This window comes from Streptomyces sp. NPDC127038, assembly GCF_042725875.1.
Taxonomy (GTDB): domain Bacteria; phylum Actinomycetota; class Actinomycetes; order Streptomycetales; family Streptomycetaceae; genus Streptomyces.
In genome coordinates this window covers 1-54,633 of sequence record NZ_JBHXDQ010000067.1, presented here as the reverse complement: position 1 = coordinate 54,633, position 54,633 = coordinate 1, and the positions used below count along the sequence as shown (strand labels likewise).

Genomic DNA, 54,633 nt, shown 5'->3' with positions numbered 1-54,633 from the left:
CCGGTACATCGATGGCCGTCGCCACCGACGCCCACACCTCACCCAACGGCGACGGCCTGATGCACCGGCACGGCCCCGACCCACCCACCGGCCGGACCCGGGCAACACCCGGAAGAGCTACGCGTGCGTGAGCTCCACCTGGATCTCGACCTCGACCGGCGCGTCCAGCGGCAGAACCGCCACACCGACCGCGCTCCGGGCGTGCACGCCCTTGTCGCCCAGCACGGCCCCGAGCAGCTCGCTCGCGCCGTTGAGCACACCCGGCTGCCCGGTGAAGTCCGACGCCGAGGCCACGAACCCCACGACCTTGACGACACGCGCGATCCGATCGAGGTCGCCCACCACCGACTTCACCGCCGCCAGGGCGTTCAGCGCGCACGTACGGGCCAGTTCCTTGGCCTCCTCGGCCGTGACCTCGGCCCCGACCTTCCCGGTGACCGGAAGCTTCCCGTCCACCATCGGGAGCTGCCCCGCGGTGTACACGTACACGCCCGACTGCACGGCGGGCTGGTACGCGGCCAGCGGCGGAACGACGCCCGGAAGGGTCAGTCCCAGCTCGGCGAGCTTCGCCTCGACAGCCCCGCTCATGCGGACTTCTCCCGCTTCAGGTAGGCCACGAGCTGCTCGGGGTTGTTCGGCCCGGGCACGACCTGCACCAGCTCCCAGCCGTCCTCGCCCCAGGTGTCCAGAATCTGCTTCGTGGCGTGGACGAGCAGCGGCACGGTGGAGTATTCCCATTTGGTCATGTGGCCGACTGTAGCCTCTGGCGACCACCGGCTCCCGCCCGAGCCACCCGCCGTCCCGCCGCCGCAGGCACGGCTTGTCCACAGCCTCCTGCGTACTCCGGCGGCGGACTGGTTAGGCTCGAATACGTGAGCAGGCTCCAGGTCGTCAGCGGCAAGGGCGGTACCGGCAAGACCACGGTAGCCGCGGCCCTCGCGCTCGCCCTCGCGACCGAGGGCAAGCGCGCCCTTCTGGTCGAGGTCGAGGGCAGACAGGGCATCGCGCAGCTCTTCGAGACAGAAGCGCTGCCCTACGAGGAGCGGAAGATCGCCGTCGCTCCAGGGGGCGGGGAGGTGTACGCCCTCGCCATCGACCCCGAACTGGCGCTGCTGGACTACCTCCAGATGTTCTACAAACTGGGCGGCGCCGGCCGCGCCCTGAAGAAACTCGGGGCGATCGACTTCGCGACCACCATCGCGCCAGGGCTGCGGGACGTACTCCTGACCGGCAAGGCCTGCGAGGCGGTGCGGCGCAAGGAGAAGAGCGGCCGCTTCACGTACGACTACGTGGTGATGGACGCACCGCCCACCGGCCGCATCACCCGCTTCCTGAACGTCAACGACGAGGTCGCCGGCCTCGCGAAGATCGGCCCGATACACAATCAGGCCCAGGCCGTCATGCGTGTCCTCAAGTCCCCGGAGACGGCGGTCCACCTGGTGACGCTGCTGGAGGAGATGCCCGTACAGGAGACCGCGGACGGGATCGCGGAACTGCGCGCGGCGAAGCTTCCGGTGGGCCGGATCATCGTCAACATGGTGCGCCCGGCGCTCCTCGACGGCGTCGATCTGGAGCTGGCGAAGGACGCCCCCCGTTCGGCGATCGCCAAGTCGCTCTCCTCGGCCGGTCTCGGCGGCGCGCGCCGCGGCGGGCTCGCGGAGCGGCTGGTGGACCCGCTCCTCCAGCAGGCCGAGGAGTACGGCGAGCGGTACACGCTGGAGACCGAGCAGCGGAGCGTGCTGGCCGAACAGGGCCTGCCGTTGCGCGAACTCCCGCTGCTCGCCGAGGGCCTGGACCTGGCGGGCCTGTACGAACTGGCCGCACTGCTGCGTAAGCAAGGGATGTCATGAGCCTGGACCCCGCCCGCGTCCTCGATCTCGACCCGCTGCTCGACGACCCGGAGACCCGCATCGTGGTGTGCTGCGGCTCGGGCGGCGTCGGCAAGACGACCACGGCGGCGGCCCTCGGGCTGCGTGCGGCGGAGCGCGGCCGCAAGGTCGTCGTGCTCACGATCGACCCCGCGCGCAGGCTGGCGCAGTCCATGGGCATCGACTCCCTCGACAACACTCCGCGCCGGGTGAAGGGGGTCGAGGGGAGCGGCGAGCTGCACGCCATGATGCTCGACATGAAGCGCACGTTCGACGAGGTCGTCGAGGCGCACGCGGACGGCGACCGGGCGGCCGCGATCCTCAACAACCCCTTCTACCAGTCGCTTTCGGCGGGCTTCGCCGGCACGCAGGAATACATGGCGATGGAGAAGCTGGGCCAGCTCAGGGCGCGCGAGGAGTGGGACCTGATCGTGGTCGACACCCCGCCGTCCCGCTCGGCGCTGGACTTCCTGGACGCCCCGAAGCGGCTCGGTTCCTTCCTCGACGGGAAGCTGATCCGGCTGCTGACGGCGCCGGCCAAGCTCGGCGGCCGGGCCGGCATGAAGTTCCTGAACGTCGGGATGTCGATGATGACGGGCACGCTGGGCAAGCTGCTCGGGGGCCAGCTCCTGAAGGACGTGCAGACGTTCGTCGCGGCCATGGACACCACGTTCGGCGGCTTCCGTACGCGCGCCGACGCCACGTACAAGCTGCTCCAGGCGCCCGGCACCGCGTTCCTGGTGGTGGCGGCGCCCGAACGGGACGCACTGCGCGAGGCCGCGTACTTCGTGGAGCGGCTGGCCGCGGAGGAGATGCCGTTCGCCGGGCTGGTGCTCAACCGGGTGCACGGGAGCGGGGCGACCCAGCTGTCCGCCGAGCGGGCGCTCGCCGCCGCGGAGGATCTCGACTCGGCGGAGACGGAGACCGTCGCCCCCGACACCACGCAAGCCACCGAACCCGGCTCCACGCATGCCACCGAACCGGGCTCCACGGAATCCGCCGAGCCCGGCAGCTCGGATACCCCCGACCCGGCCACCGCGGACCGCCCCGATTCCGCCAACGCGGAAAATCTTGCCGACGTCCGCATTGTGGATCAGACGGCCGGGAAGGCTGGACTTCGTAACTCTCCTGACACGTACGGCAGTTCAGAAGCAGCAGCTTCCGGCGCATCAACTCCTGACGAGGGCTCCCCCGCCATCACGGACAGGACGGCCGGCACGGACCACGGCACCACCACGGACCACACCATCGCCACGGACACGACCGCCGCCACGGCCCCCGAGCGATCCATCGACCAGCTCACCGCGGGTTTGTTGCGGCTCCACGCCGAGCGCATGCAGCTGCTCTCCCGCGAGCAGCGCACGCGTGACCGCTTCGCCGCGCGCCACCCCGAGGTGCCGGTGGCCGAGGTGGCCGCGCTGCCCGGCGACGTGCACGACCTCGCGGGACTGCGGGACATCGGGAACCGGCTCGCGGCGCATCGGCCGGAGCTCCCCGAGAGCTGAACGCGGACACCCTGAAGGGACGCTTGCGGAGCCCCCTGGCGCCTCGTGGGTGCCTCGTGACGCCCTCAGCCATTGAGAGAGCGTCAGGCACCGCCCTGCCGGCCCCCGCGGGCCTCCGTACGGCCCCGTAGGCCCGTACGAGCCCATGGAGCCAGGAGCCCCGGAGCGACGTCCCCGGCCGCGCGATGAGCGTGACGCCCCCGCCGCGGTCCGGAGCCGCATCCCGGCAGCTACGGGTGAACCAGCTATGGGTGAACTCCCGGCGATGGATGAACTCCCCGCGACGAGCGAACCCGCCCGCCCTCAGGGAACTCGCCCGCGATGGGCGGCTCCCCTCACCCCACCGCCGCGTAGCGCTCGTACACCTCTTCCTCGTCGAGGGGCAGCAGCCCCGCCCCGCGCTCGTACTCCGTACGCGCGGTCTCGAGCAGGCGCCGCCACGAGGTGACGGTCGGCCGCCGGCGCAGCAAGGCGCGGCGCTCGCGCTCGGTCATGCCACCCCACACGCCGAATTCGACGCGGTTGTCGAGCGCATCGGCGAGGCACTCCGTGCGAACCGGACATCCGGTGCACACTGCCTTGGCCCTGTTCTGCGCTGCTCCTTGAACGAACAGTTCATCTGGATCGGTAGTGCGGCAGGCCGCCTGCGCACTCCAGTCGGTTACCCAGCCCATACCGGCGCCGTCCTCTCCCGAATCGAGGCTCCCCCACGGCGGCAGCGGCATATTCACCGCCGCCAGTTGAGGACGTTACGGAAGGTGGGCACAGCGCAACACCCCCTTCGGGCCCAATCTTGAATGGCCCGAACGGACTATGCGTAAGCGGCAGATCACCCGGGGGAGTGAGCCGAGGACATGCGCGACCATCCCGGCAAACCAGGACAGTCAGGTCGAGTCACAACGGACGCCATGTGACACACAAGGCTGATTCGGACACGTGCTCCACAGGATCGCGGAACCTCCGGAACGATTCGGGGTCGCCGGACGTATTGATACGTGGCCGCACTGCTGTGACAGTTGAGAGCAGCTTAGGCCAAGGCATATACGCGTGTCCGGCGAATGAGAACGTAGGCTGCCCTCATGCCAAAGAAGCGCTCGGGCGGTGGTCTGTCCCCTACGCAGCAGGCCGCCAAGTTCCTCGGTGTCAGCGTGCTCGCGGGCGCCGTCATGGCCGGAATCGCGCTGCCCGCCGCGGGCGCGCTCGGTCTGGCGGCCAAGGGCTCGGTCCAGGGGTTCGATGACATTCCGGACAATCTGAAGAGTCCGTCGCTGAGTCAGCGGACCACGATCCTGGACAGCAAGGGCGGTCAGATCGCGACCGTCTACTCGCGCGACCGCACGGTGGTCGACCTCAAGAACATCTCGCCCTACATGCAGAAGGCGATCGTCGCGATCGAGGACTCGCGCTACTACCAGCACGGCGCGATCGACCTGAAGGGCATCCTGCGCGCGGTCAACCAGAACGCGCAGAACGGCGGCGTGGCCCAGGGCGCCTCCACCCTGACCCAGCAGCTGGTGAAGAACTACTTCGTGGAGGAGGCCGGCGACGACCCGACCAAGGTCGCGCAGGCCACCCAGCAGACCCTCGGCCGCAAGGTCCGCGAGCTCAAGTACGCCATCCAGCTGGAAGAGAAGCTGGGCAAGAAGAAGATCCTCGAGAACTACCTGAACATCACGTTCTTCGGGGAGCAGGCCTACGGCATCGAGGCCGCGTCCCAGCGCTACTTCTCCAAGCCCGCCAAGAACCTGAACCTCCAGGAGGCGGCGCTCCTCGCGGGCATCGTCCAGTCGCCGAGCCGGTACGACCCGGTCAACGACGAGGAAGAGGCGACCAAGCGCCGCAACACCGTGCTCCAGCGCATGGCCGAGGTGCACGACATCTCCCAGGAGCAGGCCGACGCCGCCAAGGCGACGAAGCTCGGGCTGCACGTCAGCCAGCCGAAGAACGGCTGCATCACGGCGGTCCAGGGCGCCGGCTTCTTCTGCAAGTACGTGGAGAACGTCTTCCTGAGCGACCCGGTCTTCGGCAAGACCAAGGAGGACCGGGCGAAGATCTGGAACCAGGGCGGCCTGACGATCCGTACGACGCTCGACCCGCAGTCGCAGGCGTCGATCCAGACGTCGCTGAAGAAGCACGTCTGGAAGTCCGACAAGGTCGCCGCGGCGGCCACCCTGGTCGAGCCCGGCACCGGCAAGATCCTCGGGATGGGCCAGTCGAAGCCCTTCGGCTACGGGAAGAACGAGACCGAGTACAACTACTCGGTCAACTACGACATGGGCGGCTCGAACTACGGTTTCCCGACCGGTTCGACGTTCAAGCCGTTCGTGGCCGCGGCCGCGCTGGAGCAGGGCAAGCCGGCGACGCAGGAGTACTCCTCGCCGAACTCGATGCTGTACCCCAGCCCCGTGCAGACGTGCAGCAGCAAGCCGTGGACCAACCAGGCGAACGAGCGGGTCCCGAACGAGAGCGCGTCCGAGAAGGGCCCGTACCAGCTGAAGGAGGCCATGGCGAAGTCGGTCAACACCTACTTCGTGCAGATGATCTCCGACATCGGCCTGTGCCCGGTGATGAACCAGATCGACAAGCTCGGCGTGGTCCAGGGCAACGGCGACAAGCTCCCCGAGGTGCCCTCGATCGCCCTGGGCGCCAAGGGCATCTCGCCGCTCACCATGGCCACGGCGTACGCCGCCTTCGCCTCCCGCGGCATGTACTGCACCCCGGTCGCCATCGAGTCGATCAGCCAGCAGATCGGCGGCCGCGAGAAGTCCCTGGACGTGCCCAAGTCGACCTGCTCGCGGGCGATGTCCGAGACCACCGCGGACACCGTCAACAGCCTGCTGAGCGGCGTGATCGACTCCGGTACGGGCCAGCAGGCCGGTCTCACCGACCGCGCCAACGCCGGTAAGACGGGTACCACCGACGAGCGCAAGAACGCCTGGTTCGTCGGCTACACGCCGAACCTCTCCGGCGCCGTCTGGGTCGGCAGCGCCACCCAGCAGGTCCACATGGTCAACATCGAGATCGGTGGCGTCTACCAGGCCAAGGTGTACGGCGGTCAGGTCCCGGGACCGATCTGGCGCGACCTGATGACCGGCGCCCTCGTGGGCAAGGACGCCCCGTCCTTCAACCTGATCAACATCCCGGACCCCGACAAGAACAAGGGCCAGGGCCAGGACGACAACAACAAGGGCCGCGGCCGCCACGGCAGGGGGAACGGCAACACCACCGACGGCAACACCATCAGTGGTCTGACCGACGGCGGAGTGACGTTCCCGTCGCCCACGTTCTCCCTCCCCGACGGCTGGATCCAGGGCAACACGAACAACGGCAACGGGAACGGCGGCCAGCGCTGACCGGTACGCCGGAGACCGGCACGTGAACGCGTGAGCGCGTGAACGGCCGACGCCCCGTGGCCCAGGATCGACTCCTGGACCACGGGGCGTTCGCCGTAAGGGGTGTTGCGGGCGCTACGGGTATGGCGCAGTACGCAGATTCCGCGGGTGCTGCGCGTGTCGCTCCGGACCTGGACCCGGCGTCAGCCCGCGAGCAGCTGCTTCACGACGGCGGCGACACGGCCGCCCTCGGCCTGCCCGGCCACCTTCGGGTTCACGATCTTCATGACGGCACCCATCGCGCGCGGGCCCTCGGCACCGGCCGCCTTCGCCTCCTCGACGGCCTGGGCGACGATCTGCCGCAGCTCGTCGTCGGACAGCTGCTTGGGCAGATAGGTGGCGAGCACCTCGCCCTCGGCACGCTCACGCTCGGCCGACTCGGGGCGCCCGCCCTGCGCGAAGGCCTCCGCGGCCTCACGCCGCTTCTTCGCCTCGCGGGCGATCACCTTCTGCACTTCATCGTCGGAGAGTTCGCGCTTGGTCTTGCCCGCGACCTCCTCGTTGGTGATCGCGGAGAGGGTGAGCCTGAGCGTCGAGGAGCGGAGCTCGTCGCGCCCCTTGATCGCGGCGTTGAGGTCTTCCTGCAACTTCGACTTGAGCGTGGTCATGCCGTCAAGTGTCGCAGGTGCGGTGACGCGGACGCCTGTTGATTTCGCAGCGCGCCCGGCCGGGGACCGGAGTCCCGTACGGGAACGGGTCGTTCACGGTCGCACGGCCGGCCTCGTACGGGCCGTGCGAGCCGGTCTCCCCTGTGGTCCGTGCGGGGCTTCCGGACTGTCCACAGCCGGGTAAGAGCGCTCACCGGAGTCTGACACGATGGACGTATGCGCGCGCGATACGGAGTACCCCTGGGAATCACGGCGGTGGGCGCCGCCGGTCTGCTGTACTCGGCGGGGTTCGAGGCCCGTTCCTTCCGGCTGCGACGGGTGACCGTCCCGGTCCTGCCGCCGGGGATGCGGCCGCTGCGCATTCTCCAGGTCTCGGACATCCACATGGTGAGCGGACAGCGCAAGAAGCAGCGCTGGCTGCGCTCCCTGGCCGGCCTGCGCCCCGACTTCGTGCTCAACACGGGGGACAACCTCTCGGACCCGGAGGGCGTGCCCGAGGTGCTGGACGCGCTCGGCCCCCTGATGGAGTTCCCCGGCGCCTACGTCTTCGGTTCGAACGACTACTACGGCCCCACGCTCCGCAACCCCGCCCGGTACCTGTTCGAGAAGGCGGCGGGCCGTCACGGGCTGAACGGCAACAAGCCGGTCGTGGGTGCCGTCCACAACCCGTGGGAGGACCTGCGCGACGGGTTCGACAACGGGGGCTGGCTGAACCTGACGAACACCCGGGGGACGCTGAAGATCGACGGCTCGGAGATCGAGCTGACCGGGCTCGACGACCCCCACATCAAGCGTGACCGCTACGCGCGCGTGGCCGGCGGCCCGTCCGCGTCCGCCGACTTCTCGATGGGCGTGGTGCACGCCCCGTACCTGCGCGCCCTGGACGCCTTCACCGCCGACGGTTACCCCCTGATCCTGGCGGGCCACACCCACGGCGGCCAGATCTGCCTCCCCTTCTACGGCGCCTTCGTCACCAACTGCGACCTCGACACGGACCGCGTGAAGGGCCTCTCCCGGCACACGGCAGAGGGCCGGACCTCGTACATGCACGTCTCGGCCGGCTGCGGCGCGAGCCGCTACACCCCGGTCCGCTTCGCCTGCCCGCCGGAGGCGTCACTGCTGACGCTGGTGGAGCGGGGCTAGGGAGCCCGCGGAGGTCCTGATCCGGCCCCGGGTCCGCGTACTGGACGTACGGGGGCCCGGGGCCGGAAACGTCACGGAGCGCCACCGGCACGACCGCGACCGACAGCCCCGACCGAACCAGGCCACACCGGTCACCGGCTCCGCCCCGCCTCCGTCACTGCACCGGCGCCAGCGCCGGGACCGGGATGCAACGACACCCCAGACGGCCTGGACGCCCGAATGTCAGAGTGTCCCGGAGACCCTGCCGTAACCCACCCAGTCGATACATATCGCCCAAATGCCCCGACCCGCTTAGCGTGAGGGCATGATCAACCCCTTGCCGAGGGACATACCCGATCTCCCCGCGATACCGGGGATCCTCCCGTCGACCCACCCCTTCGTCCCCCCGACGGCGGTGATGACTCCCGCCCGGCGCCCGGCCGCGGCGGCGTACCGCCTCCTGGTGGCCCTCGCGGCGGCGACGGGCGTGGCCATCGAGCTGAAGCTGGGCTCGCCGCTCCACGTGCTGAGCTACTTCACGATCCAGACCAACCTGCTCGTCGCCGTCGTCTTCGCGGTGTCGGCACGCCGGGCCTGGTCGGCACGCAGGCCGCTGCCCGCGGCCCTGACCGGCGGCACGTTGATCTACATCTCGATCACCGGCCTGGTCTACCACCTGCTCCTGGCGAACGAGTCGACCCCGTTCTCCATGACCGGAGGCACCGGCACGCCCGCCGGCTGGCAGGCGGTCGCCAATCAGCTGCTCCACACGGTCACACCGATCGCCGTCGCCCTCGACTGGCTGCTGCTGACACGCCCGGCTCCGTTGGCGTTGCGCAGCGCGGCGACATGGCTGATCTACCCCCTCGTCTACCTGGCCTTCTCCCTGGCCCGCGGAGCGATGCTGAGCCCTGGAACACCGGCGCGCTACCTCTACCCCTTCGTCGACGCCGACCGGCACGGCTACGGGGGCGTCCTCGGCAACACCGCCGTCCTGGGCCTCGCCTTCTACGCCCTGGGCCTCTTCATCGTCGTCCTCGACCACCTGCGCCCCGACCCGGTACGACGCCGCGTCCGACGCCCACAAAACCGGATTTCGTCTCAGGCCACCGGTGGGCTAAAGTAAACGACGTCGCCGCGAGAGCAGCGACAATCGGGGTGTAGCGCAGCTTGGCAGCGCGCTTCGTTCGGGACGAAGAGGTCGTGGGTTCAAATCCCGCCACCCCGACAGCCGAAACACCAGGTGAGGCGCCTACTGAATTCAGTAGGCGCCTCACCTGTTTCTGTGTGCGTGTCCAACTGCGTGACTACCTCTCCACGACTAACAGCATCCCGGTCGCACAGGGTGAACCCGCGCCGGGGCATCACCGGCACCGGACGGTCCCACGGGATCACACCGAGCCGCACCGTCGTCAGACTCTCGACCGCCAGGAGGAGGAAGCTTCCTCGGTTGCGGGCGCCGACTCCACCTCGGCCAGCGCCTCCCGGAGCGCGGCAACAGCAGCGGAGTCCAGGTCGAGGGCCGGCGACAGGCGATCGAGGACGTCACGGCTCGGCACCATCCGACCGTTCTCCACCTTGGACACCGTCGGCTGCCCCACTCCGGCCCGCTGCGCCAACACAGCACCGGTCAGGCCGACATCCACGCGCAGAGCCCGAAGACGTGCCCCCGGCGCCCGCATTCGCTCCTGCCGCTCACTCCCCGTACCCAGCGTTCTCACCACAGAGCAGCAAGCTCCGGATGCCAACGGCCGTGATCACCGTTCTCTGGTGCCCTTCGAGCTACCACCCCTCCTCGGAGGGGCCGACAACGTGACCGTCGACCTGCGCCGCCAGCCACGCCGCACGCTCGTCATGCCCAGGGCGTGCATGGATGAATACGGTGTGCTCGGGCGCCCACTTCTCGCAGTGAATCGTGTGGCTGTTGCACGCGACCTGCAACTCAGCGTACTTGTACTCCTCGCCCAGCCCGAGTTCAGGCACAGCCGGCCACTCCAAGTCGTGCCAGAGGATGTAGCACGTTGTGATGTCCGCCCAGGTTCGCAGGGCTTGACTCCCCTGCGAGGGGGTGGCAACGCCCCATGTCAGCATTGCCGGAAAACCGACACCACCCTCTCCGTACCACCTGACATTCGCTTCCGGGGAGGCCTCGGTCAGACGTCGCAACTCGTCGTCATCACTGGCCCAAGCCTCCAGATAGCAGCCGCTCGGCTTGTACCAGAGCGCGACCGACAACAGCCTCTCCGCGAGCGTCAACGCCTCGGCCAGATCCGTCGTCCGCAACACGGGCCATGCCTCTGTGTTTCCCATCCGCGGCATCCTGCCAGAGTGATCGTTCCGTCTGCCAAGGCCTTTACAGCCGGTTCGAACCCCGCAGCAACACGCGCCAGATGACGCCACAACGTCAAGCATCAACCGAGACAGGACAGGACCACCAGCGGGACCGTGATTCAAACTTCCTCTACTGGTTCAAGCCCCGGCTGCACCGGCGCGCGTCCACTGTGGATAGGGCCGGAGGCTATGAGTCGATCACCGCACAGAGCGGCCACGGTCAAGGAAGGGGTACGCGCGTGCTGCTGACGTGGTTCTTTCCGCCGAGGCGTAGAGCCGCATGCGCTGTCAAGCCTCCGTGCAACGGCTGACACCAGCGGCTGACACCAACAAGCGCGAACAGCAGCGATCGGCGTCGGACCTCAACGGACGATCGGCCCAGGCGCAGGACCGGTTGACCGACATCGCCGGTCCCCTGTGATCGACCCGAAGAGGATGAGGCCACAGGTTCAAATCCTGTGCCCAGCGCGAGACCCGACTCGCCGGAAGCTTACGGGGCCATGACCATTCGCCCCATGACGGCTCCCGCCCAAACTCGCTCCGCCGAACGCGGTCGTACGCTGACCACTCATTCGCGAGAGACGGGAGCAGCGCATGTCCGGTAGACCATCCATCGGCGAAGCGGCAGACCTCCTTCGGGCGGAACTGCGCGCGAGCCGGCTGTCGAGCCCTGCAACGACTGATGACGCATGGTCTGCCTTCATCCGCTTCGGCCGGATGCGGTTCGGCACGGCGGATTCGCCCGACGTCGACGGTCTGCTGTTTCAGTATGGGGTGTACACGTTCGATGGTCCGGACGGGTTCTCACTCGACCTCACGCGCCAATTCGAAGTGCTGGACGAGAACGGCGGCCATGCCCACTTCGTCCAAGTCCACTGCGAGCTGATCTACGAGCCGGTACCGGCTTTGGTCGCTCTGGGGGATTTCACCTCTTGGTTCTTTCACGACTCAGGTGAGGATCTGGGGCGGTGGCTGGAAGCCCTCACCGCTCGGGATGCCTGGGCAGCCATCCGTGAGCAGAGACCGATGAAGGTCGAGGTCTACCAAGAGGCCGTCTAGGCAGCGTGCCCCCTGCGTGCCCGGTCGAGCGGGTAGCCACGGGGAACGGCGGTCGTCGACGGGCACCGGGCAGCAGAGCGGCCCCTGTGCGACCGGTTCGGTGCCGAAACTCCGTCCCCGGGTTGTGGGCGTTGAACCTCATACAGGACCGGTACGCCTCTGTCAGTAGTCAGTGAGGTCCACGATCACATCGCAGTGCGGATCGTCGGAAGGTTTGTGCAGATTTTCGTTCGCCAGGAAAGCGGGGGAAACCATGGCACCGAGCAGGCCGGGCCCTGTATGGCTGATCAGCACGTCCACACCGTACGTAAGATCCCGCTCAGGTGAACGGAAATAGAGGCGCATACCGTCGTCACCCGTGATGACCGCCCCGATGAAGAGCGGCTTCCACGACACATGCATCGTGATGAAGGAACGAACGAGATCGAGCAGACGGGACGTGGCCGCCTGCTCAATGTCTGGTTCAGGAGAGTTCACAGCCTGGCCCATGCCGGACATTTGTTTCCCCGCTGGTTATGGCAGTACGCCGTGATGACGCCGATTTTCTGACCGCGACCTGCATTATAGTGGCCGTCCGGGGTTTTCTGCGTGTATTGCACGACAACGGTGATCTTCACTTGCCTCGGCCTCGGCCCCGTCTCGATCTCGACAGCGTCGTACTCCAGGTGACCGTGGTGATCGTTCCGGTCCACTCGGCCATGCAGGGCCGCGTAAAGGGTGGAGCACTTCTTGATGTTGTGACGACCGGTGAAGTGATACCAGCCCAGCTCCGAATTTCCGTAGCGGGTGACGATATGCCTGCCCTCCGGGTCGTTCGTCTGACACTTGACCCGCTGGTCCCACGGGTGCGGTACTACGGGCATGGGAGCAGCGCCGGCAGTCCCCGCCATGAGCGAAGCGCCGAATGTGACGGCGGCGGCGAGCGTCATGGTTTTCTTCATGAAAATGATCGCATCATTAACCTCCGACAATCAACAGACACCTATCGGACAAATTGCCGGATTGAGCAAAGCTGCTTTTCGTCTGAATTTCAACTGCCTGCAATGCAGACTCGCAGCAGCGCAAAGCGCGGACGAGTACGGACCATCGTGGGATGTGAAAGGCACACTGACCCGAGGGCAAGCGCTGATCCGAGCTGCTTCGAGACGAAACGGGCTCCGTGCCACGGCCGTGCCACATCGTGCGGTCAACCACGGTCAACGACGGCTCGCCGCAGTCGAGATGCGCCGTTCGCTTGGGCTGCCGCTGTGGGCGTAGCGACCTGGGCGAACACGTCGCCGACCTCGACGCTGTTGCCCCCGAACGTGATCCCCGGCTGGCCGTAGAGACACTGGCTGGAGTCCGAGGCAGGTGAGACGTAGTAGGGCCCCCTTGGACGGGCGCGCCGCTGGCCGAACCCGCCAGGGCAGGGGGCACCCCATGCGCCACCGGCCCTACACTCCAGCCCCATGCCGCCCCAGAACCAGCCCGCAGGCTCCATCGATGAACAGTTGTCGACCATCGACACTCTGATCACCCAGCCGTTCCCCGAAGGGAAGGGGGACGCGAAGACGGAACACGGCTGGGGCGGGGCCGGTTTCCACATAGCCATCCTGCGAGCAACCCAGGATTTCTGGGAGGACCGGAGCCCCGAAATCGTCGAGCCGGCGATAGAGGAGCTGGAAGTCGACCTCACTGCACTGGCCGGCATTCTGACCGAGCGTTGGGGCGATCCGACCACGGTCGACCTGTGGCCGTACCTCGGACTCGACGACCCGGACTACCCCAACACCGAGCCCGTGCCTGAGCCTTTGCTCTCCTTGTGCGGCCTCGCCGCCGACTTGCTGGCATGGCGGATACCGTGCACCGGCCGTTGGCTCGGGCTCACGATCGGCCAGGCCGACAGAGAGTTCCCGTTCGAACTCCTCGCCGCCGTCGGCGAGGAGTCCTCGTTCCCACAATGAGCGACATCGCCACCCACACCGCAGCCCCGCTCGCGCCATCGTCCACAGGACGCTGCGCTACGACAGGCCCGATACAGGACCGTCGCATCATCCTGCGCTTTTCCCCGCGGCCAACGCCGGCCGTCAGGGTCGCCTGCCCCGGCTTCCCGAACACGGTGGATCAGCCCATCGGGCCAGACCGGCCTCGAAGAGGTACGACGCGCCGGTACGACGGTCCGCCAGGGCTCGCGGCTCACCGTCGGATGCTCCCAACCGAGGACGGGATCCTGTGCGTGCCCGGAGCTGGCGCCTGCCCGAACGAACGTCGACCACGAAGAATCCGGCAGCCTCGCGGAAGAGGGCGGCCGCGGGCGAATCATGCGACCGCACGCTTGCGTCGCTGGTTCCGGTCTTGCACGAAACAGGGAGAGTACTGCGTGTTTGTGGCGAGGACGTCCGGCCGAAGCGCGGCGGTCGACGACGACCGCCGCGAGTTCACGCTCTTGGGCAGGAGACAGTCCAGCGGGCTGGACCTCGCACGCCCGGTCACCACGGGCGTCCGGTCCCGCGCGGTTCTGGAACTGCAACAGAACTATGGTCGTCTGCAGTTCAGGGCTCTGGTGGGTGGCGAGTTCGTGCCTGGAGAGGGCGACCGGATCGCCTGGCGGGTCAGGTGCTGGGAGACGGTCCGGCCAACTCCACAGCGGGGGCTGCTGCCCGGTGCGCTGCTGCCGGGCCTGCCCGCGGGGCTGGATCACGCCGCGGCGATGGGTCTGTGGGCAAACCTCAACGCCGGGGTCCTACCAGCCGGCCAGTTGGTGATCGACCGGGCGGGCTACAACCGGGACTCCTCCCCCGCATTGTTCACAACGGCCGTCGGACTCCTGGTACACGTCCTGTTGGCGGGCGTCTTCGGATCGCCCTCGGAGCCTGTCATCAGATCCTGGGTAGTCACTGGCCGAATTTCGGAAAGCTGCGACGGTGGGCCAGGCCGTAGGGATCCGCCCCTGTCACGGAGCGCACACACCACACGATTGTCGAAGGCCAAGATCGCTCTCAGGGCAACCCACCCGGCCGTCCCCGCTTGCTCGGGCTGACGCCGGCGGCCCACACCAGCGGCCGACACCAGCCGCTGACACCGGCAAGCGCGAACGGCCACGGCCGAGACCCGACCCCACTGCGCGAGCGGCCGAGGCTCAGGGGCCGTAGATCATCGAAGGCGAGGAATGCCATGCGGAGAGCGGTAGTCGTGTCCAAGGTCGTACTCACGGTGCTGGGTACGTGGCTGGCGCTCGTGCTGGCGATCGCGCTTCCAGCCCTGCTTCCTGAGCGGTGGGAGTACTACATGATCTCCCCTGCCAGCGTGGGCCTGTGGATGCTTTCCATGCTCGTGGGACCCGTCGCAGTCTGCTGGAGGCTGCGCTCCTGGATACGTACGGTTCCCGGTGATCCGCAGCGGCCGGGCAGCTGACTCGCCGGTCCTGCGTCGACGCTCAGGCCTCGGGTGCCCGTTCGACGTGCTCGAGGGGGATGTCGATGCGGGTGTCGTCTCCGAAGATCTGCACGATCAGCTGGACACGGCGACGCTCCCGGTCGACGGAGCGAACCGGCCCGGTGAACTGTGCGAAGGGGCCATCGGTCACCAGGACGGTGTCTCCTGGCTGTGGCTCCGAGGCACTCGACATGGTCACTCCCCCAGCACGGCGGCCGCCCTACGACGACGGCAGCATAGTTCGAGGGTCCTGGCCGGGTTCCTCAGGCATCCCCCCCAACGGGCCCCGCCGTGTCAGTCGTTGAGGACCGAGCCGTACCTCGGGGTGCCCGTCGTGGAGACCCCGGTGGCCGATGGGCCGAAGGCGAGTGCCCCGGCCGTCGTCGGTCCGGAGGCGGCGGATCACGGTCGGCGTCTGGGCGGCGTCGGGACCGCCCGGGCCGCCGTACCAGACGGAGATCTGACCGCCCTTGTGGCCGGACGTCTTGGACCCGCCGGGGTCCGTGGGGTCGCCGAGGACCACGTCGCCGTAGCCGTCGCCGTTGATGTCACCGATCGAGCCGTACTGACCGTCGGCGTTCGGCAGGACCTTCATCACGTGCCGGTAGCCGGTCCAGGTGAAGTAGAGGATGTCGCCGCCCTCGTCGTCGCCGTCGACGAGGAAGGGGTAGATGCACTCGGCGGCGCGGTCGCCGTTCAGGTCGCCCGCGAACACAGTGGTGGTGGTGCCCAGTTCACCGACCCGGAGGTTACTCACCGGGGTACCTGAGGTGCGGACGCCGACGGTGGCCGTGCCTGGCGGGCATCCGTAGTCCATGGGCTGCGGATCCCTTGTGTTCGACGCGAGTTGCCCCGCGGTTCACAGGAGAGCGGCAACCAGGAGACCTGAACCGGGGCGAAAAGGTTGTACATGAGTTGACGTCACCGGGCGTTCCGTAAACCCCTTGCTCCCTTGTCGGAGGCAGGCACTAGAGTGCGGCGCGTTGCGTCATGTTCACAGCAACCGCACAGAGCGTGGCCGGCCTCCGGATGTCCGGGGCAGCGGGGCCGCGCCCTTCCCGTGGGGGGAATCCAGCAGTGAGAACACGCTCTTTGGTGTCGGCGGCCGTGTCCGCCGCACTGGGCGCCGCGCTCCTCGCCGCGCCCGCGCTGGCGTACGCCGCCGACGACGGCACGCCCGGGCAGAGCACGGCGGCCACCGCGGCCACGGACCCGACGACCGGTCCGACGGCCGGTCCGACGGCGACGGACACGCCCACCGCCGCCCCGTCCGACACTCCCTCGGACACCCCGGCCCCGACCGACCCGCCCGCCGGCGAACCGACGGCCACCCCGACCGACCCGCCCGTCGACGAACCGACGCCGACCCCGTCCGACCCGGCCTCCGGTACCCCGACGCCCGGTCCGAGCGGCAGTGCGTCCGGCGACGGCACCGGTGCCCCGGTGTTCGGCGACGTCGGCTCCGACCCTTCCGACACCGGCTTCCTCACGGTCGCCGTCTCCTCCGACTCGGCGGTCACCGAGGTGTCCGCCGACCTGACCGAGCTGCGCGGCGCGAACCCCGCGACCGTCGCCGTCACCGGCTTCACGCTCGTCTCCGGCACGCCGCAGGACGGCGTGTGGCGCTCGCCGCGCATGTCGGGGCTGCCTTCGTACGGCACCTACGACGTGACGGTGAGCGCCGAGGACAGCGACGGCGACAGCACCACGGCGGCGGGCGTCACCACCGTGGACGTCGAGCCGAAGCCGGTCTTCGCCGACCGCAGCATCAGCCCCGACGTGCTGGACGTGGAGCACGAGCACGTCACCCTCAGCGGCCGTATCTCGGTCTTCGACCCGATCACCGGTGACACCTCGCCGCTGGCCGGGAAGGCGCTGAACGTGGTGGCCGAGTACTCCTACAGCGCCGTCACCGCCGCCGACGGCAGCTACGCGATCGACGTGGCGCCGCGGCTGAACGGCGAGAACGCCACCTCGGTGCCGGTCTCGCTCTCGTTCTGGATCGCCGACCCCGACGGCACGAACACCTATGTGCTCGTCGACAGCAAGACCCTGCCGGTCGTGGTCAGCCCGAGCCGGATCCGGCTCGACCACTCCAGTGCGCAGATCAAGTTCGGCGCCAAGGCGTCCTCGTCCGGTGTCGTGGAGTACCTGTACGGCGGCACCTGGCGCCCGGCCAAGGGTGTCGCGCTCGACATGGGCTACTACGCCACGGCGACCAGCGGTACCGGCGGGCGCTTCACGCTCACCGACCCCTACATGCCGTACGACGACGTCACGTTCACGGTCGAGACCAGCCGCGACAGCTACCTGGCCGACCCGTATCTGACCGCCTCGCACGCGCAGTTCAAGGTCGACGTCGTCAACCGGACGAACATCTGCTTCTGTTCGAGCTGGATCGACGCGTACTCCAACCTGCACGTCCAGGGCAGCATGAACGCCAGCAACGGCAAGGTCCCGCCGAACCACAAGCTGTACCTCCAGCAGTCGGCCGACGGCAGGACCGGCTGGAAGTCGCTGGGCTGGTTCACCACGAAGTCCGACGGGACCTTCAACCTCGACGGGTACGTGGCGGTGCCGAAGGGCTACTGGCGGCTGTACTCGGCGGGTTCGTCGGACTACCAGCCCGGCTACTCCAACTCCGTGCACTTCAACCGCACCGCCACCCGGATCACCGGCTTCAACGCCGGACCCGAGCCGGTGCGCAAGGGCCACACCGTGACCGCCACCGGCACCCTTCAGCGGCTGAGCGGCACGAAGTGGTCCGCGTTCGGCAAGCAGCGCGTCTACATCCTCTTCCAGGCCAAGGGCAAGAAGTCCTGGACGCAGCTGGGCTCGGTCAAGACCGACTCGCACGGCCGCTTCACCGCCCGCTTCACCGCGAAGCAGGACGGCACCTGGGTCGGGGTCTACCTCGCGTCCGGCTCCTACGTGGACGCCGAGAGCTACCACGACTACGTGGACGTGCGCTGACCTGTCCGTCGTGACGACCGACGGCGAAGGGCGCCCCGGAACCTCCGGGGCGCCCTTCGCCGTCACGGCCGTCCTGCGCCGCACCAGGCCTAACGCCCGCGGCGGCGGCCGCCCTTGGAGCGCCCCGGGTACGGGAAGAGGCGCGGGCTGCGCTTGGCGGCCACGTCCTCGATCCAGCCGAAGAGCAGGATCGCCAGGCAGATCAGCGGGACGGCGAGCGCCAGCGGGGTCCACTGGCTGGCCAGCAGCCACTGCGCGTGGTCGTAGAGGAAGCTGTTGTTCCACAGCGGGTCGATCAGCGGCTCGGTCAGCACCAGGGCGAAGGAGTGCCACAGGTAGACCGTGACCGCGCGGGAGTTGAGCAGGCTGATCACGCCGTTGAACCGCTCCAGCGGCTTGGGCCACTGTTCCCAGGACGGGCTCAGATGGAGCAGCAGCAGGACGGCGCCGAACGACCAGATCGCCTGGGCGACCGGCACCGCTTCCAGGTCGTGCCCGATCCGGGGGTTGTCCACCGGCGACCGCAGCAGCCACCACAGGCCGAACATGAGGACCAGCGGCGCGACGGACGGCACGATGTACTGCGGGATCCTGCGGAGCAGCCCCTCCTGGTGGGCCATGCCGAGGAGCCAGCAGGAGCCGAAGGTGGTGAAGTCGGTGGCGGCCTCCATCAGCCGGCCGGACTGGTCGACCAGGCCGGAGTTGACGACGAAGGCGAGCACCAGCGGCACCAGCAGGGTGACCCAGGGCAGCTTCCGCATCGCCTTGAGCAGGAGCGGCGACAGCAGGACGTACCAGAGGTAGGCGCGCAGGTACCACAGCGGCACACAGATCTGCTCGGCCCAGGAACTCGGCAGGTGCCCGCCGAAGGTGTGCAGCGTGGCCCCGAACGGCGGCTCGCTGAACGGCAGGACCCAGTAGGCCAGGTCGGCCCACCACCAGTCGGGGTGGTGGGCGGCGTCGGGCCGCCAGCCCTGCCACAGCATCAGCGGCACCACGACCGCGCCGAACAGCCACATCGGGGGCAGCAGACGGCGCAGCCGGCCGCGGATCACGCTCAGCGCCGGCCGGTTGAGGGACCGCACCATCAGCGACCCGGCCAGCGCGAACATGACGCCCATGGAGGGGAAGACGATCGGCAGCCAGGTCCAGCTGAAGTTGTGATAGATCACCACGCGGACCAGGGCGAGCGCCCTCAGCAGGTCGAGGTAGCGGTCACGGCCGGGCTTTCGCGCGGGCGCCGGGGCTGCCTCCTCGGGCTCCGGTCCGCGCTGCGTGGGGATCAGGGCCGGGTCCGTCACCCGCAGGGCGACGGTGTCGGAATAGCTCCGGGCGCCGTAGGCACCCCGTTCTGCCGTACTCATGAAGACATCGCCCCCGTCGTGACATCGAGCCCCACCTCGCCGGTGCGCTTCAGCTTCTGCCAGCGCAACCGGCCTCCCGTCAGAGCGGTGATGGCGGACTGCATCAGCACCATGTACATGAGCACCCGGTAGACCACCTGCTGGGCCGGCAGCGTGATCAGATGCCACGCCTTCTCCTTGTCCAGGCGGAAGGACCACCAGGCGCAGACGGCCTGGAGGGCCATCACCGCGAACCAGGCGGCGAGGGTCTTGTAGGCGTCGACGAAGACCACGCCGTAGACCATGCCGATGTCGAAGGCGGGCGCGAGCAGCGGGGTGACCACCATGAACAGGGCGACGAACGGCAGGCCCACGCGGCCGAAGTGGCCGGCCGGGCCGCGCTCCAGCAGGGCGTGCCGGTGCTTCCACATCGCCTGCATGGTGCCGTAGCTCCAGCGGTACCGCTGCGACCACAGCTGCTTCATGCTGACGGGCGCCTCGGTCCAGGCCCGGGCGTTCTCCGCGTAGACGACCCTCCAGCCGGCCCGGTGCAGGGCCATGGTCACGTCGGTGTCCTCGGCGAGGGTCTCGTCGCTCATGCCGCCGGCCTCCTCCAGCGCGGAGCGGCGGAAGCCGCCCACGGCGCCGGGGATGGTCGGCATGCAGTTGAGCACGTCGTACATCCGGCGGTCGAGGTTGAAGCCCATCACGTACTCGATGTGCTGCCAGGCGCCGATCAGCGTGTCGCGGTTGCCGACCTTGGCGTTGCCGGCGACCGCGCCGACGCGCGGGTCGCCGAACGGCTGGACCAGCTCCCGCACGGTGGAGGGCTCGAAGACCGTGTCGCCGTCCATCATGACGATCAGGTCGTACGAGGCGGCGGCCACACCGGTGTTGAGTGCGGTCGGCTTGCCGCTGTTGGGCTGCCGGATCAGCCGGACCATCGGCAGGTCGAGTTCCTCGACGATGGCGGACGTGTCGTCGGTCGACCCGTCGTCGACCACGATGACCTCGATGGGGTAGTCGCTCGCGGCCAGGGAGAGCAGGGTGTTGGTGATGCACTCCTGCTCGTTGTACGCGGGGACGACCACGGTGACCGGTTCGGTGACCGGGTCACCCCAGGAGAAGCCCGGCTTGCGGATGCGCCGCACATGGATGGCCGAGAGCAGCAGCATCAGCACGAACCGCGCCATGACCAGCGCGCCGACGACCGCGAGCAGGCCGACCAGGAACGGCATCAGCCACACCGAGAAGGTGGTGCACCACAGGAAGGCCTTGCCGACCCACAGGTTGTAGCTGGTGACCTTCGTGTTGGCGGAGCCGGTGCCGAGCGCCTCGCCGGTGGTCTTGAAGGTGTAGCCCTGGGCCTTGAGCTTCTCGATGATGATCGGCAGCGCGGTCAGCGTCTGCGACCGGTTGCCGCCCGCGTCGTGCAGCAGGATCATCTCGCCCTGGCCGGGGAGGTCGGGCATGGCGGCCTTGACGATGGAGTCGACGCCGGGGCGCTTCCAGTCGTCGGTGTCCTTGTTGATGAAGGTGGTCAGGTACCCCTCGGACCCGGCCTGCTTGGTCACCGGCCACGACCAGTCGTCCAGCGCGTCCACGGTGGAGGAGTACGGCGGGCGGAACAGGCTGGAGTGGATGCCGGCGACACCGGCCAGCGCGAGCTGGGTCTCGCCCAGCTCCCAGGTGAGCCGGCTGCCGGAGTGCAGCGCGAGGTCGGGGTGGGTGAAGGTGTGCAGACCGATCTCGTGCCCGTCGGCCACGATCCGGCGGATCAGGGCCGGGTTGCGGGTGACCATCGAGCCGGTGACGAAGAAGTCGGCGCGGACGTTCTCCTTCTTCAGCACCTTGAGGATCTTCGGCGTCCACTGCGGTGACGGTCCGTCGTCGAAGCTGAGGACGACCGTCTTGTTCGGGATCGTGTAGCTGACCGGTTTGGCGTTCTTGTCGCCGCGCGCGTCGACGACCGGGCCGCCCTCCAGCACGCTGGTCGGGACGGTGACCTTGTCCACCGACGTGGCGATGCGCTCGTCGTGGAAGACCTCGTTGTTCGCCATGCCCCGGAGCACCATCAGGGCCAGCAGGGTGGTCAGGACGGTCACCGGCAGAAAGAAGCGCAGCGGAGGCGCGGCGAGGCGGCGCGGCCGGGCGAGGGACTGCCGGGGGCGCTGATGGCGGGAGCGGGACATGGACTTCCTGGTCGGTCGCGTCTGGCTGCTGCGTCGGTCTCGTGCGGCTACTGCGCGGGGGCAGTCACGGGGCTCGACGCCGCCGTACCGGCTGTCGTCGTCGCGGAGGTGTGGGTGGTGCCGGTCGTGCCAGTGGTGTCGGTGGTGCCGGTGGTGGAGCCCGAAACCGCTGCGCCGGCCGCGGCTGTCGCGGTGGCGGACGGGACGGTTCCGGCGAGGGAGCCGGTGGTACCGGAGGTGGTGGCGGAACCCGTCCCGGCCGTGCCGGTCGTCCCGGTGGCCGACGGGGTGCCGCCGGCGAGGGAGCCGGTGGTGCCGGAGCCGGCCGCTGTGGCGGTCGCGCTCCCGGCGGCACCGGGGGCCGCGGGGAGCGGCGCGTTCAGGTACTGGCTGGGCGGTGTGGTGTCGGCGGTGACGGGGACGGTGAGCGCGGGCGCCTGCGACTGGGTTCCGACCAGGCCGGAGGCCATCGCCACCACGCACCCGGCGCAGAGGATGCCCACCAGCCAGCCGAGTCCGCGCAGACGGCGACCGCGCTGACCGGTCTGGTCCACAAAGACGGGAGCCGGCTCGACCTCCGTGGAGGTACTGGTCATCGACAGCCTCGAGCCTTCGTTCATCGCGTTACGTCCGCCTGTTCGGCAAGCCGATGGCAGTGAGTAATACGGAAAAGTGATGTATGTGCGAGGAAAGGGAGATCATTCAACCAACCCCCGACCATGCGGCTAGATTAGTATGCAGATTCCGTGAATGTCACGCAGGTCTCGTAGAGTCCCGGCGACGTCGCTTGCTTCCTGCCCGATGGGACCTGACGCATGGCCATACCCCGCCGCCGCAGCCGCGTGACGGTCGCCGCGATCCTGATGATCGCCGTCTCCTTCCTGGCGGACGCCTGCGGCGGCACGGGAAGCGCGGGCGGAGGCGGAGGCGGCTCCAAGGCGGGTACGGGCGCCGCGCGGTCCGCGCACTACCAGGTCACGCCCCTGCTCAGGCCGTCCGGCCGCGCGCTGGGGGTCGTCGACGACAAGACGCCCTGGCAGTACGACATCGTCACCACGTTCGCCGAGGAGGCCGGGCGGACTCCGGACATCCGCGAGTACTACAGCTCCTGGGGCGACGACTTCGACACCGAGGGCAACGCCTTCCTGTGGCAGCACGGGCAGCTGCCGATGATGGCGCTCGTGCCCTCCGACACCTCGCTCGCCGACATCGGCAAGGGCGCGGACGACGACTACGTCCGCCAGCTCGCGGACCAGATCGCCGCCTACGACGGCCCGTTGGCCCTCTCCTTCGCGGGCGAGATGAACGGCCCGTGGAACTCCTGGGGTCCCGGGCACGCGAAGCCCGCGGACTTCGTCGCGGCCTGGAAGCACGTGCACAGCATCTTCGCCGAGCGGGGCGTCACCAACGTGATCTGGGTGTGGACCCCGCACGTGGTCGACTCGGGAACCACCGCGAAGCTGCGCCCCTACTACCCGGGCAGCGCGTACGTCGACTGGGTCGGCCTCATCGGCTACTACGGGCCCATCGACGGCGTCGCCTTCTCCAGCCTGTTCGCCCCCACCCTGCACGAGATCGCGGGCTTCTCCGGCAAGCCGGTGCTGATCGCGGAGACCGGGGTGGCGCAGAGCGCGGGTAAGGAGGCCCACATCCGTGACCTGTTCCAGGGCGCCGCGAAGGCCGGTGTCATCGGGCTCGTCTGGTACGACCAGCGCAAGGACTGGCCGGGCGGCAAACAGCTGATGGACTGGCGGATCAAGACGTCGGTGGGTGCGCTGGCCGCTTTCCAGGTGGAGTCGTCCCGGAACAAATTCGGTCATTCGTTCAAGAGCGGCTGAGTTAGCGCAATTCGGGGAATTCGGGCCGAAGCCCGTAGGAAACGTATTTATCACGGTGCATCACTGCGGCTGGCGCAAACGGATGCCCGACCAGGGGAGATCACGGAGATGACGACGGAATCGTCGCCGGGGCAGGGGGCTCCGCAGGAAGACCTCGACTGGGCCTTCCGGCCCCGCACGCCGGCCACCGGTCCGCGCCCGCCGCACCGGGAGGAGCAGCGGGCCTACGGGGACGAGCACCGGACGCAGCGGGAGGAGCACCGGGCCCACGGGGACGAGCACCCGTCTCACGGGGACGGCCGGCCGGCATACCGCCAGGAAGAGCGGACGTACCAGGACGAACAGCCGACCTACCGGCAGCAGTCGCGGCCGGCGTTCCGCGACGACCGGCCGAGCTACCGGGCACCGCAGCAGCCGACGCGGCGGGAGGACCCGGCCGCCTACCGGCAGGAGCAGCAGGAACAGCAGGCGCGGCGGAACGACCAGCGGACGTACCGGCAGCAGCAGCCGCAGCGGGACGACCGGCAGGCGTACCGGCAGGAACAGCCGACGCAGCACGACGAACAGCGGGCCCACCGGCAGGATCAGCGGGCGTACCGCGACGACCGGCGGACGTACCAGGACGAACAGCGGGCCCGCCAGGACGAGCGGCGGACGGCTGCGGCCGGGCAGTGGGACGACGGATGGCCGGCCCAGCCGCACGGCGGATCCGACGGCATCCGCTGGGACCAGACCATGCCGATCCGGACCCCCGAACCCCGCACCGGCGCCCATGAGTCCCTGGACGAACAGGACCGCCGTACACCCCCGCGCACCCCGCACGGCGGTGAGCCGGCGCACCACGAGCCCCGGCACCCGCAGCCCTCCGCGGGCGCGGGCGAACCGCCCAGGAAGCGCAGGTGGGTCGGCCGGATGGCGCTCACCCTCGTCGTCCTCGCCGGCGCGGGCGGGGCGGCCGCCGTCCTGTTCGAGCAGGAGGACGCCGCCGCCGTCGCCTCCAAGCAGCTGACGCGGCAGTGGCAGATCCCGGCGCCCGCCGCCGACGACGCGCTGATCGGCAGCTGGCTCACCGACAAGCTGCTCGTGCGGGCCAGCAGCCAGGGCGGTCTGCGGGCCTACGACCTCACCGACGGCAAGCAGGTGTGGAGCACCAAGCCTTCGGCGTCCACCAAGCGCTCGGCTGCCGCCGGATCCAACGGGTCCGCCGGGTCCGCCGGGTCCGCCGGGTCCGCAGAATCCAACCCTTCCGCCGGATCAGCCGGATCCACCGACTCCTCCACGGCCACCGGCACCTCCGCGTCCGCCGCGTCCGCCGGCACCGCCGCCCCCCGTGGCGACGTCCCCTGCGCGATGTCGCCCACGCTCAACGCCAAGGGCATCGGCACCGTCGCCTTCGGCAAGGACGGCAGCACCTGCACCCTGCTGGCCGGCGTCGACGCCGCGACCGGGAAGATCCTCTGGTCCATGCCGCTGACCAGCGCCAAGCACCCCGCGGCGGCGACCGCCTCGACCTACGTGCAGGGCAACGTCGCCACCATCGTCAGCGAGAACTTCCTCGGCGGTGTCGACGTCCGCACCGGCGACCGGGTCTGGGGCTACAAGGCCCGCGGCCACTACTGCAACGCCTACGACTGGGGCGCCGACGGCACGGTGCTGGTGGACGACTTCTGCCTCGACCAGAAGTCCCGGTTCACCCTCACCGCGTACGACGGCCGGACCGGGAAGGTGATCTGGCGGAAGGCGGAGAGCGCCCACTCGGACGTGACGCACATCCTGTCCGGCTCCCCGCTGATCGCCTCCGTCCACACCGCCCGCCAGGACGCCGTGCGCGTCCTCGGCCGCTCCGGCAGCGGCCGCAAACTGGCGGTGGGCAACGACGAACTCACCACCGGGAACGGCACCGGCGCCGACCACTCCGCCCGGCTCTACGGCAAGGTCCTGGTCACCCCGGCCACGGCCGCCGGCAACACGCTGATCGACGCCTTCGACACCACCACCGGCGCCAAGCTCTGGACCGCCCGCTCGGCCGCGCTCGCCGTCCCGGCGTCCGGCGCGCACGACAAGGTCTACGCGGTCACCCTGTCCGGCTCCCCGCAGCTCATCAGCATCGACCCGCGCACCGGTCGCACCACCCCGGTCGCCGGACTGCCGGTGGGCGGCGGCAAGTGGAACTTCACCTCCGGCACCGTGTACGTCACCCCGGACGGCGGTGTGCTGGAACTCAACGCCCTCGGCTCGAACGGTGGGGTGAGGCTCTACCGGTAGGAGCCTCTCCGGATCCGGGTCCGTGGTGGGGCCCGGCGCGGCTCTCCCCTGGGAACCACCGTCCCCGTGCGGCAGTCTTCTCCTTCGTGGGGAATCTTCCGTCTCAGAGCGCGCCGGGTGACGCCGCCGAGCACATGGTGGTGGCAGGGGACGACGCCCTGGCCCATCGGCTGGCCGCCGAACTGCGCGGGGTGTACGGCGAGCGGGTGACCCTGGTGGTGCCGCCCGCGCAGCGCGGTGTGCTGCCGCCGGTCGTCGGACGGGCGCGGGCCACCGCCCTTTTCGACCGGGTCTCGGCCGCGGTGAACCGGGCCTCCGGAAACGGGAACGGGGGCGGGACGGGCGACGAGCCTCCCGGGGCCGAGCGGCTCGTGGAGGCCGCCGAGCTCGGCGAGGCGGCGCTCACCTACGCGGGCGTCGAACGGGCCACCGCGCTCGCCCTCGTGTACGACGACGACGAGACCAACATCCGCGCCGCGCTCACGGCCCGCCGGCTCAACCCGCGGATCCGGCTGGTCCTGCGGCTCTACAACCGGCGCCTCGGCCAGCACATCGAGGCCCTCCTCGACCAGGCCTCGGCACTGGCCGCCGCGGCCGACGGCACACCCGGCGGCCCGGACCCCGCCGGAGGCGCACCGGGAAGGCCCGGCTCACGGGGTCCCGGGAACGCCGAGGCCTACGACGCCTCCACCACCGTCCTGTCCGACGCCGACACCGCCGCGCCCGCGCTCGCCGCGACCGCCGTGGCCGGCACGAGCAAGGTCGTCCAGACCGACGGGCTGATGCTCCGCGCCGTGGAACGCCCGCCTCCCGGTCCGGGCCAGGTCGCCGATCCGGGCCTGTGCACACTGGCGTTGCTGTCCGCCACGACCAACGACCCGGCCGGTGCCGACGGTTCGGAGGGCAGCGGGGCGCAGGGTCCCCAACTCCTGCCCGACGAGAGGGCGGTGGCGGCCGCGACCGGACGCGGGACCGTCGTCCTGGAGAACGTCGCCTACTCGGGGCCCGAACTGAACTCGGGCCGGGGCGTCGTGCCCTGGTTCGGCTCGCTGCTGTCGCGGCGGCTGCGCCTGTCGTTCGCGGGGCTCGTCGCGTGCGTGGTGGGGCTCGCCGTGGCGTCGATGCTGGTCACCGGGGAACGTCCGCTCCAGGCGACCTATCTGACACTCCTCGACCTCTTCGCCATCAACAACCCGGCCATCGGGGAACCCCTCGGACGGCAGATCCTCCAGCTCTGCTCGGGGATGGTCGGGCTGCTGCTCCTGCCGGTGCTGCTCGCCGCGGTCCTGGAGGCACTCGGCACCTTCCGCGGCGGCTCCGCCCTGCGCAAGCCGCCGCGCGGGCTGTCCGGGCACGTGGTGCTGCTCGGGGTCGGCAAGATCGGCACACGGGTCCTGGCGCGGCTGCGCGAGCTGCGCATCCCGGTGGTGTGCGTGGAGGCCGATCCCGAGGCCCGCGGGCTCGCCCTCGCCCGGCGCCTGCGGGTGCCCGTGGTGCTGGGCGACGTCACGCAGGAAGGAGTGCTGGAGGCCGCCAAGATCCACCGGGCGCACGCGCTGCTGGCGCTGACCAGCGCGGACACGATGAACCTGGAGGCGGTGCTCTCCGCCCGTACCCTGCGGCCCGATCTGCGGGTCGTCCTGCGGCTGTACGACGACGACTTCGCGACCGCCGTGTACCGCACCCTGCGGGCCGCGCATCCCGGCGCGCTCACCCGGAGCCGCAGCGTGTCCCATCTGGCCGCGCCCGCGTTCGCCGGGGCGATGCTGGGACGTCAGATCCTCGGGGCGATCCCCGTCGAGCGGCGGGTGCTGCTGTTCGCCGCGGTGGACGTGGGCGGACACCCGCAGCTGGAGGGGCGCACGGTGGGAGAGGCGTTCCGGGCGGGGGCGTGGCGGGTGCTCGCGCTGGACACGGCGACCCCCGAGGAGCGCCGGGCGGCCGCGACGTCCTCCCCCGGCGGCCCCCGGCTGGTCTGGGACCTGCCGTCCACCTATGTCCTGCGACCCGAGGACCGTGTGGTGCTCGCCGCCACCCGGCGGGGGCTGGCGGAACTGCTCGGCCGGCGCCCCCGGCAGCGGGCGGGGACACAGCCGTGACACACCACCCCTGACGCACCACCACCGACCCACCCGGCACGGGCCGGTCCCGGGGCTCCGGCGGAGCCCCGGGACCCTCCCGCGTCGCCTGGGCGTCAGCGGCCCAGGTGCCGCTCCGCGAAGTCGAGCTCCAGGCGGACCTGCTTGATGCGCTCGTCGACGACCAGGGAGCCGTGGCCCGCGTCGTAGCGGTAGACCTCGTGCACGGCCTCGCGGGCCGCCAGGCGGGAGACGTAGTTGTCGATCTGGCGGATCGGGCAGCGGGGGTCGTTGACACCGGCCGAGATGTACACGGGGACCTTGACCGCGTCGACGTAGGTGAGCGGGGAGGACGCCTCGAAGCGCTCGGGGACCTCTTCCGGGGTGCCGCCGAGGAGCGTGCGGTCCATGGCCTTCAGCGCCTCCATCTCGTCGTGGTACGCCGTGACGTAGTCCGCGACCGGGACGGCGGCGATGCCGAGGGCCCAGGCGTCCGGCTGGGTGCCGACGCCGAGGAGGGTGAGGTAGCCGCCCCAGGAACCGCCGGTGAGGATCAGCCGGGCGGGGTCGGCCAGGCCGGAGGCGACCGCCCAGTCGCGGACCGCCGCGATGTCCTCCAGCTCGATCAGGCCGACGCGGTGCTTGAGCGCGTCGGTCCACTCGCGGCCGTACCCGGTGGAACCGCGGTAGTTGACCCGGACCACCGCGTAGCCGTGGTCGACCCAGGCCGCCGGGCCCGCAGCGAACGAGTCGCTGTCGTGCCAGGTCGGGCCGCCGTGGATCTCGAAGACGGTGGGCAGCGGGCCGGTGGCACCGGCCGGCTTCTGGACCAGGGCGTGCACGCGGCCGCCGGGCCCCTCGACCCACACGTCCTCCACCGGGACGGACCCCGGGGACTTCTCGCCGGGCGGGTCCAGGACGATCTCGCCGGTCGTCGAACGGACCACGGAGGGCTCGGCCGCCGAGGACCACAGGTACTCGACCGTGCCGTCCGGGCGGGCCGTCGCCCCCGAGACCGTGCCGGGCGGGGTCGGGACCTCGGTCAGCTCGCCGGTGGCGAGGTCGTAGCGCCACAGATCGCTGCGCGCCTCGAAGCTGTGGGCGATGAGCAGGCCCGAGCCGTCCGGGTACCACTCGGCGGCCACGTCACCGGGGAGGTCGAGACCCAGGTCGGTCTGCGCGCCGGTCGCCACGTCCCACACCAGGGGCTCCCAGCGGCCCCGCCGCTGATGCCCGATGAGCAGCCGGCCGTCCCCGTCGACGGGGGCGAAGCCCAGCACCTCAAGACCCAGCTCGACGGTGCCGCCCTCGGTGTCGTCCAGCTCGGCGACCGCCGAACCGTCCGGGCGCAGCACCCTGAGCGCCGAGTGCATCGCGTCGCCGTGCTCGGTGTGCTCGACCGCGATCAGCGAGCCGTCGTGCGAGAGGTCGCCGACCCCGGCCGACTCGCGGTGCCGGTAGATCTCCACCGGGGCCTCACCGGCGCGGGCCACGTGGATCGTCGATCCGTCGTCGTCCGTCGAGCGGCCCACCACGGCCGTACGCCCGTCCCGGCCGATGGCCAGGCCGGCCGGGTACGACGGGTCGAGGCCGGGGACCGCCGGCTCGTCGACCTCGCCCGGGACCAGGGGCGCGTCGAAGGCGCGGCGCCGCCAGACGCCGAACTCGTCCCCGTCCTTGTCGTCGAACCACCAGATCCACGCGCCGTCGGGCGAGAGCACCCCGTCCGTCGTGCCGTTCGCCCGGTGGGTGACCTGGCGCTGCTCACCCGTCTCGCGGTCCCATGCGTACAGCTCGTACGTCCCCGTCGCGTTCGAGACGAACAGGGATCGGTGCGGGGCGTCCTCCGCCCAGTCCGGCAGCGACACCCGCGGTGCCCGGAAGCGCTTCTCCCAGTCGGGCATGTCTGCCTGCCGCGGCTCGGTGGACCTGGTGCTCTCAGTCATGGCCCCATAGTGCCTGGCCCGGCCCTCCTCGCGCCGACGAGGTCCCCAGCCTGTGGAAAACTTCCCCGCCGCCGCCCGCCCCGGCGTCACGGAACGGGCCCCACGACCGAGTCCCGCCGGGCCGCCCCGTACCGTGGACGGCGTGTACCGCTTCCTGCTGACGCCCCGCTGGTGGGGGATCAACGTCTTCGTGCTGTTGGCCATCCCCTTCTGCATCTTCATGGGGTCGTGGCAGTTGGGGCGGTTCGAGGACCGGGTCCGCGAGCACAGCACCGCGCAGGCCACGGCCTCCACGGCCCGGACGGAACCCGCCCGCCCGCTGGCCGCGATGCTCCCCGTGACCGTGGAGACGTCCGGCAAGCAGACCACCGCCACGGGCCGCTACGGCAAGCAGCTGCTCGTCCCCGGCCGGGAACTGGACGGCAGGAGCGGGTACTACGTGCTCACGCTGCTGCGGGTCGACGGCGGCAAGGCGCTGCCCGTCGTCCGGGGCTGGCTGCCGGGCAGGGCCGACCCCGCGAAGGCCCCGGCCGCGCCCAGCGGAGAGGTCACGGTCACCGGCGCGCTCCAGGCGTCCGAGAGTCCCGGGTCGAACGGCGTCAGCGCGGCCGGAGGGCTTCCGGCGGGGCAGACGGCCGCGATCAGCGCCGCGTCGCTGGTGAACCTGGTGCCGTACACCCCGTACGACGCGTGGATCACGCTCGACAAGGCCGACTCCGGGATGAAGGCGGTGCCCCCGGCCGCGCCCGACAACACCGGACTCGACCTCAAGGCGTTCCAGAACCTCGGCTACACCGGCGAGTGGTTCGTCTTCGCGGGCTTCGTCGTCTTCATGTGGTTCCGCCTGCTGCGCCGCGAGGTGGAGTTCGTCCGTGACACCGAGCTGGGGCTGCTCCCGGACTCGCCGGACACCGGAGCCACGACCCCGGCACCGTCCGCCACGGCCTGACCGACGCACACGGACCGACACCCGAGGTCTGACGCACACGGCCCGACACCCACCGCCCGACGCCGCGGGACGGAACCCGGGCTCCCGGGCGGACCCGGGAGCCGGGATCCGCCCGAGGAGCGGGAGTCCCTCAGGAGTCGGTCGGGGTCCGTCAGGACGAGGCCAGGATCCCCGTGTGGTACACCGTGCCCGCGCAGGCGGCGGCCACGGTCACCGACGCCGTCGCGCCGCCCGTGGACGCCGTGCTGGAGACCACGACCGAACCGTCCACCGTGCCGTCCTCGACGAAGAGCTGCGGCGCCGGCCCTGCCACCGCCGAGCCGGCCGTCGTGCCGCCGGTGTCGGTGGCGCCCTGCGTCGGGGTCGGGTCCGGCGTGGGCTCCGCCACGGTCGGACACGTCGACGAGGGGACCCAGGCGAACTTCACCACGTACGAGGTGCCCGGCTGGAGCACCAGCGAGGTGACCTCCGTGGACGGGTCGGGCAGCCCGGTGGCCGCGTCGCCCCCCACGTGCGTCGCCACACTGATCTTCGCGGGGTCCGCCGCGCCCTGGGCCAGCGCGCCGACCGTGCCGGCGCCGGTGACCGTACAGGCGGCGGTGGAGACGTTCGAGACGGTGAAGGAGCCGTAGACCGCGCCGACGGAGTCCGGTGCGGCGGCCGTGCCGGAGGCCCCGCCGAGCTGGCCGGCCGTGCAGGCGGGCGCCGCGGAGGCGGAGGCCGAGGGATCGACACCGCCCGTGGCGGCGCCGTTCGCGCCCTTGTCCGAACCGCCCGGCGCCTCCGTCCTGCCGTCGGAACCGGCGCGGGACGTACCGCCCGAGCCGCCCGCGTCCCTGCCGGAGCCGCCGTTCGCGCCCTTGCCCTGGTTCGTGCCGCCCTGGGCCTGGGAGCTGTTGGCCGCGATGGACGGGTCGGGGTTCGACCCCGAGGAGTTGGCGACGTGCACGAACGCGGGGATCGCCGTGCCCATGAAGAGCGCCGCCGCCGCCATGCCGACCACGGCCTGCCGCTTGCGGGCGCGCCGGGCCGGTACCGCCCTGCGCAGATGGTCCAGGGTGCCGTCGGCGGGTTCGATCTCCTGAACGGCCTGGTGCAGCAGCCGGCGCAGCGCCAGCTCGTCGCCGCCGAGCCCTTCGGGTCCCAGTCCGTCCATGTCCGGTGTTCCGGGCTGTTCGTCGGGGCCGTGGTTCACATTTCCGTTCCCAGCGTGCGATTGCTTGTGCTCGTGTTCCGGGCTCCCCTGGTCCTCGGGGTGCCGCCGGTCGTCCTTGCCACTCATGCCGAGGCCCCCATGGCGACGCGGAGCGCGGCGATGCCCCGCGAGCCGTACGCCTTCACCGAACCCAGCGAGACACCGAGCGTCTCGGCGACCTGAGCCTCGGTCATGTCCGCGAAGTAGCGCAGGACCAGGACCTCGCGCTGACGGCGCTGGAGCCCCTTCATCGCCTTGATCAGGGCGTCGCGCTCCAACTGGTCGTACGCGCCTTCCTCGGCGCTCGCCATGTCGGGCATCGGCTTCGACAGGAGCTTGAGGCCGAGGATGCGCCGGCGCAGGGCCGAACGCGACAGGTTGACGACGGTCTGCCGCAGATAGGCGAGCGTCTTCTCCGGGTCCCGGACGCGTTTGCGCGCCGAGTGCACCCGGATGAAGGCCTCCTGGACGACGTCCTCGCAGGAGGCGGTGTCGTCGAGCAGGAGCGCCGCGAGACCGAGGAGCGAGCGGTAGTGCGCCCGGTAGGTCTCGGTGAGATGGTCGACGGTCGTGCCCGCCGCCAGGCTGTCCTGGGCGCCGTCACGCTGACTCGGGATGCGGGCGGGCCGCGCTGAGGGCATGGGCGCGATCACCGGCATGCCGCCGGGCGCGCCGGGGCTGCGGGGTCGGCGGGGTGGACGCAGGGCCATGCCCCTTGTCTGGACCGCGGTGAATTCGAGTACCTCTGCCACGCCAGTTGGACACACGTCCCCCCGGCAGGGTTGTACGCGACGGGCATCACATTCGCGACGGACACCACTTCGGCCGGAATCCTCCGTGCCCGAACGGCCTCCGGACCCCCCGCCGTTACGCCGACGCGGCGACGCGACGGTGCATCAGATGCCCTCATGCGTAACAGCTCTCCTGTGCCCAATGCTCCGCCGCCCCCCGGACGCCCCTGAATGGCGACGGCGAAGACGCTGCCCACCCTCCGCGCGGTTGCGGGGGCGACAGCGAAATCTTCGAACGCCGACACGAGTCCGTTCAAGTGGTCAGGACCATTAAGTTGATCACTGGACCGATGGGGATCCTACAAACCTACCCTCCGCGGGGCACCGGAATTACGGCGCCAGGACACCCGGAACGCGTCCGCGCAGGGCTCCGACCAGGCACGATGCCGGATTTCACGGGGGCGCTTCCGGGCGGAGGACGGCCCCTAGGACGCCTTGACGATCTCGGCGGCCACCAGCTCGGCGATCTGAGCGGTGTTCAGGGCGGCGCCCTTGCGCAGGTTGTCGCCGCACACGAAGAGTTCGAGGGCCGTCGGGTCGTCGAGTGCCCGGCGGACCCGGCCCACCCAGGTCGGGTCGGTGCCGACGACGTCCGCGGGCGTGGGGAACTCGCCGGCGGCCGGGTTGTCGAAGAGGACGACACCGGGCGCGGTGTCCAGGATCTCCCGGGCCCTGCCGACCGTCACCTCGTCCTGGAAACGGGCGTGAACGGTCAGGGAGTGCGTGGTGACGACGGGGACGCGGACACAGGTGACCGCGATCCTCAGCCGGGGCAGCCCGAGGATCTTGCGGGTCTCGTCGCGGACCTTCATCTCCTCCGACGACCAGCCGTCCTCGGCGAGCGACCCGGCCCACGGCACCACGTTCAGGGCGACCGGCTCCGGGAACGGGCCCGTGTCGTCGCCCACGGCCCGGCGTACGTCACCGGGACTGTTCCCCAGTTCGGTGCCCGCGACCAGGGACATCTGCCGGCGCAGGGTGTCGACGCCGGCGCGGCCCGCCCCGCTGACCGCCTGGTACGAGGAGACGACGAGTTCCCGCAGCCCGAACTCGGCGTGCAGCGCGCCCAGCGCCACGATCATGGACAGGGTGGTGCAGTTCGGGTTGGAGACGATCCCGCGCGGGCGCACCCGGGCGGCGTGCGGGTTCACCTCGGGCACGACGAGGGGCACTTCCGGGTCCATTCGGAAGGCGCCGGAGTTGTCGACGACGACCACTCCCCTGGCGGCGGCGATCGGCGCCCACTGCGCGGCCACCTCGTCCGGGACGTCGAACATGGCGATGTCGACCCCGTCGAAGGCGTCCTCCGACAGGGCCGTCACCTCGACCTCCTCGCCGCGCACGGCCAGCTTGCGGCCGGCCGAGCGCGGCGAGGCGATCAGTCGGATCTCACCCCAGATGTCCGCGTGCTGGGACAGGATCTGGAGCATGACCGTGCCGACGGCTCCGGTCGCTCCCACGACCGCGAGCGTCGGTCGCCGGGTCATCGCCCGGTGCCTCCGTAGACGACGGCCTCGTCGCTGTCGGAGTCGAGCCCGAAGGCGGTGTGCACGGCGCGGACGGCGTCGTTGACGTCGTCGGCGCGGGTGACGACGGAGATACGGATCTCCGAGGTCGAGATCAGCTCGATGTTGACCCCGGCGTCGGTGAGCGCCTCGAAGAACCCGGCGGTGACGCCCGGGTTGGTCTTCATGCCGGCGCCGACGAGGGAGATCTTGCCGATCTGGTCGTCGTAGCGCAGCGACTCGAAGCCGATCACGCCCTTCGCCTTCTCCAGGGCGTCGATGGCCTTGCGGCCCTCGGTCTTGGGGAGGGTGAAGGAGATGTCCGTCAGGCCCGTGGTGGCCGCCGACACGTTCTGCACGATCATGTCGATGTTGATCTCGGCGTCGGCGATGGCGCGGAAGATCGAGGCGGCCTCGCCCGGCTTGTCCGGGACGCCGACGACCGTGACCTTGGCCTCGGAGGTGTCGTGAGCGACACCGGAAATGATGGCCTGCTCCACCTTCTGGTCCCCTTGCTTCATCGGTGCGCTGCTGACCCAGGTGCCCTGAAGTCCGCTGAAGGACGACCGCACATGGATCGGGATGTCGTAACGGCGGGCGTATTCCACACAGCGGTGGAGCAGCACCTTGGAGCCGGAGGCCGCGAGCTCCAGCATGTCCTCGAAGGCGATCCAGTCGATCTTCTTCGCCTTCTTCACCACGCGCGGGTCGGCGGTGAACACGCCGTCCACGTCGGTGTAGATCTCGCAGACCTCGGCGTCGAGCGCCGCGGCGAGCGCGACGGCCGTGGTGTCGGAGCCGCCGCGGCCCAGCGTGGTGATGTCCTTCTTGTCCTGCGAGACGCCCTGGAAGCCGGCGACGATGGCGATGTTGCCCTCGTCGAGCGCCGTACGGATACGGCCCGGGGTGACGTCGATGATCCGCGCTTTGTTGTGGACCGAGTCGGTGATGACGCCTGCCTGGCTGCCGGTGAAGCTCTGGGCGCTGTGGCCCAGGTTTTTGATCGCCATCGCCAGCAGGGCCATGGAGATCCGCTCTCCGGCGGTCAGCAGCATGTCGAACTCTCGTCCGCTGGGCATCGGAGATACCTGCTCGGCGAGATCGATCAGCTCGTCCGTCGTGTCGCCCATCGCGGAAACGACCACGACCACCTGGTGGCCGTTCTTCTTCGCTTCTACGATCCGCTTGGCGACGCGCTTGATGCCCTCGGCATCGGCTACGGAGGAACCTCCGTACTTCTGCACGACAAGGCCCACGTGCGCTCCTCGCTCAGTCCGTCTCTGCACCGCACTACTGCGGTCGGCTCAGTCTAACGAGCGGCCGGAATTCCCTTCCGGGGTATCGCATCGTGAGATGTCCCGCTCACGACGTGATCACTCCGGGCTGTCAGGTGGCAAGGGAGGTCCGGCCGCTCCGAGACGGCACCTGCCCGTACCGGAGCCCCGCCACTCCGAACGTGCCTCAGCTCACATCGGCGGAGCCGGATCGCCGGGGGCGGGGCGCGTCACCTCGGCGGCGGCGTCACCTCGGCGGCGGGGCGGATCACCCCGGGGGCGGGACGGGCTACTTGACCGTGCGCAGGCCGAGCGGTCCCGCGATCTCCTCCGCCATCACCTTGCCGGCCTCCTCCGCGAGCACCTCCTCGCCGAGGTCCTGGTCGGTGTCGAGGCCGTCCAGCTCCTCCAGGGGCTGGTTCAGCCGGACGTGGGCCACCACGGACTGGAGGGCGCGCAGGGTCGCCGAGGCGGTGGAGCCCCAGTTGGAGAAGTAGGAGAACTGCCACCACCACAGGGCCTCGGTGGTGCGGCCCGCACGGTAGTGGGCCATGCCGTGGCGCAGGTCGGCGATGACGTCGGCGAGATCGTCGGAGATACGGGCCGGGACCGGGGCCTTGCGCGGCTCGTAGGGGTCGAAGACCTCGGAGTAGACGTCGATCGGCTCCAGCATCACGGCGAGACGCTCGCGCAGTTCGTCCACGTCCGCCTCCGGGCCGAGGTCCGGCTCGTAGCGCTCGTCGGGGACGATGTCCTCGTGCGCACCGAGACGGCCGCCCGCCAGCAGGAGCTGGGAGACCTCCAGCAGGAGGAAGGGCACGGCCGAGTCCGGCTCGTCGCCCTTGGCGACCTCGGCGACGGCGACGAGGAAGCTCTCCACCTGGTCCGCGATCTGGACCACGAAGTCGTCGGGGTCCGGGCTCGTCTCGTGCAGCGTGGCGTCAGACATCTAGAAGTCGTCTCCCCTCGAAGGCGCGGCCGAGTGTGACCTCGTCCGCGTATTCCAGGTCGCCACCCACCGGGAGGCCGCTGGCCAGGCGGGTGACCTTGAGGCCCATGGGCTTGATCATGCGGGCGAGATACGTGGCCGTGGCCTCGCCCTCCAGGTTCGGGTCCGTGGCCAGGATGAGCTCGGTGACCGTGCCGTCGGCCAGGCGGGCCAGGAGTTCCCTGATCCGCAGGTCGTCCGGGCCGACGCCCTCGATCGGGCTGATCGCGCCGCCGAGCACGTGGTACTTCCCCCGGAACTCACGCGTCCGCTCGACGGCGACCACGTCCTTGGGCTCCTCAACCACGCAGATCACCGTGAGGTCGCGGCGCGGGTCGCGGCAGATGTTGCACAGCTCCTCCTGCGCGACGTTGCCGCAGGTCGCGCAGAAGCGGACCTTCGCCTTGACCTCCATGAGGGCCTGGGCGAGCCGGCGGACGTCCGTGGGCTCCGCCTGGAGGATGTGGAAGGCGATCCGCTGCGCGCTCTTGGGACCGACGCCGGGGAGCCGCCCCAGTTCGTCGATGAGGTCCTGGACAACGCCTTCGTACAACGGACTGCCTTCCGATCGTTCCGGTCCCGCCCGGTCCCGTCCCGCTTTTCCTGCTGCTGTTTCTTCCTGGTGCGTACGGTAGTTGGATGCCGCCGGTCTTAGAAAGGCAGACCGGGGATGCCGCTTCCGCCGCCGAGCCCCTGGGTGAGCGGGCCGAGGGTCCGCTGCTGGAGCGCCTGCGCGTTCTCGTTCGCCGCGTGGACGGCCGCGACGATCAGGTCGGCGAGCGTCTCGGTGTCCTCGGGGTCGACCGCCTTCGGGTCGATCACCAGGGCACGGAGCTCTCCGGAGCCCGTCACGGTCGCCTTCACCAGGCCGCCGCCCGACTGGCCCCCGACCTCCGTCCGCGCCAGCTCCTCCTGCGCGTTCGCCAGGTCCTGCTGCATCTTCTGGGCCTGCTGGAGCAACTGCTGCATGTTGGGCTGGCCACCACCGGGAATCACGATCAGCTCCTGGTTCGAGTACGGCTGTCCGAGCGTTTTTTCCTGTCCAGCACGAGCCTACGTGGTCCACGGGCCCGTCGCCCAAGCACTCTTTCGAGTGACATCGAAGCGGCGCCTATACCTGATCAAGGCCCACTTCCGGGCGGAAAAGCCGGTAAACCCGGTCCATCGCCACCCATTGGGCGGTAGGAAGGGGGCGGCGCAAATGCACCACGCGTCACAGGACGTCACGCAGTGTCCGTGCCGTCACCGTCGTCAACCGTCGTCCGCCATCACCGTCGTCGACTAGGGAGTGCCGGGTGAGTCAGCCGGAGATGCAGCCGGAGGGGCCGCTCCAGGACGGGCGGGGCGAGGGCGCGGCCGGGCTGCGGCCCGGGGACCTGACCGGCCGGACGTTTCCGCTCGGCGACTGGGGCGAGCCAGCCGAACGGCTCCACGAGCTGTACCGCTGGGTGGAGCAGGGGGCGCTCGACACGGCCTCCTGGTATCTGTCCGACCGCGTGTGGAAGCGCCGGGCGGCACGGGGGCTGCGGTGCGGTGCCTCGCTGGGCGCGGTCGCCGGGGCCGCGCTGCCGCTGCTCGACCTCACCGGCTCGGTGCACGGGGCCGCTCCCTGGGGGTATCTGGCGCTGCTGTTCGCGGTCTCCTGTGCCGCCGTCGACCGGTTCTTCGGCGTGACCTCCGGGTGGATAAGGGACGTGGCCACCGCGCAGGCCGTGCAGCGGCGCCTTCAGGCACTCCAGTTCGACTGGGCGTCCGAGAGCGTCCGGGAGGTCCTCGGACCGGCCGACGGAACGGCCAGCGAGGCGGCCGACCGGTGCATCGGCGTGCTCCGCAGGTTCTCCGAGGACGTCACCGAGCTGGTGCGCACCGAGACGGCGGACTGGATGGTGGAGTTCCGCACCGGACCGGCGCCGCTGGGCATCCAGTCGGCGGCGGGAGCGCCCCGCCCCGACGGCCCGCCGCTGAACGGACGCACCCCGCTGCCGCCGGGCACCCGCCCGAACATGCCGCGCCAGCGTCCGCCCGAGCCCCGCTAGGAGCCGTCAGCCGGCTCCGCAGATCCTCAGCCCGACCGGTGTCCCGCAGGGCAGATGGCCGTGGGTGCGGATGACGTCCTGGCCGCTGCCCCTGCTGATGTAGGAGAGGAAGCTGGAGGCGAGGGAGTCGGCGGGCGGCTGCCCGTAGGTGTAGGCGTACTCGATCTCGCGGTACGGGTAGTCCGAGGTGCCGTGCTCCAGGTCCTCGACGGAGGCGGCGTGACCGTCGAGCGCGAGCCGGTGCAGGCCCGGGCGGCCGGTGGCGTCGTTGAGCTCGCTGTAGCCGATCGCGCCGCGCAGCCTGGCGACGGTGGCCAGCACCTGCTCGGTGGAGTCGAGTTCACAGCGCACGACCGGCGCCGTCGCGTCGTCCTTGTGGACGCAGTCCAGCGAGGAGTTGGCGATCTCCCCGCGCCCGAGCACCCGCCGCTGGAACACCTGCCGGGTCCCGGAGTCGGCGTCCCTGCTGACCAGGAGGACGGGCAGGTCGGGGCCGCCGAGCTGCTTCCAGTTCCTGATCTCGCCGCGGTACAGCCGCCGCACGTCGGTCAGCGACAGGTTCCTCACCGGGACGGCGTCGTCGACGACCAGCGTGAAGACCGACACCGCGATCCGGTTCTCGCGCAGCCTCGGGAAGTCACCCGGCTTGGGTCCGTCGGAGAGCGCGACCAGGGCCGGTGACCCCTTCTTCGACGCCCGCCCCGCCGCGTCGAGTTCCCGCACGCCGGCCGTGCTGCCGTGGGCGTCCACCGTGATCGTCGAGCCCTGGCAGTCGTGCTCGTACTTCGCCGCCAGTTCGCGCGCCACCGGCTCGAAGGCGGTCGAGCCCGTGACGGCCAGCGTGCCCCGCTCGCAGCCGATCGGGGGCGGGGTGCCGTCGCGCAGGACCACGATCAGGGCCAGCGTGACCACGCACACCGTCAGCAGCACCGTGAACAGCCGCGCGACCCGGCTGAACAGCGGCGGCTGGTCGTCCGGTGTCGTACTGCGGTTGGGCCTGACCTCGCCGTCCCGGATGCCGCCGACGATCCGGACCGGGCATCCCACGTCACCGCCCGACAGCAGCACGAGCAGCTTGAAGTGCTCGCCCCGGTTCAGCGGGACGCGCGGGATGCGCAGCGTGCCGTTCTCGTAGCTGAGCCCGGCGGCCGGGGTGAAGTGGTCCATCAGATGGTCGGTGCCGGGCGGCTGGGTCACGGACACACCGCGGATGGTGCGGTCGGTGAACACCGCGGTCAGGCCGTGCCGTTCGTGGCTCGTGTAGTCGTCGCCCGCGATGCTCTGCGAGCCGTCGTTCTCGATCCGCAGCAGCACGAGGGTGGCGTCGGACATGCCGGGCGTCTCGTCGAACAGCCCGAGCCGTACGTTCGCGCGGCCCGAGCGGACCCCGTCGCCGATGGGGTTGTCCATCTGGACGCGGTAGCCGACGGTCTTGCGGCGCGGCACCCTGCGCTCGTACCAGACCATCACGACGGAGGAGACGACGCCGATGACGGCGGTCCCGACGGCCACGACGTTCTCTGCGCTCAGCCACTCCACGTGAGCCACTCCCCCGAGCACTGCCCTGCGGTGCGGTCACCGTACGGCCGCGGCCGGAAACGGCCCACATACGGGAAGTGAACTTCGACGGCCGCGCACGGCCCGGAGCCGGGCGGCTCCCCGCCGTGCGCGGTCCGGGGGCTCAGCCGCTCCTGGTGTAGGTCAGCTCGGCCTCGGCCGCCAGGCCGGTCTTCGCCCGCCGCAGCCGGCCGTCCGACAGGAGGGTGACCTCCGAGGCGTCGCCGGGATTGCAGGACGGCGGCCCGCCGACGGTGACCGAGGAGGGACCGATCTCCAGCGGCCCGCTGGGACCGGGGGCCGAGGTCAGGGCCGCCTCGAAGACACAGTGGTAGCCGGCCGTGCCGTCCGCGACGATCGTCAGCACGGTGTCCCCGACACCGCCCTGCTGGATCGTCATCCGGCGCGTGTGGTGGCCGGTGGAGTTGTCGATGACCGCGTCCCAGGTGCCGAGGAACGCCTGCGGGATCGTGCCGCCCGGAGTCGCCGGGGCGCTGGACAGCTGCGGGGAGGCGGTGGTCGGCACCTGCGACGGGCTCTGCCCCTGTGTCGTCCCGCCGGAGGCCGTGGTGGACGCCTTGGGGTCGTCCGTGCCGCCCCCGCCGCCCCGGCCGTTCAGCAGCGCGAACACGCCGCCGCCCGCGCCCAGCGCGACGACCAGCGCCACGGTGACGAGCAGGGCGGTGGACCGGCCGTTGCGGCGCGCGGGCTCGGGACCGAGGGCGGCGACGCCGTGACCGTACGGAGGCGTCGGGCCGTAGGGCGGGGTCGGGCCGCCGGGGCCGTACGGGCCCGTCGTCACGCCCGGACCGTAGGGGGGCGTCGAACCGTACGGGGGCTGGGCGCCCCAGCCGGCCTGCGGATAGCCGTACGCGGGGTGCGCCGGGCCCTGTCCCGGGTGCCCCGGGTGCTGCTGCGGATAGCCGTAGGCCGGGTGCGGGCCGGCCGGCGCGGCAGGGGGCGGCGTCGCGCCCGAACCCGCGATCACGGTCGGCAGGTGGTTCACCGGTCCTGGCTGTCCCGGGGCGGGCGGGGTGGCACCCCCGGCGGCCGGCGCGGACGCCTGCTCCGAGGAGGCCTCGGAGGAGGCGGGCGCCGAGGAGGAGGCGGAGGGCGTCGAGGAGGAGGCCTCGGACGAGGAGGCGGGCGCGCCCGACGGCGGCTTGGAGAGGTCGGGGCCCGCGACGGGGGCCGGCGGCAGGGCCAGGGGCGCACCGGACGCCGGAGCGCCGGGCGGGAGCTGCGGCGGTCCCGCGTCGGGGTTCTCCGTGTCCAGCAGCCGCACCGCGTGACGCCCCAGCTGGGCCACCAGCGAGCCGGGCAGCCACGGGTCGAGGGTGCGGCCCTCGGCGACGGTGTCCTCCGCCCCCGTGCGCTCCAGGATCTCCTCAAGACCGGGCCGGGCGGCGGGATCCTTGCGCAGACAGTCCCGCACCAGGTCGGAGAGGCCCTCGGGCACCCCGGTCAGATCGGGGTCCTCCTGCGCGATGCGGAACATCATGGCGTGCACACCGCTGTTGGCCGCGCCGAACGGAAGGGCACCGGTGGCCGCGTACGACAGCACCGAGCCGAGGCAGAAGATGTCGCACGCCGGGGTGACGCGGTCGCCGCGCACCTGCTCGGGGGCCATGAACCCGGGGGAGCCGACGAGCGCCCCGGTGTGGGTCAGGCCGCCGTCGGTCACCGTCTCCAGGGCGCGCGCGATGCCGAAGTCGATGACCCGGGGGCCGTCGATGGTGACGAGGACGTTCGAGGGCTTGAGGTCGCGGTGGATCAGACCCGCGGCGTGGATGTCCTGGAGCGCGTGGGCGAGGCCCGCGGCCAGGATGCGCACGGAACGCTCGGGCAGTGCGCCGTGGTCGCGCCCCACGACGGCCTGGAGCGAGGGACCGGCGACGTAGCCGGTGGCGACCCAGGGGATCGGGGCATCGGTGTCCGCGTCCAGGACGGGCGCGGTCCACAGCCCGCCGACCCGGCGGGCGGCCTGCACCTCCTGGCGGAAGCGGGCCCGGAACTCCTCCTGCTCCGCGAGCTCCGGCCGGACGAGCTTGACGGCGACGGTACGTCCCCGGTCGGACCGCGCGAGATAGACGTGCCCCATCCCTCCGGCGCCGAGCCGCGCCAGCAGACGGTACGCCCCGATCTCCTGCGGATCCCCTGCCCCGAGCTTCTCCATAGCAGTGCCCACCCTCCCCCATATGTGTGCAACAGACCGAGGATAGTGCGCCGTTGGGGGCCGCGGGCCGAGCGGTGTCTACGGTTCCGTCACGACTGGTGCCGTTTAGGTAACGACGCCCCTCGTTGTCCTTGACGTCCCGCGCCGGGGCGTCCCGCGACCACCGCCCGGCGCTCGCGCCACGGTCCGCGCCCGTGCCCGCGCCGGTGCTCCCTCCCGTGCCCGCGCCGGAGCCCGCGCCGGAGCCGCCGCCGGACCCCCGCCGCCGCCGTGCCCCGCACCCGTCGGCCAAGCCCGACAGTCTGTCGCGGAAAGCCCCCTACCGCAGACAGGACGCCGATATCGCGCCCGGTCGGCGGACATTTACGCTTCGCCGCATGACCCCTCAGCCCAACCCCCAGGCCGGCGCCGCCGTGAAGGCCGCGGACCGCGCGCACGTGTTCCACTCCTGGTCCGCGCAGGAGCTCATCGACCCGCTCGCCGTCGCCGGTGCCGAGGGGTCCTACTTCTGGGACTACGAAGGCAAGCGGTATCTGGACTTCACCAGCGGGCTCGTCTTCACCAACATCGGCTACCAGCACCCGAAGGTCGTCGCCGCGATCCAGGAACAGGCCGCCACCCTGTCCACGTTCGCGCCCGCCTTCGCCGTCGAGGCGCGCTCCGAGGCGGCCCGGCTGATCGCCGAGCGCACCCCGGGCGACCTGGACAAGATCTTCTTCACCAACGGCGGCGCGGAGGCCGTCGAGAACGCCACCCGGATGGCCCGGCTGCACACCGGCCGCCCCAAGGTGCTCTCCGCCTACCGCTCGTACCACGGCGCCACCTCCACGGCGATCAACCTCACCGGTGACCCGCGGCGCTGGCCGAACGACATCGGCGCGGCCGGCGTCGTCCACTTCTGGGCGCCGTTCCTGTACCGCAGCCCCTTCCACTCCGACAGCGAGCGGCAGGAGTGCGAGCGCGCGCTCCAGCACCTGGAGGACACCATCGCCTTCGAGGGACCGGGGACCATAGCGGCCCTGATCCTGGAGACGATCCCGGGCACCGCGGGCATCATGACGCCCCCGCCCGGCTACCTCGCCGGAGTGCGGGAGATCTGCGACCGCTACGGGATCGTCTTCATCCTGGACGAGGTCATGGCCGGGTTCGGCCGCACCGGCAAGTGGTTCGCCGCGGACCACTACGAGGTGACGCCGGACCTGATGACCTTCGCCAAGGGCGTGAACTCCGGCTATGTGCCGCTGGGCGGTGTGGCGATCTCCTCCGCCATCGCCGAGACCTTCGCCCGCCGCCCCTACCCGGGCGGGCTCACCTACTCCGGGCACCCGCTGGCCTGCGCCGCCGCCGTCGCGACGATCAACGTCATGGAGGAGGAGGGGATCGTCGGCCAGGCGGCCGCCATCGGCGAGACCGTGCTCGGACCGGGGCTGCGCGCGCTGGCCGAGCGGCACCCGAGCGTCGGCGAGGTCCGCGGCACCGGTGTCTTCTGGGCGCTGGAGCTGGTGAAGAACCGGGAGACCCGGGAGCCGCTGGTCCCGTACAACGCCTCGGGCGAGGCGAACGCGCCGATGGCCGCGTTCGGCGCCGCGGCCAAGGCCCGCGGTCTGTGGCCCTTCATCAACATGAACCGCACCCATGTCGTCCCGCCGTGCAACATCACCGAGGCCGAGGCCAAGGAGGGTCTGGCGGCGCTGGACGAGGCGCTGTCGGTGGCGGACGAGCACACGGTGTGAGGCCGTAGGGGTTCGCGCCCACGTGGGGGCCGGCCGCTCCGCATGCCCGTGCCCCTCGGGGGGTGCCGGGGCATCGGGCGGCCGGCCCCCACGGCGTATGGTGGCCTGCTCGACGAGATACGCGAGCGGACACGCGCACCCAGTGACGGGGAGTGAGACCACCACCATGGCCGGGACCGGCGGCAGCGGCGCCGTAACACGCAGCACCCTGCGGCAGCAGATCGCGGACGCGCTCCGTGACGAGGTGCTCGGGGGTCGCCTCCGGCCGGGCCAGGAGTTCACGGTCAAGGAGATCGCCGAGCAGTACGGCGTCTCCGCCACCCCGGTCCGCGAGGCCCTGGTCGACCTGTCGGCCCAGGGGCTCCTGGACGCGGACCAGCACCGCGGCTTCCGCGTCCACGAGTACTCGGGCGCCGACTACCGCGGCATGATCGAGGCGCGCAGCCTGATCACGGAGGGCATGTTCCAGCACCTCGTGGCCAGCGGGATGCCGCAGGCCGACGACCCCGGGGCGCTGGCCGCCCTCGCGGCCGTACGGCGCCGGGGCGAGGAGGCCCAGCGCGCGGCCACCGCGGGCGACCTGAACATCCTCATCGGCTACGACCTCCGTTACTGGCGCGAACTGAGCAACCTGTTCGGCAACACCTACCTCGCCGACTTCCTGCACCGGATGCGGGTCCAGTCATGGGTCTGCACGGTCCAGCACCTGCGCCACGTCTCGGACCTCAAGGGCCATCTGTGGTCCGGCCACACCCAGTTGGTGGACGCCCTCGCGTGCCGCGACGCCGACGCGGCCCGGGCCATCGTGACGGCCTACAACGAGCACGCGCTCACCCTCATCGAGCGCCTCGACGCCCCCTGAGCCGAAGTTCCGGGACGCGGCAGCGGCCCGTCCCGCGTTTGAGGACGCCCTTCGCGGGCGATCGAGGGGATGGGGGGCGCGGCCCCGGGACCGGACAACCCCGGCCACCCGGGGACGTACTTGTGTACCGGCCTCTTCACAGGACCGCCACGCGCATTACGCTGCCCTGACCACCCTGCACCCCAAGGAGCAAGAGGAGCCGTCTGTTGGCCTGTGACCTGTGGTTGGTCCCGCTCGTCGACGTGCTGTGCCACACCCCCGACAACCCCTTCGCCGAGGAACTGGCGCTCTACGACAAGGTGCTCGCCGAGGCCGGGCTGCCCCCGGTGCCGGTGTACGCGTACATGCCGGGCCTGTCGGGTGACGTGGCCCCGGTCGCCGGCTTCGACTACGACGCGCTGCACTTCCTGCGCCGCGCCTACCTGCTCCAGATGTGCGGCCTCGCGGTGGCGCCGGTCGACGAACTGGGCGGCGACTACGAGCAGTTGCTGGAGATGTTCGAGACGAACGCCCAGCAGTCCCATCTGGTCTGGCACTACGACCACGCGGGCGCCTACGTCCCGGTGGAGTTCCCCCACCCGCTGGCCAACGACGAACTCCTCGCGGGCGGCGGTCCCTTGGGCTCCTCGCAGGTTCTCCTGCGCGAACTCGAGTTCGTGGCACCCTCGATCGGCATCGACCCGGCCAATCCGCCGGCTCCGCCGCAGCCCCCGAGCGCCCCCACGGAGCTGGAGGAGCCCGCCGCTCCGGCCCCCTACGACTCCAGCCCCTTCGCCCGCGAGCGCCATGTGTGGCTCGGGCTGCACGCGGCGGCGACCCGGAGCCTCGCCCAGGGCTCCATGATCGTCTTCAGCTGATCCGTGCCGTCTTCCGGTGCGGGGCCAGGACACGGTCCGCGCGGCCCCGCACCGGCCCGGACGGAACGCGTCCGGCGGGGCCGTCAGCCCAGCTGGGACAGGCCCTTGTGGAGGTCCTCCGCGTTCATGACGGGGGCGAGGTCGATCTTGGCGCCGAGTTCCGTGAACAACGGCTCGGCGATCGCCGGGATGTGGCTGGGGTCCTCCAGGTCGAAGACCATGTAGCAGGCGCGGCTGCCCTCGTGGGTGGTGAAGTAGGACGCCTCGGGCTTGATCCGCTCCATCGTCCGCTGCATCAGTTGCGGAAGCTTTCCGCTCCGGATCAGCTCGTTCGCCTTCTCCGTGTCCATGGTCGCCCTGAGCATCACGCGCATCGCAGTCTCCTGGTCCGTCGGCCGACGCACGCCGAAGCACCCGCACGTGCGCTTTCAGGCTGTTCCCCCCGTCCACGGCGTCCTCACGGCGGCGGCCCGGACGTCACTCTCTCCAGTGAGGTCCGGGCCGTGCCGGTCATGGGTGGTGCGTCGGGCGGGTCAGAAGACGGGCGTGCCGCCCTGGGTCAGCTTCCAGTTGACGGCGGCGAAGTCGGCCGGGTCCAGGGCTCCCTTGGCGATGACGTAGGCGATCATCAGGTCGCGGACCTGGTCCGGGGCGCTGAAGGCGGTCTCGGCGGCCGCGATGTGCGGGTAGCCCGAACCGCCGTTGGCGCGGTAGTTGTTGACCGCGACGACGAAGACCTGGTCGTCGGCGACGGCCGCGCCGTTGTAGGTGAGGTTCTTGATCCGCGAGCCCTCGGCCGCGGCGATGTCGATCTCGTAGCCGACGCCCGCCGCGGTGTCGTACATGTAGTCCCAGAAGCTGTTGGCGTTGGTGAGGGTGGCGGTGTCCACCGCCGTGCCGGCCGGGACCTGGTGGTAGTACTTCGCCGCGTACTCCAGGTAGTCCCTCAGCTGGGCGCCCGTGAGCTTCTTGCCGTAGAGCGTGTTGTCGTAGATGTACAGCCCGGCGATGTCCTTGATGGTGACGCTGCCCGCCGGGATGTCCGCGGTGCGGCTGAAGGGCGCGGCCACCGAGATCAGCGGCAGCGCCGCGTCCGCGGCGGACAGGCCCGCCTTCACCGACTCCATCTGGACCTCGTGGATGAAGTCCATGACCGGGACGTCCTTCCAGCAGGACTCCGCGGCCGAGAGGTCCTGCGTGCAGGTGCCGACCGCCGTGTTGACGTACTTCACGACGAGCTCGTGGTCGGCTTCCAGGTGCTTCTTGATCTGCGGGTCCTCGTCCGCCGTGTTGGGGTTGAGGGTCGTCGCGGTCTTGCTCACGACCTTCCAGCGGCCGTGCTCCAGCTCCATCTCGAAGTCGAAGACGCTCAGCCGGTAGCCCCAGCAGTAGGGCTCGGACAGCAGGACGTCCTCGCCGCTCTCGGCGTTCTTCACCGTGTAGGAGGGGACCTCCACATGGGTGTGGCCGACCAGGATCGCGTCGATGCCGGGCACCTGCTCGGCGACCAGGTTCGAGGCGTTCTCCACGTACGGCAGGGCGTCGCCCCACGAGGAGGAGCCGTCGAGGCCGGAGTGGTCGGTCAGGAAGACGACGTCGCAGCCGAGCGCGCGCAGCCGGGGCACGTACTTCTTCGCCTGCTCGACCAGGCCCGGGAAGACCATCCTGCCGTTGACGTTGTCCTTGTCCCACAGCGCGATGCCGGGGTTGGTCAGGCCCATGATGCCGACCTTGATGTCGGGGGCCCCGGGCACGCGGATGCGCTTCACGGTGTACGGCTGGAAGGCGGGCCGCAGCGTCTTCGCGTCCAGCGCGTTCGCGCCGAGCAGCGGGAAGTCGAGCTGGCTCTCGAACTTGCGCAGCGTCTCGATGCCGTAGTTGAACTCGTGGTTGCCGAGCGCGGCGGCGTCGTAGCGCATGAGGTTCATCGCCACGGCCATCGGGTGCTTGGGGCCCTTCTTGCCCTTCGTCCCGGTGATCGGGTCGACGCGCGCGAAGTAGTAGCCGAGCGAGGTGCCCTGGATGATGTCGCCGGCGTCGACGAGGAGCACGCGGTCCTCGCCCTTGGCGGCGCGCTGCTGCTTGATGAGCGTGGCGACCTTGGCGACGCCGACGGAGTTGCCCTTGGCGTCGGAGTAGGCGGCGTCCTTGTAGTAGTCCCAGTCGAAGACGTGGCTGTGCAGGTCGGTGGTGCCCAGGATCGAGAACGACCAGGTGCGCGGCTGCTTCGGCGGCTTGCGGTCCGCCGCCTGCGCGGGCGTCGTCAGTGCGGCGCCGCCGACGGCCACGGCCGCGCCGGTGACGGCCGACGTCTTGACGAACTCCCGGCGGTTCAGGGGATTGACGGGCATACGGGCTCCTGGGACTGGGGTGTCGGGACAGGGGGAAGTGCCGTGCGTGCCGTGCGGAACTACACGCGTAGAGCGTGGTCGCCCGCTTGCCCGTCGAAAACCAGGAGAAGCCCATGTCCCGGTCAATAAAAGGTCAGTTCACGGTTTCCGCGGCGCCCGGGACCGGGGTTTCCGCACCGCGCCCACCCCGATTCACCCCGTCGTCACCCGCACGTACGCCACCACGTACGCGACCACACCCGCCACCGACCGCCGGCACCCCGAACTCCCCCACCGCGCATCCGATTTCCCCCGGCCGTCCCCCCAAAGACGAGTGCGCCCCCGGCCGTCGGCCGGGGGCGCACTCGGGGAACCGCGGGACGGGCCCTAGATGAACGAGTTGATCTCGATCGTCTCGGTGCGGCCCGGGCCGACGCCGATCGCGGAGATCGGGGCGCCCGACATCTCCTCCAGCGCCTTCACGTAGGCCTGGGCGTTCTTCGGGAGGTCCCCGAAGGTCTTCGCCTTGGTGATGTCCTCCGACCAGCCCGGGAGGGTCTCGTAGATCGGCTTCGCGTGGTGGAAGTCGGTCTGGGAGTACGGGAGTTCCTCGACGCGCTTGCCGTCGATCTCGTACGCCACGCAGACCGGGATCTCCTCCCAGCCGGTCAGGACGTCCAGCTTGGTGAGGAAGAAGTCGGTCAGACCGTTCACCCGGGTCGCGTAGCGGGCGATGACCGCGTCGAACCAGCCGCAGCGCCGGTCACGGCCGGTCGTCACGCCACGCTCGTGGCCGATGCGCCGCAGCGCCTCGCCGTCCGCGTCGAACAGCTCCGTCGGGAACGGACCCGAACCCACGCGGGTCGTGTACGCCTTGAGGATGCCGATGACCCGGCTGATCTTGGTCGGGCCGACCCCGGCACCCGTGCAGGCGCCGCCCGCGGTCGGGTTCGACGACGTCACGAACGGATACGTGCCGTGGTCGATGTCCAGCAGCGTGCCCTGGCCGCCCTCGAAGAGCACGACCTTGTCCTGCTCCAGCGCCTGGTTGAGGATCAGGACGGTGTCCGCCACGTACGGCTTGAGCCGGTCGGCGTAGCTCAGCAGCTCCTCGACGACCTGGCCCGCCTCGATGGCACGGCGGTTGTAGAGCTTGGTGAGCAGCTGGTTCTTGACCTCGAGAGCCGCTTCGACCTTCTGGGTGAGGATCGACTCGTCGTAGAGGTCCTGGATGCGGATGCCCACGCGGTTGATCTTGTCCGCGTATGTCGGACCGATCCCGCGCCCGGTGGTGCCGATCTTCCGCTTTCCGAGGAAGCGTTCCGTCACCTTGTCGACAGTGACGTTGTAAGGCGTGATGATGTGAGCGTTTCCGCTGATCAGCAGCTTGGAGGTGTCGACACCGCGCTCGTTGAGCCCGTTCAGCTCGGAGAACAGGACGGACGGGTCGACGACGACTCCGTTTCCGATGACCGGAGTGCACTCCGGCGTGAGGATTCCGGAAGGGAGGAGGTGGAGAGCGTATTTCTGGTCGCCCACGACTACCGTGTGGCCGGCGTTGTTGCCGCCCTGGTAGCGCACCACATAGTCCACGGATCCACCGAGCAGGTCGGTGGCCTTTCCCTTGCCTTCGTCACCCCACTGAGCACCGAGCAGCACAAGTGCGGGCACAGGCGTACACCCCTTCCGGGCGGGGCATGTCCAAGGTCGGGGCGTACGCGGCCGAATGTGGCCAAGGCTGCGTACACCGGCGACCACCATTGGCCGCGACGTCGGACCGGATGCCCCGGAATAGACGAAGCCCCTGGCGCAAAGGCGCAAGGGGCTCTTGCAGAAAGATGCTACCCGAGGAAGCGAGGCAGGACCGAGGTGGCGGCTTCCGACCAGCTCCTGGTGGTCATCGACCCGGTCGCCCGACGGACGGACGGCGAGTCCGTCCGGATCGCGAAAGACGTGCTCAGCGCGGGTGCGGCGACGAAGGTGTGCCTCCCGGAGGGGCCCGAGGAATTCGCTCGGGCGCTGATCCGCCGGGGTGCGCGCAGACCCGTCGTCATCGGCGACGACGGCGCCCTGCTGCGGGCGGTGTCGCTGCTGCACCGGCAGCGGGAACTCGCCGGGTGCGCGCTGTCCTTCGTGCCCGTGGGCGGTGCGCTTGCGCTTTCCCGGTCGCTCGGGGTGCCGATGGGGGCCGTCGCGGCGGCCCGGGCGGTCCTCGACGGGGCCGAACGGCGGCTCGACCTGCTCGTGGACGACAGTGACGGCGTGGTGCTCGGCGCACTGCGCATCCCTTCCCTGCCCTCCCGGCCGTCCGCCGAGGTGCTCGCGGGTCTGCCGGGGGAGGAAGCCGCCGGGCATCCGTGGCTGCGCACCTGCCAGTCCCTGGTACGGACCCTGGCCTCCCGGCCGTCCCGGCCCGCCACGCCCGCGACCGGGCCCTCCCGGCTGCGGATCGAGGTCGACGGGGTGTGCGTCGTGGACCTGGACCAGCCCGTGGAGGCCGTGTCGGTGACACCGGGGGGTTCGGGGACCGGCGCCGAGATCGAGGTCCGCGCGGTGTCGCCGGGGGCCGCGTCCTCGCCCCTGCGGCTGCTGGGCCACAAGGTGACCGTGTCCGGCGCGGACTTCCGCTACCGCGCGGACTCCGTGGTGAGCGGCCCGGTCCGCACCCGCACCTGGACGGTACGGGAATCGGCCTGGGGCCTGACCCTGCCGGCCACGACGTGACGCCCCGGGACCCCCGCCCGGCCCTCTGACGCCCCCGTGAAGGCCCGACCGGCGCCGGTACGGGCCCGGGGCGCGGGCGAGCCGCGCCGGGCCCGGAGCGGCCGGTACCGGGGCCGGAGCTGGCGGGGGTGCCGGATCTGGCGGGGGCGCCCAAGTCGTAGGCAGCGCCCGAGCCGTCGGGGGCGCCCGAGCCGTCGGAAGTGCCTGAGTCGCCGGGGGGTGCCCGAGCCGTCGGGAGTGCCCGAGTCGTAGGGGCGCCCGAGCCGTCGGGGGTGCCCGGAGGCCTGGTCGGGCGTTGTCGCCGGACCGGTCAGGCGTCGCCGCCGAACCGTTGCTCGCGGTGGGCGCGCCAGCGCTCCATCATCGCGGCGATCTCCCCGTCGATGAACTCGAAGAAGGCGAGCGTCTCCGAGAGCCGCCGGCCCGCCGGGGACGCGGGACCGAGGGAGTCGACACCGGCGCGCAGGGCGAGCTCCCAGCGCTTGAGGACCGCGTCACGGTTGGTCAGGGCCTCGTACCACTGGTTGCTGTGCACCCGGTACCGCTCGCGCCGCGAGCCGGGTTCCCGCTCCCGCCCGACCATGTGCTGCTGCGCGAGATAGCGCACCGCGCCGGACACGGCGGCAGCACTGACCTGGAGCTGCTCGCCGAGTTCGGCCGAGGTCATGGCACCGGAGTCGGAGGCCAGCAGCGCGGCGAAGACCCGCGCGGGCATCCGCTGCATCCCCGCCTCGACGAGCTGGGCCGCGAACCCCTCGACGAACTGCGAGACCGCCTCCGGGTCCCTCTCCGTCGCACTCGGTTCCGCCATCTGCCGATCATCTCCCCTGCTCACGCCTGGTCGTCGAGTGTAGCCAGCATTTATACGTTTCCTTAACTTCACAAACTTCTGAAAGAAGCGTACGTTCGGGCCATGACGAAGGCAATCAGCGTCGCCGGACTGCACAAGTCGTTCGGCAGGACGCACGCACTGGACGGCCTGGACCTGGAGGTCGAGGCCGGCGAGGTGCACGGCTTCCTCGGCCCCAACGGCTCCGGGAAATCCACCACCATCCGGGTCCTGCTGGGCCTGCTCCGCGCCGACTCGGGCACCGCCCGGATGCTGGACATGGACCCCTGGGCGGACGCGGTCGAACTGCACCGCCGGGTCGCCTACGTCCCCGGCGACGTCACCCTGTGGCGCAACCTCTCCGGCGGCGAGATCATCGACCTCTACGGGCGGCTGCACGGCGGTGGCCGCGCCCGGCGCGGCGGACAGGGCGGCGGACGGACCGGCGGCCTCGACCCGGCACGGCGCGCCGACCTGATCGAGCGCTTCGAGCTCGACCCCACCAAGAAGGGGCGCACCTACTCGAAGGGCAACCGTCAGAAGGTCGCCCTCGTCGCCGCCTTCGCCTCGGACGTCGACGTCCTCATCCTGGACGAGCCCACCTCGGGCCTGGACCCGCTGATGGAAGAGGTCTTCCAGAAGTGCGTCCGGGAGGAACGCGACCGCGGCCGCACGATCCTGCTGTCCTCGCACATCCTGAGCGAGGTCGAGGAACTCTGCGACCGCGTCAGCATCATCCGCAAGGGCCGGACCGTCGAGAGCGGCACCCTCGCGGACCTGCGCCACCTCACCCGTACCAGCGTCACCGCGGAACTCACCGGCCCGCCGAACGGACTGGCGTCCCTGCCCGGGGTCCATGAACTCGACGTCCAGGAGGCCGGGTTCGGGCACGACGGCGTCAGCTGCCGGGTGCGGTTCCACGTCGACACCGACCAGCTCAACCCCGTACTGAAGTCGCTGACCGACTCCGGCGTACGGTCCCTCACCTCGACCCCACCGACCCTGGAGGAGCTGTTCCTGCGGCACTACCAGGAGGACGACGTCCAGGCGGACGGTACCGGGGAGACGGTGACCCGATGACCGCCACGACCCCCGCGGCCACCGGCACCTTCACCGCCCGCACCGGCGGCTCGCGGCCCCTGGCCGGCACCGGCACCCTGCTGCGCTTCGCGCTGCGCCGCGACCGCGTGACGACACCGCTGTGGATCGGTGTGAGCGCCCTGATGGTGCTCTCCCTGCCGGCCTCGCTGAAGAGCGTCTACAGCACTCCCGCCGAACGCGCCTCCCTGGCACGGCAGATGCTCGCCAACAACTCCCTGCGGGCCACCTACGGGCCGGTGTTCAGCGACTCGCTCGGCGGACTCACGGCCTGGCGTATCGGCGCCTACGCGGGTGTCCTGGCCGCCATCATGAGCCTGACGATCGTCGTACGGCACACCCGGGAGGAAGAGGAGAGCGGGCGTCAGGAGCTCGTCTCCGCCGCGATGGTCGGGCGGCGGGCCCCGCTGACGGCCGCCCTGCTCGCGGCACTTGTCGCCAACGGCGTTCTCGCCCTTCTCATCGCGGGCGGCCTCTCCGGACAGGGCGCCTCCGGGGCCCTGGCGCTCGGGCTCGCGATCGGCGGAACGGGGATGGTCTTCGCGACCATGGCGGCGATCGTCGCCCAGCTGACGGAGAGCGCACGGCTCGCCAAGGGGCTGACGGGCGGGCTGATCGGCGCCGCCTTCGTCCTCAGGGCGGCGGGCGACTCCGCGACGGTCGACGGCTCGTCGGTGCTGACCTGGATCTCGCCGGTGGGCTGGCTGGAGAACGTACGGGCCTTCGCGGACGAACGCTGGTGGGTGCTGCTGCTGTTCGTCGCGGCCGTCGCCGCACAGGGTGCCGCCGCCTACGTACTGGCCGGGCGCCGCGATGTCGGCATGAGCTTCCTGCCCACCCGGCCGGGACCCGCGACCGGCGGCCTCGGCTCGGCCGGGGCACTGGCCTGGCGCCTCCAGCGCGGTGCCGTGCTTGGCTGGAGTCTCGGTTTCCTCGCGGCGGGCGCCGCGTTCGGAGCCATCACGAAGGGGGCCGCGGACCTGGTCGGCGGGAACGCCAAGACCCGCGAGATCATCGAGCGGATGGGCGGGCAGGCCGGGATCACCGACGCGTTCCTCGCCGCCATGGTCGGCATGCTGGGCATGGTCGCCGCCCTGTACATCGTCTCCTCCGTACTGCGGCTGCACGGCGAGGAGACCTCGCAGCGTGCCGAACCCCTGCTCGCGGCCGCCGTGGGCCGGCTGCGCTGGGCCGGCGGGCATCTCGTCATCGCGTTCGGCGGCACGGTCCTCATCATGCTGCTCGGGGGACTGGGCCTCGCCCTGGGTTACGGCGCCGAGTTCGGTGCCGTCCTCGGCGCCGCTCTGGTCCAGGTGCCGGCGGTGTGGACGCTGGGCGGTCTCGCGGTCCTGCTCTACGGTCTCTCGCCCGCGGTCGCCCGCGGCGCCTGGGCCGCGGCGGGCCTCGCCCTTCTCCTCGGCTGGATCGGCCCCGCGCTGAAGATCCCCCAGGCGGTCATGGACCTCTCCCCCTTCGGTCATCTCCCGAAGCTGCCGGGCGGCTCGATGACCTGGACACCGGTGCTCGTCCTCACCGCGGTCGCGGTGGCTCTGACGGCGGCGGGACTGGTCTGCCTGCGCCGCCGGGACATGGCCACGTGAGCCGGCGGTCCTCGCGGTGATACGGGAACGTTCTCGACACACATGGTCGAGAACGTTCCCGAAGAGGATCCCTGAACACAGAAAAAGGGTCCCTGAACGCAGAAAACCCCCGTACCGGTATCCCCGGTACGGGGGTTTTCACAAAATTTGTTCGGCGGCGTCCTACTCTCCCACAGGGTCCCCCCTGCAGTACC

Annotated in this window: 47 protein-coding genes, 1 tRNA gene and 2 pseudogenes; 22 read left to right on the top strand and 28 right to left on the bottom strand. The window is 70.7% G+C overall.

All coding sequences use genetic code 11. The features are described 5' to 3' along the window. Positions 1-117 precede the first annotated feature (117 nt). Positions 118-588 (bottom strand): RidA family protein, encoded by a 471-nt coding sequence (locus ACFWI4_RS33495; protein ID WP_261704750.1) that lies wholly within the window; start codon positions 586-588, stop codon positions 118-120. Continuing rightward, positions 585-746, bottom strand: a complete 162-nt coding sequence (locus tag ACFWI4_RS33490; RefSeq protein ID WP_261704751.1) for a DUF4177 domain-containing protein — start codon at positions 744-746, stop codon at positions 585-587. Before ACFWI4_RS33490 ends, ACFWI4_RS33495 begins: the two co-directional genes overlap by 4 nt. Before the next feature lie 126 nt (positions 747-872). On the opposite strand from ACFWI4_RS33490, the gene ACFWI4_RS33485 reads away from it, so the two are divergent. Next, complete coding sequence (locus ACFWI4_RS33485) at positions 873-1,850, top strand: ArsA family ATPase (protein ID WP_385398561.1); 978 nt, start codon at positions 873-875, stop codon at positions 1,848-1,850. After that, a complete protein-coding gene (locus ACFWI4_RS33480; RefSeq protein WP_387204036.1) occupies positions 1,847-3,373 on the top strand; it encodes an ArsA family ATPase in 1,527 nt (508 codons plus the stop codon). Before ACFWI4_RS33485 ends, ACFWI4_RS33480 begins: the two co-directional genes overlap by 4 nt. 335 nt (positions 3,374-3,708) lie before the next feature. On the opposite strand, the gene wblA is transcribed toward ACFWI4_RS33480, so the two are convergent. Next, a complete protein-coding gene (gene wblA / locus ACFWI4_RS33475; protein WP_028799159.1) occupies positions 3,709-4,047 on the bottom strand; it encodes a transcriptional regulator WblA in 339 nt (112 codons plus the stop codon). Positions 4,048-4,452: 405 nt separating this feature from the next. On the opposite strand from wblA, the gene ACFWI4_RS33470 reads away from it, so the two are divergent. Beyond that, positions 4,453-6,726: a transglycosylase domain-containing protein gene (locus ACFWI4_RS33470; protein WP_387204033.1), complete on the top strand. Its 2,274-nt coding sequence runs from the start codon at positions 4,453-4,455 to the stop codon at positions 6,724-6,726. A gap of 182 nt (positions 6,727-6,908) precedes the next feature. Here ACFWI4_RS33470 and ACFWI4_RS33465 read toward each other — a convergent pair whose 3' ends face one another. After that, positions 6,909-7,373, bottom strand: a complete 465-nt coding sequence (locus ACFWI4_RS33465; RefSeq protein ID WP_385398553.1) for a GatB/YqeY domain-containing protein — start codon at positions 7,371-7,373, stop codon at positions 6,909-6,911. 216 nt (positions 7,374-7,589) lie between these two features. Here ACFWI4_RS33465 and ACFWI4_RS33460 point away from each other — a divergent pair, with 216 nt between their 5' ends. The 3 genes from ACFWI4_RS33460 (at position 7,590) to ACFWI4_RS33450 (ending at position 9,723) form a co-directional block, all read left to right on the top strand. After that, positions 7,590-8,516, top strand: coding sequence for a metallophosphoesterase (locus ACFWI4_RS33460; RefSeq protein WP_385398550.1), 927 nt, complete (start codon positions 7,590-7,592; stop codon positions 8,514-8,516). A 304-nt stretch (positions 8,517-8,820) separates the two neighbouring features. Then, positions 8,821-9,621, top strand: coding sequence for a Pr6Pr family membrane protein (locus ACFWI4_RS33455; RefSeq protein WP_387204029.1), 801 nt, complete (start codon positions 8,821-8,823; stop codon positions 9,619-9,621). A gap of 28 nt (positions 9,622-9,649) precedes the next feature. Beyond that, positions 9,650-9,723: transfer RNA gene (locus tag ACFWI4_RS33450), tRNA-Pro, on the top strand. A gap of 95 nt (positions 9,724-9,818) precedes the next feature. Here the strand turns inward: ACFWI4_RS33450 and ACFWI4_RS33445 are convergent. Then, positions 9,819-10,177 (bottom strand): annotated as a pseudogene (locus ACFWI4_RS33445) (helix-turn-helix domain-containing protein); the annotation flags it as partial. A 100-nt stretch (positions 10,178-10,277) separates the two neighbouring features. Further along, positions 10,278-10,805, bottom strand: coding sequence for a hypothetical protein (locus ACFWI4_RS33440; RefSeq protein ID WP_387204026.1), 528 nt, complete (start codon positions 10,803-10,805; stop codon positions 10,278-10,280). A 615-nt stretch (positions 10,806-11,420) separates the two neighbouring features. On the opposite strand from ACFWI4_RS33440, the gene ACFWI4_RS33435 reads away from it, so the two are divergent. Beyond that, on the top strand, positions 11,421-11,885 hold the full coding sequence (locus tag ACFWI4_RS33435; protein WP_387204023.1) for a hypothetical protein: 465 nt from the start codon (positions 11,421-11,423) through the stop codon (positions 11,883-11,885). A 162-nt stretch (positions 11,886-12,047) separates the two neighbouring features. Here the strand turns inward: ACFWI4_RS33435 and ACFWI4_RS33430 are convergent, their stop codons facing one another. Beyond that, positions 12,048-12,383 carry a hypothetical protein gene (locus ACFWI4_RS33430; RefSeq protein WP_387204020.1) on the bottom strand — a complete coding sequence of 112 codons (336 nt, stop codon included), beginning with the start codon at positions 12,381-12,383 and terminating at the stop codon, positions 12,048-12,050. Next, positions 12,359-12,826, bottom strand: a complete 468-nt coding sequence (locus ACFWI4_RS33425; protein ID WP_387204017.1) for a hypothetical protein — start codon at positions 12,824-12,826, stop codon at positions 12,359-12,361. Before ACFWI4_RS33425 ends, ACFWI4_RS33430 begins: the two co-directional genes overlap by 25 nt. Here ACFWI4_RS33425 and ACFWI4_RS33420 point away from each other — a divergent pair. After that, positions 12,825-13,142, top strand: coding sequence for a hypothetical protein (locus tag ACFWI4_RS33420; protein WP_387204014.1), 318 nt, complete (start codon positions 12,825-12,827; stop codon positions 13,140-13,142). The two genes, ACFWI4_RS33425 and ACFWI4_RS33420, sit on opposite strands and share 2 nt — an antisense overlap. Before the next feature lie 191 nt (positions 13,143-13,333). Then, positions 13,334-13,828 carry a hypothetical protein gene (locus ACFWI4_RS33415; RefSeq protein WP_387204011.1) on the top strand — a complete coding sequence of 165 codons (495 nt, stop codon included), beginning with the start codon at positions 13,334-13,336 and terminating at the stop codon, positions 13,826-13,828. 71 nt (positions 13,829-13,899) lie between these two features. Here the strand turns inward: ACFWI4_RS33415 and ACFWI4_RS33410 are convergent. Beyond that, positions 13,900-14,001: pseudogene (locus tag ACFWI4_RS33410) on the bottom strand (integrase); the annotation flags it as partial. A gap of 1,037 nt (positions 14,002-15,038) precedes the next feature. Between ACFWI4_RS33410 and ACFWI4_RS33405 the strand changes: the two are divergent. Continuing rightward, positions 15,039-15,278 carry a hypothetical protein gene (locus ACFWI4_RS33405; protein WP_387204008.1) on the top strand — a complete coding sequence of 80 codons (240 nt, stop codon included), beginning with the start codon at positions 15,039-15,041 and terminating at the stop codon, positions 15,276-15,278. A 22-nt stretch (positions 15,279-15,300) separates the two neighbouring features. Here the strand turns inward: ACFWI4_RS33405 and ACFWI4_RS33400 are convergent, their stop codons facing one another. Next, positions 15,301-15,492 carry a KOW motif-containing protein gene (locus ACFWI4_RS33400; RefSeq protein ID WP_387204005.1) on the bottom strand — a complete coding sequence of 64 codons (192 nt, stop codon included), beginning with the start codon at positions 15,490-15,492 and terminating at the stop codon, positions 15,301-15,303. A gap of 27 nt (positions 15,493-15,519) precedes the next feature. After that, positions 15,520-16,056: a hypothetical protein gene (locus ACFWI4_RS33395; protein ID WP_387204002.1), complete on the bottom strand. Its 537-nt coding sequence runs from the start codon at positions 16,054-16,056 to the stop codon at positions 15,520-15,522. Positions 16,057-16,406: 350 nt separating this feature from the next. Here ACFWI4_RS33395 and ACFWI4_RS33390 point away from each other — a divergent pair, with 350 nt between their 5' ends. Further along, complete coding sequence (locus tag ACFWI4_RS33390; RefSeq protein WP_387203999.1) at positions 16,407-18,272, top strand: hypothetical protein; 1,866 nt, start codon at positions 16,407-16,409, stop codon at positions 18,270-18,272. 89 nt (positions 18,273-18,361) lie between these two features. Here the strand turns inward: ACFWI4_RS33390 and ACFWI4_RS33385 are convergent, their stop codons facing one another. Genes ACFWI4_RS33385 through ACFWI4_RS33375 form a run of 3 tightly spaced genes read right to left on the bottom strand, consistent with a single transcriptional unit; the run spans position 18,362 to position 22,403 of the window. Continuing rightward, entirely contained in the window at positions 18,362-19,636 is a 1,275-nt protein-coding gene (locus tag ACFWI4_RS33385; RefSeq protein ID WP_387203996.1) for an acyltransferase, read from the bottom strand. Continuing rightward, positions 19,633-21,807: a bifunctional polysaccharide deacetylase/glycosyltransferase family 2 protein gene (locus ACFWI4_RS33380; RefSeq protein ID WP_387203993.1), complete on the bottom strand. Its 2,175-nt coding sequence runs from the start codon at positions 21,805-21,807 to the stop codon at positions 19,633-19,635. Before ACFWI4_RS33380 ends, ACFWI4_RS33385 begins: the two co-directional genes overlap by 4 nt. Before the next feature lie 47 nt (positions 21,808-21,854). Then, on the bottom strand, positions 21,855-22,403 hold the full coding sequence (locus ACFWI4_RS33375) for a hypothetical protein (protein ID WP_387203991.1): 549 nt from the start codon (positions 22,401-22,403) through the stop codon (positions 21,855-21,857). Between the two features lie 219 nt (positions 22,404-22,622). Between ACFWI4_RS33375 and ACFWI4_RS33370 the strand changes: the two genes are divergently transcribed. The 3 genes from ACFWI4_RS33370 to ACFWI4_RS33360 all read left to right on the top strand — a co-directional run bounded on the left by ACFWI4_RS33370 (position 22,623) and on the right by ACFWI4_RS33360 (position 28,009). Beyond that, positions 22,623-23,645, top strand: a complete 1,023-nt coding sequence (locus tag ACFWI4_RS33370; RefSeq protein ID WP_387203988.1) for a glycoside hydrolase family 26 protein — start codon at positions 22,623-22,625, stop codon at positions 23,643-23,645. A 108-nt stretch (positions 23,646-23,753) separates the two neighbouring features. Continuing rightward, positions 23,754-25,910 (top strand): PQQ-binding-like beta-propeller repeat protein, encoded by a 2,157-nt coding sequence (locus tag ACFWI4_RS33365; RefSeq protein WP_387203985.1) that lies wholly within the window; start codon positions 23,754-23,756, stop codon positions 25,908-25,910. Between the two features lie 134 nt (positions 25,911-26,044). Beyond that, the gene (locus tag ACFWI4_RS33360; RefSeq protein ID WP_387204041.1) at positions 26,045-28,009 is read left to right on the top strand and encodes an NAD-binding protein; all 1,965 of its coding nucleotides are present in this window, start codon (positions 26,045-26,047) and stop codon (positions 28,007-28,009) included. Positions 28,010-28,104: 95 nt separating this feature from the next. Here ACFWI4_RS33360 and ACFWI4_RS33355 read toward each other — a convergent pair whose 3' ends face one another. Next, the gene (locus ACFWI4_RS33355) at positions 28,105-29,934 is read right to left on the bottom strand and encodes a prolyl oligopeptidase family serine peptidase (RefSeq protein ID WP_387203982.1); all 1,830 of its coding nucleotides are present in this window, start codon (positions 29,932-29,934) and stop codon (positions 28,105-28,107) included. Between the two features lie 142 nt (positions 29,935-30,076). Between ACFWI4_RS33355 and ACFWI4_RS33350 the strand changes: the two genes are divergently transcribed. Continuing rightward, on the top strand, positions 30,077-30,883 hold the full coding sequence (locus ACFWI4_RS33350; RefSeq protein WP_387203979.1) for an SURF1 family protein: 807 nt from the start codon (positions 30,077-30,079) through the stop codon (positions 30,881-30,883). A gap of 151 nt (positions 30,884-31,034) precedes the next feature. Here ACFWI4_RS33350 and ACFWI4_RS33345 read toward each other — a convergent pair whose 3' ends face one another. The 7 genes from ACFWI4_RS33345 to ACFWI4_RS33315 all read right to left on the bottom strand — a co-directional run bounded on the left by ACFWI4_RS33345 (position 31,035) and on the right by ACFWI4_RS33315 (position 37,632). After that, positions 31,035-32,165, bottom strand: a complete 1,131-nt coding sequence (locus tag ACFWI4_RS33345; protein ID WP_387203976.1) for a hypothetical protein — start codon at positions 32,163-32,165, stop codon at positions 31,035-31,037. Further along, on the bottom strand, positions 32,162-32,788 hold the full coding sequence (locus ACFWI4_RS33340) for a SigE family RNA polymerase sigma factor (protein ID WP_361685434.1): 627 nt from the start codon (positions 32,786-32,788) through the stop codon (positions 32,162-32,164). The genes ACFWI4_RS33345 and ACFWI4_RS33340 overlap by 4 nt, the downstream gene beginning before the upstream one ends. 506 nt (positions 32,789-33,294) lie before the next feature. Beyond that, positions 33,295-34,356 (bottom strand): aspartate-semialdehyde dehydrogenase, encoded by a 1,062-nt coding sequence (locus tag ACFWI4_RS33335; protein WP_387203973.1) that lies wholly within the window; start codon positions 34,354-34,356, stop codon positions 33,295-33,297. Next, positions 34,353-35,630: an aspartate kinase gene (locus ACFWI4_RS33330; RefSeq protein ID WP_385398509.1), complete on the bottom strand. Its 1,278-nt coding sequence runs from the start codon at positions 35,628-35,630 to the stop codon at positions 34,353-34,355. Before ACFWI4_RS33330 ends, ACFWI4_RS33335 begins: the two co-directional genes overlap by 4 nt. Positions 35,631-35,937: 307 nt before the next feature. Beyond that, positions 35,938-36,597: a DUF5063 domain-containing protein gene (locus ACFWI4_RS33325; RefSeq protein ID WP_339130614.1), complete on the bottom strand. Its 660-nt coding sequence runs from the start codon at positions 36,595-36,597 to the stop codon at positions 35,938-35,940. Beyond that, positions 36,590-37,189, bottom strand: coding sequence for a recombination mediator RecR (gene recR / locus ACFWI4_RS33320; protein WP_100596382.1), 600 nt, complete (start codon positions 37,187-37,189; stop codon positions 36,590-36,592). The genes ACFWI4_RS33325 and recR overlap by 8 nt, the downstream gene beginning before the upstream one ends. Before the next feature lie 98 nt (positions 37,190-37,287). Then, positions 37,288-37,632, bottom strand: coding sequence for a YbaB/EbfC family nucleoid-associated protein (locus ACFWI4_RS33315; protein WP_385398827.1), 345 nt, complete (start codon positions 37,630-37,632; stop codon positions 37,288-37,290). A 299-nt stretch (positions 37,633-37,931) separates the two neighbouring features. On the opposite strand from ACFWI4_RS33315, the gene ACFWI4_RS33310 reads away from it, so the two are divergent. Beyond that, on the top strand, positions 37,932-38,672 hold the full coding sequence (locus ACFWI4_RS33310; protein WP_387203966.1) for an SLATT domain-containing protein: 741 nt from the start codon (positions 37,932-37,934) through the stop codon (positions 38,670-38,672). A 6-nt stretch (positions 38,673-38,678) separates the two neighbouring features. Here the strand turns inward: ACFWI4_RS33310 and ACFWI4_RS33305 are convergent, their stop codons facing one another. Beyond that, positions 38,679-40,211 carry a substrate-binding domain-containing protein gene (locus tag ACFWI4_RS33305; RefSeq protein ID WP_387203963.1) on the bottom strand — a complete coding sequence of 511 codons (1,533 nt, stop codon included), beginning with the start codon at positions 40,209-40,211 and terminating at the stop codon, positions 38,679-38,681. A 142-nt stretch (positions 40,212-40,353) separates the two neighbouring features. Next, positions 40,354-42,405: a serine/threonine-protein kinase gene (locus ACFWI4_RS33300; protein WP_387203960.1), complete on the bottom strand. Its 2,052-nt coding sequence runs from the start codon at positions 42,403-42,405 to the stop codon at positions 40,354-40,356. Positions 42,406-42,782: 377 nt separating this feature from the next. On the opposite strand from ACFWI4_RS33300, the gene ACFWI4_RS33295 reads away from it, so the two are divergent. The 3 genes from ACFWI4_RS33295 (at position 42,783) to ACFWI4_RS33285 (ending at position 45,857) form a co-directional block, all read left to right on the top strand. After that, positions 42,783-44,138: an aspartate aminotransferase family protein gene (locus tag ACFWI4_RS33295; RefSeq protein WP_385408915.1), complete on the top strand. Its 1,356-nt coding sequence runs from the start codon at positions 42,783-42,785 to the stop codon at positions 44,136-44,138. Positions 44,139-44,304: 166 nt separating this feature from the next. Beyond that, entirely contained in the window at positions 44,305-45,000 is a 696-nt protein-coding gene (locus tag ACFWI4_RS33290; protein ID WP_385408919.1) for a GntR family transcriptional regulator, read from the top strand. A 206-nt stretch (positions 45,001-45,206) separates the two neighbouring features. Continuing rightward, positions 45,207-45,857: a hypothetical protein gene (locus ACFWI4_RS33285; protein ID WP_329300877.1), complete on the top strand. Its 651-nt coding sequence runs from the start codon at positions 45,207-45,209 to the stop codon at positions 45,855-45,857. Positions 45,858-45,940: 83 nt separating this feature from the next. On the opposite strand, the gene ACFWI4_RS33280 is transcribed toward ACFWI4_RS33285, so the two are convergent. From ACFWI4_RS33280 to ACFWI4_RS33270, 3 genes are all read right to left on the bottom strand, one after another. Beyond that, complete coding sequence (locus ACFWI4_RS33280) at positions 45,941-46,231, bottom strand: DUF3303 family protein (protein WP_387203957.1); 291 nt, start codon at positions 46,229-46,231, stop codon at positions 45,941-45,943. Between the two features lie 159 nt (positions 46,232-46,390). Next, positions 46,391-48,208, bottom strand: coding sequence for a bifunctional metallophosphatase/5'-nucleotidase (locus ACFWI4_RS33275; RefSeq protein WP_387203954.1), 1,818 nt, complete (start codon positions 48,206-48,208; stop codon positions 46,391-46,393). A gap of 366 nt (positions 48,209-48,574) precedes the next feature. Next, positions 48,575-49,858, bottom strand: a complete 1,284-nt coding sequence (locus tag ACFWI4_RS33270; RefSeq protein ID WP_385408908.1) for an adenylosuccinate synthase — start codon at positions 49,856-49,858, stop codon at positions 48,575-48,577. Positions 49,859-50,056: 198 nt separating this feature from the next. Between ACFWI4_RS33270 and ACFWI4_RS33265 the strand changes: the two genes are divergently transcribed. Next, positions 50,057-50,911: a diacylglycerol kinase family protein gene (locus tag ACFWI4_RS33265; RefSeq protein ID WP_387203950.1), complete on the top strand. Its 855-nt coding sequence runs from the start codon at positions 50,057-50,059 to the stop codon at positions 50,909-50,911. Positions 50,912-51,221: 310 nt separating this feature from the next. Here the strand turns inward: ACFWI4_RS33265 and ACFWI4_RS33260 are convergent, their stop codons facing one another. After that, a complete protein-coding gene (locus ACFWI4_RS33260; RefSeq protein WP_387203947.1) occupies positions 51,222-51,722 on the bottom strand; it encodes a GbsR/MarR family transcriptional regulator in 501 nt (166 codons plus the stop codon). A gap of 102 nt (positions 51,723-51,824) precedes the next feature. Here ACFWI4_RS33260 and ACFWI4_RS33255 point away from each other — a divergent pair, with 102 nt between their 5' ends. After that, positions 51,825-52,820 carry an ATP-binding cassette domain-containing protein gene (locus ACFWI4_RS33255; RefSeq protein WP_387203944.1) on the top strand — a complete coding sequence of 332 codons (996 nt, stop codon included), beginning with the start codon at positions 51,825-51,827 and terminating at the stop codon, positions 52,818-52,820. Beyond that, positions 52,817-54,439, top strand: a complete 1,623-nt coding sequence (locus tag ACFWI4_RS33250) for an ABC transporter permease (protein ID WP_387203941.1) — start codon at positions 52,817-52,819, stop codon at positions 54,437-54,439. Before ACFWI4_RS33255 ends, ACFWI4_RS33250 begins: the two co-directional genes overlap by 4 nt. Positions 54,440-54,633 lie beyond the last annotated feature (194 nt).

Bases quoted from the DNA above. Each gene is read 5' to 3' on its own strand.
- ACFWI4_RS33495 (WP_261704750.1), bottom strand. From the start codon at position 588: ATGAGCGGGGCTGTCGAGGCGAAGCTCGCCGAGCTGGGACTGACCCTT.
- ACFWI4_RS33490 (WP_261704751.1), bottom strand. From the start codon at position 746: ATGACCAAATGGGAATACTCCACCGTGCCGCTGCTCGTCCACGCCACG.
- ACFWI4_RS33480 (WP_387204036.1), top strand. From the start codon at position 1,847: ATGAGCCTGGACCCCGCCCGCGTCCTCGATCTCGACCCGCTGCTCGAC.
- wblA (WP_028799159.1), bottom strand. From the start codon at position 4,047: ATGGGCTGGGTAACCGACTGGAGTGCGCAGGCGGCCTGCCGCACTACC.
- ACFWI4_RS33470 (WP_387204033.1), top strand. From the start codon at position 4,453: ATGCCAAAGAAGCGCTCGGGCGGTGGTCTGTCCCCTACGCAGCAGGCC.
- ACFWI4_RS33465 (WP_385398553.1), bottom strand. From the start codon at position 7,373: ATGACCACGCTCAAGTCGAAGTTGCAGGAAGACCTCAACGCCGCGATC.
- ACFWI4_RS33460 (WP_385398550.1), top strand. From the start codon at position 7,590: ATGCGCGCGCGATACGGAGTACCCCTGGGAATCACGGCGGTGGGCGCC.
- ACFWI4_RS33455 (WP_387204029.1), top strand. From the start codon at position 8,821: ATGATCAACCCCTTGCCGAGGGACATACCCGATCTCCCCGCGATACCG.
- ACFWI4_RS33440 (WP_387204026.1), bottom strand. From the start codon at position 10,805: ATGGGAAACACAGAGGCATGGCCCGTGTTGCGGACGACGGATCTGGCC.
- ACFWI4_RS33435 (WP_387204023.1), top strand. From the start codon at position 11,421: ATGTCCGGTAGACCATCCATCGGCGAAGCGGCAGACCTCCTTCGGGCG.
- ACFWI4_RS33430 (WP_387204020.1), bottom strand. From the start codon at position 12,383: ATGTCCGGCATGGGCCAGGCTGTGAACTCTCCTGAACCAGACATTGAG.
- ACFWI4_RS33420 (WP_387204014.1), top strand. From the start codon at position 12,825: ATGAAAATGATCGCATCATTAACCTCCGACAATCAACAGACACCTATC.
- ACFWI4_RS33425 (WP_387204017.1), bottom strand. From the start codon at position 12,826: ATGAAGAAAACCATGACGCTCGCCGCCGCCGTCACATTCGGCGCTTCG.
- ACFWI4_RS33415 (WP_387204011.1), top strand. From the start codon at position 13,334: ATGCCGCCCCAGAACCAGCCCGCAGGCTCCATCGATGAACAGTTGTCG.
- ACFWI4_RS33405 (WP_387204008.1), top strand. From the start codon at position 15,039: ATGCGGAGAGCGGTAGTCGTGTCCAAGGTCGTACTCACGGTGCTGGGT.
- ACFWI4_RS33400 (WP_387204005.1), bottom strand. From the start codon at position 15,492: ATGTCGAGTGCCTCGGAGCCACAGCCAGGAGACACCGTCCTGGTGACC.
- ACFWI4_RS33385 (WP_387203996.1), bottom strand. From the start codon at position 19,636: ATGAGTACGGCAGAACGGGGTGCCTACGGCGCCCGGAGCTATTCCGAC.
- ACFWI4_RS33380 (WP_387203993.1), bottom strand. From the start codon at position 21,807: ATGTCCCGCTCCCGCCATCAGCGCCCCCGGCAGTCCCTCGCCCGGCCG.
- ACFWI4_RS33375 (WP_387203991.1), bottom strand. From the start codon at position 22,403: ATGACCAGTACCTCCACGGAGGTCGAGCCGGCTCCCGTCTTTGTGGAC.
- ACFWI4_RS33370 (WP_387203988.1), top strand. From the start codon at position 22,623: ATGGCCATACCCCGCCGCCGCAGCCGCGTGACGGTCGCCGCGATCCTG.
- ACFWI4_RS33365 (WP_387203985.1), top strand. From the start codon at position 23,754: ATGACGACGGAATCGTCGCCGGGGCAGGGGGCTCCGCAGGAAGACCTC.
- ACFWI4_RS33360 (WP_387204041.1), top strand. From the start codon at position 26,045: ATGGTGGTGGCAGGGGACGACGCCCTGGCCCATCGGCTGGCCGCCGAA.
- ACFWI4_RS33355 (WP_387203982.1), bottom strand. From the start codon at position 29,934: ATGACTGAGAGCACCAGGTCCACCGAGCCGCGGCAGGCAGACATGCCC.
- ACFWI4_RS33345 (WP_387203976.1), bottom strand. From the start codon at position 32,165: ATGAGTGGCAAGGACGACCGGCGGCACCCCGAGGACCAGGGGAGCCCG.
- ACFWI4_RS33340 (WP_361685434.1), bottom strand. From the start codon at position 32,788: ATGGCCCTGCGTCCACCCCGCCGACCCCGCAGCCCCGGCGCGCCCGGC.
- ACFWI4_RS33335 (WP_387203973.1), bottom strand. From the start codon at position 34,356: ATGACCCGGCGACCGACGCTCGCGGTCGTGGGAGCGACCGGAGCCGTC.
- ACFWI4_RS33325 (WP_339130614.1), bottom strand. From the start codon at position 36,597: ATGTCTGACGCCACGCTGCACGAGACGAGCCCGGACCCCGACGACTTC.
- ACFWI4_RS33300 (WP_387203960.1), bottom strand. From the start codon at position 42,405: ATGGAGAAGCTCGGGGCAGGGGATCCGCAGGAGATCGGGGCGTACCGT.
- ACFWI4_RS33295 (WP_385408915.1), top strand. From the start codon at position 42,783: ATGACCCCTCAGCCCAACCCCCAGGCCGGCGCCGCCGTGAAGGCCGCG.
- ACFWI4_RS33290 (WP_385408919.1), top strand. From the start codon at position 44,305: ATGGCCGGGACCGGCGGCAGCGGCGCCGTAACACGCAGCACCCTGCGG.
- ACFWI4_RS33280 (WP_387203957.1), bottom strand. From the start codon at position 46,231: ATGCGCGTGATGCTCAGGGCGACCATGGACACGGAGAAGGCGAACGAG.
- ACFWI4_RS33275 (WP_387203954.1), bottom strand. From the start codon at position 48,208: ATGCCCGTCAATCCCCTGAACCGCCGGGAGTTCGTCAAGACGTCGGCC.
- ACFWI4_RS33260 (WP_387203947.1), bottom strand. From the start codon at position 51,722: ATGGCGGAACCGAGTGCGACGGAGAGGGACCCGGAGGCGGTCTCGCAG.
- ACFWI4_RS33255 (WP_387203944.1), top strand. From the start codon at position 51,825: ATGACGAAGGCAATCAGCGTCGCCGGACTGCACAAGTCGTTCGGCAGG.
- ACFWI4_RS33250 (WP_387203941.1), top strand. From the start codon at position 52,817: ATGACCGCCACGACCCCCGCGGCCACCGGCACCTTCACCGCCCGCACC.